Source organism: Hymenobacter latericoloratus (assembly GCF_014199535.1).
In the GTDB taxonomy this organism is placed as follows: Bacteria; Bacteroidota; Bacteroidia; order Cytophagales; family Hymenobacteraceae; genus Hymenobacter; species Hymenobacter latericoloratus.
On the sequence record NZ_JACHNV010000001.1, the window covers coordinates 1142459 to 1200129 of the forward strand.

At 59.8% G+C, this 57671-nt stretch carries 46 protein-coding genes and 1 tRNA gene (2 of these 47 running past the window's edge); 21 read left to right on the top strand and 26 right to left on the bottom strand.

Annotated features, from left to right (window positions below; genetic code table 11):
• From GGU46_RS04980 to GGU46_RS04990, 3 genes are all read left to right on the top strand, one after another.
• A protein-coding gene (locus GGU46_RS04980) for a sensor histidine kinase (RefSeq protein ID WP_183402419.1) crosses the window boundary here: on the top strand, positions 1-2112 show its 3' portion. Its footprint begins 1632 nt before the window's first position; only the last 2112 of its 3744 coding nucleotides appear in the window; the start codon falls outside the window, past its left edge; the stop codon is at positions 2110-2112.
• Between the two features lie 184 nt (positions 2113-2296).
• Positions 2297-6142, top strand: a complete 3846-nt coding sequence (locus GGU46_RS04985; RefSeq protein ID WP_183402420.1) for a hypothetical protein — start codon at positions 2297-2299, stop codon at positions 6140-6142.
• 172 nt (positions 6143-6314) lie between these two features.
• A complete protein-coding gene (locus GGU46_RS04990; RefSeq protein ID WP_183402421.1) occupies positions 6315-7253 on the top strand; it encodes a hypothetical protein in 939 nt (312 codons plus the stop codon).
• A gap of 79 nt (positions 7254-7332) precedes the next feature.
• Here the strand turns inward: GGU46_RS04990 and GGU46_RS04995 are convergent, their stop codons facing one another.
• From GGU46_RS04995 to GGU46_RS05030, 8 genes are all read right to left on the bottom strand, one after another.
• A complete protein-coding gene (locus tag GGU46_RS04995; RefSeq protein WP_183402422.1) occupies positions 7333-9441 on the bottom strand; it encodes a beta-N-acetylhexosaminidase in 2109 nt (702 codons plus the stop codon).
• Between the two features lie 314 nt (positions 9442-9755).
• Entirely contained in the window at positions 9756-11111 is a 1356-nt protein-coding gene (locus GGU46_RS05000) for a DUF58 domain-containing protein (protein WP_183402423.1), read from the bottom strand.
• Positions 11108-11662 carry an NADAR family protein gene (locus GGU46_RS05005; RefSeq protein WP_183402424.1) on the bottom strand — a complete coding sequence of 185 codons (555 nt, stop codon included), beginning with the start codon at positions 11660-11662 and terminating at the stop codon, positions 11108-11110. The genes GGU46_RS05000 and GGU46_RS05005 overlap by 4 nt, the downstream gene beginning before the upstream one ends.
• Positions 11663-12664, bottom strand: coding sequence for an AAA family ATPase (locus GGU46_RS05010; RefSeq protein WP_246398727.1), 1002 nt, complete (start codon positions 12662-12664; stop codon positions 11663-11665).
• Between the two features lie 206 nt (positions 12665-12870).
• A complete protein-coding gene (locus GGU46_RS05015; protein WP_183402425.1) occupies positions 12871-14340 on the bottom strand; it encodes a DUF4350 domain-containing protein in 1470 nt (489 codons plus the stop codon).
• A gap of 12 nt (positions 14341-14352) precedes the next feature.
• Positions 14353-15162 carry a DUF4129 domain-containing protein gene (locus GGU46_RS05020; RefSeq protein ID WP_183402426.1) on the bottom strand — a complete coding sequence of 270 codons (810 nt, stop codon included), beginning with the start codon at positions 15160-15162 and terminating at the stop codon, positions 14353-14355.
• A gap of 116 nt (positions 15163-15278) precedes the next feature.
• Positions 15279-16184 carry a YciC family protein gene (locus GGU46_RS05025; RefSeq protein ID WP_183402427.1) on the bottom strand — a complete coding sequence of 302 codons (906 nt, stop codon included), beginning with the start codon at positions 16182-16184 and terminating at the stop codon, positions 15279-15281.
• Positions 16185-16225: 41 nt separating this feature from the next.
• Entirely contained in the window at positions 16226-17173 is a 948-nt protein-coding gene (locus tag GGU46_RS05030; protein WP_183402428.1) for a stage II sporulation protein M, read from the bottom strand.
• Positions 17174-17342: 169 nt separating this feature from the next.
• On the opposite strand from GGU46_RS05030, the gene GGU46_RS05035 reads away from it, so the two are divergent.
• Positions 17343-18074, top strand: coding sequence for an RDD family protein (locus GGU46_RS05035; protein WP_183402429.1), 732 nt, complete (start codon positions 17343-17345; stop codon positions 18072-18074).
• 90 nt (positions 18075-18164) lie between these two features.
• Here GGU46_RS05035 and GGU46_RS05040 read toward each other — a convergent pair whose 3' ends face one another.
• The 3 genes from GGU46_RS05040 to GGU46_RS05050 all read right to left on the bottom strand — a co-directional run bounded on the left by GGU46_RS05040 (position 18165) and on the right by GGU46_RS05050 (position 22660).
• A complete protein-coding gene (locus GGU46_RS05040; RefSeq protein ID WP_183402430.1) occupies positions 18165-18599 on the bottom strand; it encodes an RDD family protein in 435 nt (144 codons plus the stop codon).
• Positions 18600-18764: 165 nt separating this feature from the next.
• Positions 18765-20774, bottom strand: coding sequence for a DUF4394 domain-containing protein (locus GGU46_RS05045; protein ID WP_183402431.1), 2010 nt, complete (start codon positions 20772-20774; stop codon positions 18765-18767).
• A 245-nt stretch (positions 20775-21019) separates the two neighbouring features.
• Entirely contained in the window at positions 21020-22660 is a 1641-nt protein-coding gene (locus GGU46_RS05050; RefSeq protein WP_246398725.1) for a bifunctional GNAT family N-acetyltransferase/carbon-nitrogen hydrolase family protein, read from the bottom strand.
• Between the two features lie 849 nt (positions 22661-23509).
• Here GGU46_RS05050 and GGU46_RS05055 point away from each other — a divergent pair.
• On the top strand, positions 23510-23986 hold the full coding sequence (locus tag GGU46_RS05055; RefSeq protein ID WP_183402433.1) for a hypothetical protein: 477 nt from the start codon (positions 23510-23512) through the stop codon (positions 23984-23986).
• A gap of 231 nt (positions 23987-24217) precedes the next feature.
• On the opposite strand, the gene GGU46_RS05060 is transcribed toward GGU46_RS05055, so the two are convergent.
• The 8 genes from GGU46_RS05060 to GGU46_RS22425 form a co-directional block, all read right to left on the bottom strand.
• Positions 24218-24874 carry a CoA transferase subunit B gene (locus GGU46_RS05060; RefSeq protein WP_183402434.1) on the bottom strand — a complete coding sequence of 219 codons (657 nt, stop codon included), beginning with the start codon at positions 24872-24874 and terminating at the stop codon, positions 24218-24220.
• Positions 24875-24979: 105 nt separating this feature from the next.
• Positions 24980-25678 (bottom strand): CoA transferase subunit A, encoded by a 699-nt coding sequence (locus GGU46_RS05065; protein WP_183402435.1) that lies wholly within the window; start codon positions 25676-25678, stop codon positions 24980-24982.
• Between the two features lie 145 nt (positions 25679-25823).
• Complete coding sequence (locus GGU46_RS05070; protein WP_183402436.1) at positions 25824-26768, bottom strand: bifunctional riboflavin kinase/FAD synthetase; 945 nt, start codon at positions 26766-26768, stop codon at positions 25824-25826.
• Between the two features lie 42 nt (positions 26769-26810).
• On the bottom strand, positions 26811-27689 hold the full coding sequence (gene truB / locus GGU46_RS05075; protein WP_183402437.1) for a tRNA pseudouridine(55) synthase TruB: 879 nt from the start codon (positions 27687-27689) through the stop codon (positions 26811-26813).
• A gap of 90 nt (positions 27690-27779) precedes the next feature.
• Positions 27780-28568: an undecaprenyl-diphosphate phosphatase gene (locus GGU46_RS05080; protein ID WP_183402438.1), complete on the bottom strand. Its 789-nt coding sequence runs from the start codon at positions 28566-28568 to the stop codon at positions 27780-27782.
• 126 nt (positions 28569-28694) lie between these two features.
• Positions 28695-29024, bottom strand: a complete 330-nt coding sequence (locus GGU46_RS05085; RefSeq protein WP_183402439.1) for a DUF3098 domain-containing protein — start codon at positions 29022-29024, stop codon at positions 28695-28697.
• Positions 29025-29274: 250 nt separating this feature from the next.
• Complete coding sequence (locus tag GGU46_RS05090) at positions 29275-30162, bottom strand: cell division protein FtsX (protein ID WP_183402440.1); 888 nt, start codon at positions 30160-30162, stop codon at positions 29275-29277.
• A 100-nt stretch (positions 30163-30262) separates the two neighbouring features.
• Positions 30263-34849: a translocation/assembly module TamB domain-containing protein gene (locus GGU46_RS22425; RefSeq protein ID WP_183402441.1), complete on the bottom strand. Its 4587-nt coding sequence runs from the start codon at positions 34847-34849 to the stop codon at positions 30263-30265.
• 371 nt (positions 34850-35220) lie between these two features.
• Here GGU46_RS22425 and tsaD point away from each other — a divergent pair, with 371 nt between their 5' ends.
• The 5 genes from tsaD (at position 35221) to GGU46_RS05120 (ending at position 38913) form a co-directional block, all read left to right on the top strand.
• A complete protein-coding gene (tsaD, locus tag GGU46_RS05100; RefSeq protein WP_183402442.1) occupies positions 35221-36228 on the top strand; it encodes a tRNA (adenosine(37)-N6)-threonylcarbamoyltransferase complex transferase subunit TsaD in 1008 nt (335 codons plus the stop codon).
• A gap of 107 nt (positions 36229-36335) precedes the next feature.
• Entirely contained in the window at positions 36336-36809 is a 474-nt protein-coding gene (gene smpB, locus GGU46_RS05105) for an SsrA-binding protein SmpB (RefSeq protein ID WP_110977142.1), read from the top strand.
• A gap of 169 nt (positions 36810-36978) precedes the next feature.
• Entirely contained in the window at positions 36979-37785 is an 807-nt protein-coding gene (locus tag GGU46_RS05110; protein ID WP_246398599.1) for a C40 family peptidase, read from the top strand.
• Between the two features lie 122 nt (positions 37786-37907).
• Positions 37908-38402: an HNH endonuclease gene (locus tag GGU46_RS05115; protein WP_110977144.1), complete on the top strand. Its 495-nt coding sequence runs from the start codon at positions 37908-37910 to the stop codon at positions 38400-38402.
• Positions 38403-38559: 157 nt separating this feature from the next.
• Positions 38560-38913 (top strand): hypothetical protein, encoded by a 354-nt coding sequence (locus GGU46_RS05120; RefSeq protein WP_184093890.1) that lies wholly within the window; start codon positions 38560-38562, stop codon positions 38911-38913.
• 69 nt (positions 38914-38982) lie between these two features.
• Here the strand turns inward: GGU46_RS05120 and GGU46_RS05125 are convergent, their stop codons facing one another.
• On the bottom strand, positions 38983-39849 hold the full coding sequence (locus tag GGU46_RS05125) for an alpha/beta fold hydrolase (RefSeq protein WP_183402444.1): 867 nt from the start codon (positions 39847-39849) through the stop codon (positions 38983-38985).
• A 134-nt stretch (positions 39850-39983) separates the two neighbouring features.
• Between GGU46_RS05125 and GGU46_RS05130 the strand changes: the two genes are divergently transcribed.
• From GGU46_RS05130 to cphA, 8 genes are all read left to right on the top strand, one after another.
• Positions 39984-41249 carry an RsiV family protein gene (locus GGU46_RS05130; RefSeq protein WP_183402445.1) on the top strand — a complete coding sequence of 422 codons (1266 nt, stop codon included), beginning with the start codon at positions 39984-39986 and terminating at the stop codon, positions 41247-41249.
• 159 nt (positions 41250-41408) lie between these two features.
• Positions 41409-42542, top strand: a complete 1134-nt coding sequence (locus GGU46_RS05135; RefSeq protein ID WP_183402446.1) for a fatty acid desaturase family protein — start codon at positions 41409-41411, stop codon at positions 42540-42542.
• Positions 42543-42553: 11 nt separating this feature from the next.
• Complete coding sequence (locus GGU46_RS05140) at positions 42554-42850, top strand: hypothetical protein (protein ID WP_183402447.1); 297 nt, start codon at positions 42554-42556, stop codon at positions 42848-42850.
• Positions 42847-43254 carry a putative toxin-antitoxin system toxin component, PIN family gene (locus GGU46_RS05145; RefSeq protein ID WP_183402448.1) on the top strand — a complete coding sequence of 136 codons (408 nt, stop codon included), beginning with the start codon at positions 42847-42849 and terminating at the stop codon, positions 43252-43254. Before GGU46_RS05140 ends, GGU46_RS05145 begins: the two co-directional genes overlap by 4 nt.
• A gap of 156 nt (positions 43255-43410) precedes the next feature.
• Positions 43411-43848: a DUF7878 domain-containing protein gene (locus GGU46_RS05150; protein ID WP_183402449.1), complete on the top strand. Its 438-nt coding sequence runs from the start codon at positions 43411-43413 to the stop codon at positions 43846-43848.
• A 176-nt stretch (positions 43849-44024) separates the two neighbouring features.
• A complete protein-coding gene (rpsA, locus tag GGU46_RS05155) occupies positions 44025-45851 on the top strand; it encodes a 30S ribosomal protein S1 (protein WP_183402450.1) in 1827 nt (608 codons plus the stop codon).
• Positions 45852-46152: 301 nt separating this feature from the next.
• Positions 46153-46223: transfer RNA gene (locus GGU46_RS05160), tRNA-Cys, on the top strand.
• A 279-nt stretch (positions 46224-46502) separates the two neighbouring features.
• The gene (cphA, locus tag GGU46_RS05165) at positions 46503-49127 is read left to right on the top strand and encodes a cyanophycin synthetase (RefSeq protein ID WP_183402451.1); all 2625 of its coding nucleotides are present in this window, start codon (positions 46503-46505) and stop codon (positions 49125-49127) included.
• Between the two features lie 161 nt (positions 49128-49288).
• Here cphA and GGU46_RS05170 read toward each other — a convergent pair whose 3' ends face one another.
• The gene (locus GGU46_RS05170; RefSeq protein WP_183402452.1) at positions 49289-50236 is read right to left on the bottom strand and encodes a hypothetical protein; all 948 of its coding nucleotides are present in this window, start codon (positions 50234-50236) and stop codon (positions 49289-49291) included.
• 112 nt (positions 50237-50348) lie between these two features.
• On the opposite strand from GGU46_RS05170, the gene GGU46_RS05175 reads away from it, so the two are divergent.
• On the top strand, positions 50349-50957 hold the full coding sequence (locus GGU46_RS05175) for a class I SAM-dependent methyltransferase (RefSeq protein ID WP_183402453.1): 609 nt from the start codon (positions 50349-50351) through the stop codon (positions 50955-50957).
• Between the two features lie 395 nt (positions 50958-51352).
• Positions 51353-52177 (top strand): 3-deoxy-8-phosphooctulonate synthase, encoded by an 825-nt coding sequence (gene kdsA / locus GGU46_RS05180; RefSeq protein ID WP_183402454.1) that lies wholly within the window; start codon positions 51353-51355, stop codon positions 52175-52177.
• A 465-nt stretch (positions 52178-52642) separates the two neighbouring features.
• Here the strand turns inward: kdsA and GGU46_RS05185 are convergent, their stop codons facing one another.
• Entirely contained in the window at positions 52643-53473 is an 831-nt protein-coding gene (locus GGU46_RS05185) for an O-methyltransferase (RefSeq protein WP_246398597.1), read from the bottom strand.
• A 154-nt stretch (positions 53474-53627) separates the two neighbouring features.
• Positions 53628-54014 carry a Co2+/Mg2+ efflux protein ApaG gene (gene apaG / locus GGU46_RS05190; protein ID WP_110977156.1) on the bottom strand — a complete coding sequence of 129 codons (387 nt, stop codon included), beginning with the start codon at positions 54012-54014 and terminating at the stop codon, positions 53628-53630.
• A 113-nt stretch (positions 54015-54127) separates the two neighbouring features.
• Between apaG and GGU46_RS05195 the strand changes: the two genes are divergently transcribed.
• A complete protein-coding gene (locus GGU46_RS05195; protein ID WP_183402456.1) occupies positions 54128-54793 on the top strand; it encodes a uracil-DNA glycosylase in 666 nt (221 codons plus the stop codon).
• A 173-nt stretch (positions 54794-54966) separates the two neighbouring features.
• Here GGU46_RS05195 and lepB read toward each other — a convergent pair whose 3' ends face one another.
• The 3 genes from lepB to GGU46_RS05210 all read right to left on the bottom strand — a co-directional run.
• Complete coding sequence (lepB, locus tag GGU46_RS05200) at positions 54967-56202, bottom strand: signal peptidase I (protein ID WP_183402457.1); 1236 nt, start codon at positions 56200-56202, stop codon at positions 54967-54969.
• Positions 56203-56388: 186 nt separating this feature from the next.
• Positions 56389-57108 (bottom strand): 4-hydroxy-tetrahydrodipicolinate reductase, encoded by a 720-nt coding sequence (dapB, locus tag GGU46_RS05205; RefSeq protein ID WP_183402458.1) that lies wholly within the window; start codon positions 57106-57108, stop codon positions 56389-56391.
• Between the two features lie 75 nt (positions 57109-57183).
• Positions 57184-57671, bottom strand: partial view of a DUF5683 domain-containing protein gene (locus GGU46_RS05210; protein WP_183402459.1) — the 3' portion only. The gene runs 160 nt beyond the window's last position; only the last 488 of its 648 coding nucleotides appear in the window; its start codon lies beyond the right edge, outside the window; the stop codon is at positions 57184-57186.

Here is a 57671-nt window from a genome sequence, read left to right on the forward strand (position 1 = left end):
TATGAAGTGCGCGTTATCGTGTTTAATCCGGCTGGCCGGGGTGTGGCCGTGGGTGGGTCGCTGGAGCAAACCCGCAGCTTTCTGCTGCAGAACGCTACCCCCACCGACCATCCCAACATCTTCCTGATCCGGGACGGGAGCAACCTGTTCAACTCGCGCCGGTACGTAGCCTTTTTTCCGGTGCCTACCCCCACCCCCGAGGTAGAGGAAGGCCCCAGTACCATTGTGCTGGAGCTATCCTTGAAGAAGCTAACAGCTAATAGTGTGGTGCCTGAGCTGCTGGTTGACCAGAAGTTTTTTCAGCCCCGGCTGGGGACGGAGCTCAGCTACGGCGGCTACCAGAAGGGGCAGCTGGTATATAGCGAAGGGGATTTCGACTACGTCAATCGATTGCCGGCCAGTCTCTTTCGTGATGCCCATCTCTACAGCACCGGCGTGGCGCTGGAGGGCTACCACCACCTGGCCGTGAAGGCAACGGATGCGTCGGGCCGCATGGTGGTTGTTACCACGGCTACCTACTCTTTCTCCGACTGGCTGGCCAACTTCTCCTTTTTGTTTCTGGCCCACAGCTTCTGCTGGCTGCTGCTGATGGGAGCCTTTTTGCTGGCCCGGGGGCAGTATCGGGAGGTGTTACGCACCAACTTCAGCACCAAAATTCAGCTGTTCCTCAACTTTGGCATTCTGGTGCCCCTCATTGTGGTGAGCGTGGCCATTGCCAGCCAGGTTACCAATGCCTACAAACACGATTTGCTGCGCACCTACCAGCGCCGGGGGCAGGCAGTGCAGGAAAATCTGCTGAAAAACCGCGACCTGCTCACGGACCCCGGCAACCGCCCCTACCTTGTAGACCTGGCCGAAAACGTGGCCGCCCTCACCGAAACCGACCTCAACCTCTACGATGCCCAGGGCGAGCTGCTGGTTAGCAGCCAGCCCTCCATTTTCGAGGCTAACCTGCTCAGCTCCCTCATGAACCCCCAGGCGGTTTCGGCCCTGAAAGAAGGCGGCCAGCCGCGGGTGCTGCTCACGGAGCGGGCCGGCACGCTTTCCTTCAACGCGCTGTATCTGCCGCTGCGGGCAGCCGGGGTGGTGCAATCGGGGCGGCCGGGGGCGGTGCTGGGCTACGTGGGTATTCCCTTCTTCGACTCGGAAAAAGACCTGGATAACAAGCTGACGGAGCTGGTATCGACCATCCTGAACATCTTCACGGTGATGTTCATCCTGTTTCTGGCGCTGACCTTCCTGGCTTCCCGCATCCTGACCCAGCCCCTCAAGCTCATCACTGAAAAGCTGCGACAGACTACCCTAACGGGCCAGAACGAAATGCTGGCTTACGAGTCGGAAGACGAAATTGGACTGCTGGTGCGCGAGTACAACCAGATGCTGCTGAAGCTGGAGGAAAGCAAGCAGGAGCTGGCTACCCAGGAAAAGGAGGCGGCCTGGCGCGAAATGGCCCGGCAGGTGGCCCACGAAATCAAGAACCCGCTGACGCCCATGAAGCTGAGTCTGCAGTTTCTGCAGCGCGCTATTCAGGACCGGCGCCCCAACCTGGATGAGCTGATGAACAAAGTGTCGCAGACGCTCATTACCCAAATTGACGTACTGACCGACATTGCCACTTCCTTCAGCAACTTCACCAACCTGCCTGCCATGCGCCCCGAGCGCCTCGACGTAGCGCCCATTCTGCGGCGGTGCGTGGGGCTGCACCAGGGTGGGGCAAGCGGGGCCGGCATCCGGCTGGTGCTGCCCGACGATGCCGAAACCGGCCGCTATGTAGTATTCGCCGACGAAAGTCTGCTGGTGCGCACCTTCAACAATCTGCTGATTAATGCCCTGCAGGCCATTCCACCGGGTCGGGTGCCTGAGGTAGAGGCCCGGCTGGAAGCCCGGCCCGACGACCGGGTCCGCATTTGCATTCAGGATAACGGCACGGGCATTCCGCCGGAGGTACAGGACAAAGTATTCGTGCCCAACTTCACCACCAAGGAAAAGGGCTCGGGCATTGGCCTGGCCGTAGCCCGGCGCGGCATTGAAAGCGCCGGCGGGCGCATCTGGTTCGAGACGGAAGAAGGAAAAGGAACGTCTTTCTGCATCGAGCTACCTCTGGCCGGGTAAGAACCTGTCAGGACCGCCGGACCGGTTTGCGTCCGGGCCGCTTGCCCCGTAAGGTTTGGCAGGGTGGCGGGGGGAGGACTGTTCCGGTGCGCCGCCGTCAACCGGCCGGGGCGGCGAGTGGCACGAATTCAGGCGGCTCCGGCGTTATGGTGGCCCTGGCTTTCCGGCTTCGTATTTTTACTGAATGATCAGCAGCTCTACGCCTTTTTTCCTGCGCTTTTGGGTGCTGCTGGCGGGGCTGCTGACGATGACCGGAACGGCCCGCGCCCAGCAGCGGGCCGATGCGCCACCCACTACCCGCCGCTGCACCTGGGTACGGCTGCTGCCCAACCGGGATACTACCGAGTTCCGGCTGCGCGATTCCCTGACCGTAGTACCTACTTCGGTGAGCATTGATGGCCGCTCGGTAGCCTACGACCCCACCACCGATCAGTACCGCTTCGTGCGGCCCGCTACCCGCTTCCCGGCGCCCGAGGCTGGCCGGCCCGATATTGTGCTGCCCGGTGGTCCCGACTCGGTGTTGGTATGCTACCGGGTGCTGCCGGTGCAGCTGGCGGCGGCCCGCTACCTGCGCCCGGCCCGACAAATGGACAGCGTGCAGTTCTGGCGGCGCCCCTCGGAGCTGGGGCTGCAGGACTTTGCCGTGAAAGAGCAGATCCTGAGCACACCGGGCATCAATAAAACTGGTAATCTCTCGCGGGGCGTGTCGTTTGGCAATGCCCAGAACGTGTTCGTCAACTCCTCGCTGAACCTGCAGCTGGAAGGCCGCCTGACGGACCAGATTAACCTGACAGCCGCCATTTCCGACCAGAACGTGCCCTTCCAGCCCGAGGGCAATACCCAGCAGCTGCAGGAGTTTGACCGCATCTACATTACCCTGACGCACCCCCGCTGGAACCTGACGGCCGGCGACGTGGTGCTGCGCAACAAGCCCGATTACTTTCTGCGGTTCTACAAGAACATTCAGGGGGCGGCCCTGGAAACCAACTTCGGGCAGTTGCCCGTGGGTGGGTTCGGGGGCGGCGTGGGGCCGGGCGTGAGCAATCCGCAGCTGTTTCAGTATCCTAATGCCGCGGGCACCAGCACCGGCACCTTCGTGACGGTGCCGCCTACCGTGCCCCCACCCGCCGGCTCGGGCGCCACCCAAAACGGTCTGCCCACCAGCCCGAATAGCCCCATTGGCGTTACGCCCAACGGGGTAGGGCCGAACGGCGTGAGCCAGACGGTGACAACTGGCGCTAGCGGATTGCGGCGCGGCGGTCTGTTGTCGTTTAAGCCGGGTGAAGCGTTTGCTACCACCTCCGTGGCGGCCGGGGTAGCCAAGGGCAAGTTTGCCAGCATCGATATTGCGCCCCTGGAAAACGTGCAGGGGCCCTACCGCCTGCGCGGGCCCAACGGTGAGCAGTTCATCATCATTCTGGCCAACTCCGAGCGGGTGTACCTGGATGGGCGCCTGTTGGTGCGCGGGTTCGATTTCGATTATGTTATCGACTACAACCAGGCCGAGCTGACGTTTTCGCCCCGCCACCTGATTACCCGCAACTCCCGCATCAAGGTCGATTTCGAGTACTCCGACTTCAACTACGCCCGCTCGCTGCTGCAAGCCAGCCACTACCAGCAGCTGGGGCGCCTGCAGGTGCACGCCAACTTCTACCGCGAATCCGACAACCCGGATAACTCGCCCAATCTCAGCCTGAAGGAATCGGAGAAGCGGCTGCTGCGCTCCATTGGTGACAACGTGAGTCAGGCCATTGTACCCGGCGTGGATACCGTGGCCTACGACCGCCAGCAGGTGCAGTACCGCCAGGAAACCCAGCTCGACCCCACCACCCAGCAGCCGGTAACCGTATTTGTGTATCCGCCCCGGGACACTACGCGGGCCGTGTACAACGTGCGCTTTACCAACGTAGGAGCCGGGCAGGGCAGCTATAACCTGGGCACCAGCCCCGAAGATGCCCGCGCCAACGGCCGCGTTTATCAGTTTGTGGGACGGGGCCGGGGTGCCTATGAGCCCATCCGGGTGTTGCCCACGCCCCTGCAAAAGCAGCTGATGACCGTTGGGACCAGCTACCAGCTCGATTCCACGGCGACGGTGTTCGTGGACCTGGCGGCTTCCACCCTCGATCTGAACCGGTTTTCGCCGGAGGCAGCGCAGGGGCGGGCCATGCGGGTAGGTTACGTGGTGCAGGACCGGCCGGTGCGCCTGCCGGGCCTGCGGGGCTACAAGCTGCGCAGCGCCCTCGACTACGAGTACACCAGCCGCCGCTTTGCGCCCATCGACCGGTACCGCGACATTGAGTTTGACCGGAACTGGAGCACCTCGAACACGCTTATTACCAACAATCAGCAACCCCGCGAAGACAACATTCTCAATGCCTCGGTGGGGGTAGTGAAGGATGCCGACAACGCCGTAGGCTACCGCCTGAGCCGGCGCTACCGGGCCGGCGAGGTAAGCGGGGTGCAGCACTGGGTAGATGCGGCCCGGCAGGTGGGGCCGGTGCAGCTGCGCGGCAATCTGTTTCTGCTAAACTCGGAAGCCGGCCGCCGACAGTCGCGCTGGGCGCGGGGCGAGGCTACGGCCCGTTACGTGGGTGGCCCCGTGGTGCCCGGCTACGCCTACCGCTTCGACAAAAACCGGGTGGCCCGGCCCGCCGGCGACTCCCTGACCTCGGCTAACTACTTCGATGAGCACGCCCTGTTCGTGCAAAGCCGCGACTCGGCCCGCACCCGCTTCCGGCTGGATTACAGCTACCGCCGCGACCAGGCGCCCAACCCCGAGCAAACCCGCCTGCAGGAGCGGGGCCGCGCCCAAACCTGGCAGGGCAGCCTCACTTCCCGCCTCAGCGCCACCCAGGACCTGGCTGTGCTGGCTACCTACCGCGACCTGGCCGCCCGCGACTCGGCGCGGCAGCGCACGGTGCTAGGCAAGCTCGACTGGAACGCCAGCTTTTTCCAGCAGCTGCTGCGGTCCGAGCTCAGCTACGCCGTGGCCACGGGCCGGGAGCTGCGGCGCGACTACACGTTTCTGCCGGTACCCAACGGCCAGGGCACGCACTACTACGGCGGCGACGCTAATACCAACGGCCGGCAGGACAAAGACGAGTTTTTCGAGGCCCAAACCCCCGACGCGCAGTACCGCACCCACATCAAGGTGTTTCTGCCCACCGACGACTACATTCCGGCCTTCACCAACCGCTTCAGCTACCGCCTGACCACCAGTGCCCCGCGCGGCTGGCGGGAGCTGCCGGGTCTGCGGGGCTTTGTAGGGCGCTTCTCGGCCCTGAGCACGGTTACCCTGGACCGCCGCACCACCGAGAACACGCTGTCCTCGCGCCTGAACCCGTTTGCCTTCCAGACCGCCGATTCCTTGCTGCTGAGTTTGAATAAGCTGCTGCGTAACACGCTCTATTTCAACCGGTCTAACCCCATCTTCGGGGCCGAGTTTACGGTGCAGCAAACCCAGCAGAAAGTGCTCCTGACCCAGGGCTCCGATACGCGCAACCTGGCCAGCCAGAGCCTGCTGTTGCGCCGCACATTGGCGCAGACGTTTACGGGGCGCTTCACGGCTACCCGCAGCATCCGCGAAAACCTGTCGAACTACCTGATAACGCGCAACTTTCGGGTGCTGCAGTACGAACTGGCGCCGGAAATCAGCTACCAGCCTTCCAACGTGCTGCGCCTCACGGGCACCTACCTGCGCACTTCCAAGCAAAACACCGCCGGCCCCGACGAAGATGCCGAGGGTACGTTTGATGAGCTGGGCGTGGAAACCCGCGTCAGCCAGGTGGGCAAGCGTACCCTTTCGGCTACTACCCGCTACGTGCGCGTGGGCTTCACCGGCGACCAGGGCTCGTTGGTGGGGCTGGAGATTCTGAATGCCCTGCGCCCCGGCAGCAACTTTACCTGGAATCTAAACCTGGAGCAGCGCCTCAGCAACGGCCTCAACGTCACGCTGGCCTACGACGGCCGCAAAGCCAACGGCCTGGGCGCCGTACACACCGGCCGCATGCAGGTATCGGTGCTGTTTTAGGGAGGTTGTTAATTTAATGCAATGCTTATGCGTTCAACAACCCATCAAGCCACCGTGCAGAAATGATAACACATCTACCGCTTTACTGCTACCCCAAATGATTAGCTAGAAATGCTTCGCGGTACTCAGTAGGTTATTGCTTTTGCATACAGTTCACACCCTAAACATTCTTGTGGTAAGACGTCGATATTTCCTGCTGCTCATAAGTTTTTTAGCCAACTGTGGGTTAGCATCCGGCACCGCTTATGGTCAGGTTCCCGAGGGCAAGGGGCAACTGCCCTACGCCAACGACTTCCTGTACGTGGATCTATCGGGGAGAGCAATCAATAACCTGCCCCTGCATTGGGTGCAAACCCAGCGGGTAAGCAAGGGCCAGCCCCAGCAGCTGGAGCTGCTGAATTTGCTGGTTCCGCGCCAGGTAGTAGAGGCCCAGCCGCCGCAAGAGAGGTCATCGGAAGCCCTGCTGGAAGACGAGCTGTTGATTGCTATGGCCATTCTGCCCGATAAGGAAACCGGCCGTGTAACCTGGGAGCCGGTTCGCCCCGATACGCTGGCGGCGGTGCGCCGCCTGAGCGTCGCCCGGCTCCTGGATGACTGCTACGCCCGGGTGTACGCCTACGAAATCCAGCGGACGCATTTGTACAATCAGCTTACCCGGCGCACCGACGTGAAGCCACTGGTGGAGCGCGACGGACAGGTCTGGACGACGCCCAACGTAGTGCTAACCGAATACTTTCTGCTGCGCAACCGGCCCACGTACTGGCCCACAGCCGGCAACAACATCACCATCAACGTGCAGGCGCGCCCCTTCACCCGCGCCGATTTCAGGCAGGCCGGGCAAGTCAGCGCGAAAGACTCTTTTCCGTCCGTGGAGGCGGAATTGGGAACAAGCCTATTGCTGGAGGAAGTGCGCAATGGCATTTACACGTTCTGGTCGCTGGAACCCCTGATTGCGGATGGTCCGTTGAGAGATTATGGCTCCGTTGATATTCAGTTCAAGCCAGGGGTAGGCCTGGTGTCCGGCAAGTACAACCACTACTTCGGCATTCCCCAAAACAGTGCGGCCAACACCTTTTTCAAGGTTACCCGCATCACGAAGCTGAGTAACTAGATTATGTTTAAGTAGATGAATGAGTAAGCAAAAAAGAGCAGCCGGTACGCCAGCTGCTCTTTTTTGCTTACTCATTCATCTACTTCGCCTCCACCAGCCGCCGGATGGCGGGCACTACGGCCAGCTCGGTTTGGCCGGCCGGGGCTTTGGCAGCATCCAGCTGTTTGAGGGCGTTGGCCTGCCAGGCGGGGGTAGGGGCCTGGCCTTTCTCCAGCAGCCGGAGGCGCTCCAGACCTAGGGTAGCCACGGTTTTCAGGCGAACGGAGTGGGGGGCGTACTCCTGGAGGCTAGGGTTTTGCTTGAGTATTGGTTGCACCAGCGCGTCGTTGGCCTGCCAGTATTCCAGCTCATTGGTGAGGTAGGCCACCAGCGCCTTGCCCGGCTGGCCCTGCAGGTTGTTGCCCGCGGCCGTGCGGCGGTAGGCCAGCAGCCCATCCACGGCCACGCCAAACTGCCGGGCCTCTTCCGACTCCGAGGGCGCGGCGTCAACCAAACGGTTGAGCGGGGTTTGGGTGGTGTATTTGAACCCTTGGAAATGGCGCTTGTACTCTTTCACGGGCTCCAGCACCTGGGCCAGGGTGCGCAGCGGCGCTACGGCCGTTTGCCGGCCGCCGGCCAGCTGGGTCAGGAGCTGCTCGGGGGCGCGGCGGTGGCGCAGGTCCAGCGTTTCTAGCTGCTTACTGACCAGGGCCAGGCGGCGGTACATATCGGGCACGTCGCGGACGGTGCCGGCGCTCCAGAGGCGCTCGGCCACGGCGGCGGCCCGGGGCCAGATGCGCGAATCCACGATGACGGAATCGGCAAACTCGCTCCACATGGTGGCTTCGCCGCCCAGCACCAGCTTCTGCTGCTCCGGGGTTAGGGGCGCGTCCTGGGGTAGGGGGTCGGGCAGGTAATGCGAGGCGGCGGTCAGGTTCAGGTCGATGTAGTAGCCGTTGGAAAGCAGGGTCGCGTGGCCGGCCTTGGCGGCCTCGTAGAGGCCTTTCTTACCGCGCCAGCTCTGAACGACGGCATCCTTGGGCAGGTCGGGGCCCAGAATTTCGTCCCAGCCCACCATCTTTTTCTGGTAGCGCGTCAGCATCTGCAGTACCCGGCGGCTGAAGTAGCTCTGCAGGGCGTGGCTATCGGGCTGGCCCTTGGCATTGACAAAGCCCTGCTGCTTCATGAAGGCCGCAATACGCGGATTGCGCTTCCACTGGCGGCCGTCGTTTTCATCACCCCCGATGTGGAAGTACGGGTCCGGAAACAGGCCGGTCATTTCGCTTAGCAGCGAATCAATCAGCGTGTAGGTGGTTTCGCGGGAAGGGTCCAGGGCAATGTTGAGCACGCCCCATTTGCGCGCCACGCCATAAATAGAGTCATTGGGAGCCAGGCGGGGGTAGGCGGCCAGCCAGGCCGTGGCGTGGCCGGGCATGTCCAGCTCGGGCACTACCCGAATACCGCGCCGGGCCGCATACTGAATCACGTCGCGCACCTGCTGCTGGGTGTAGAACTGCCCTTCGCCGCCCACAGTGTGTAGGCGCGGAAACAGCTTGCTTTCCACCCGAAAGCCCTGGTCATCGGCCAAGTGCCAGTGCATCACGTTGAACTTGGTGGCCCACATGCCATCCAGGTTGCGCTTAATCACCGAAACGGGCATAAAGTGGCGGGCCGGGTCCATGAGCAGTCCGCGCCACGGGAAGCGCGGGGCGTCCACCACGTCAACTTCGGGCAGCCATACCGTCTTTTTCTCGGGGGTAGCCAGCTGGCGCAGTGTGGCCAGGCCACGCAGAATGCCCAGGTGGGTAGGGGCGTTCAGGGCCACGCCCATGGGCGTCACGCGCAGGGTGTACGACTCGTCTTCGCCCAGCTTCAGCAGCTCGCCCGGCCGGCCGTACTGCAGTACCATGCTGGCCGTGGGCATGGGGGAGGTTTGCCTACGTGAGGGGCCTACCCCCGTCCGGCCGGGCAACAGGGCCGGCAGCACCAGCTGCTCTACCGCCTGCGCCACCGCCGAATCGGCGGCCTGGCTGGCGGCCGTTTGGGTGGGCGTAAACACCTGCCACGACAGATCGGGCTTGACGGTGAAGCGGCTCTGGCCCCAGGTGGCCTGGGTGGGCACGGGCAGCAGCATCCGCGTGTCGGGGGTGGTTTGGGCGGCCAGCGGGCCAGCCAGCAGCAGCAGCAAGAACAGGAAAGGGCGCATCATGGAAAGGAAGTAGGCAGAGAAGCGAAGGTAGCAAGCCCCGCGCCAGAAGTAACAATCGTTGTGGCGAGGACCCCGATGCCACCCTGCCCTACCAGTTCCCTACCCCCCGAAACGCAACAAGCCCTTGAAGACTGTCATGGCGAGCAGCGCGAAGCCATCCGTCCTGACCACTGTGCTACCCCCTGAAACGTGACAAGCCCTTGACGACTGTGCGAGCGTCAAGGGCTTGTCACGTTATAGAACTTGTCACAGAAGAAACTACGGGCGTGTCATGGCGTCGTCGTGCCTCCTCGCCATGACACGCCCGTAGTTTCTTATATCAGCCCGCGGGCTTTGAACTCCAGGTACTTATTGATGGTGTTTACCGTCAGGTTTTGGGGGGCGGTCAGCAGGGCATGGATGCCGTAGCGGTTCAGCTCCCGCACAATCTGCCGCTTTTCCTGCGCGAATTTCTCCGCCACGGTTTGGTTGTACACGTCCTGGGTGGAGTCGGCGGGTCCATCGAGGTAAGTACGCAGTTCCGTATTTTCGAAGAACACAACCAGCAGCAGGTGGTCTTTGGCCATGCGGCGCAGGTAGGGCAGCTGGCGCTGCATGCCGTACAGCGTCTCGAAGTTGGTAAACAGAATCAGCAGGCTGCGCTGCCGGATGTTGGTACGCACGGAAATGTAGAGCCGCTCGTAATCGGTTTCGAGGTACTTGATTTTCTGGCGGTAGAGCACCTCCAGCAGCTTGCGCAGCTGGCCGCTGCGGCGGTCGGCGGGCACAATGGCGCCGGGCTGGTGCGAAAAGGTGAGCAAGCCTGCTTTGTCGTGCTTGAGCAGGGCAATGTTGCTTACCACCAGCGTGGCGTTGATGGCGTAATCCAGTAGGCTCAGCCCCTCGAACGGCATGCGCATCACCCGGCCTTTGTCAATGAGGCAGTACACCTGTTGAGCGCGCTCGTCCTGGTAGTGGTTAACCACGAGGGCGTCAGCGGCTTCGGGGGTAGTGGCACGGCGGGCAGTGGCTTTCCAGTTGATGGCCCGCGGGTCGTCGCCGGGCACGTAGGGCCGGATCTGCTCGAACTCCATGCTGTGGCCTACCCGCCGGATGCGCTTCACCCCGGCCTCGGTGAGGCGGTTATGAATCGCCAGCAGCTCGTACTGGCGCATCTGCAGAAACGAGGGGTACACCGGCACTACGCGGCTGTCATCGAACCGAAACCGGCGCCGCACCAAACCCAGGGGCGAGGCCACGTACACGTTCACGGCCCCAAACTCATACTCGCCGCGCTTGGTGGGGCGCAGCTGGTAGCGGATAATGTTGGTTTCGCCAGGCTTGATGGCCGCCCGGAACAGCACGTCGCGGCGCTGAAACTGGTGCGGTATCTCGTCAATGGTTTCCGTGCTGATGGGGAAGCGGTAGTGGTTTTCGAGGTAGATGGCAATGTCGTTGTCGGAGCCGTTGGCCAGCTTGTCGCCCAGCACCCGCCGCCCAAACACCCCGCCTGCCCCCTCCCGCACAGGGGCGTACAGCAGCACCGCGTCCAGCACCGTCAGCACCAGCAGCAGCCCGAGGGCCAGCTGCACCGGAGCCAGCCAGCCGGGTAGGAAAAAGGCCACCACCAGCCCTGCCAGCAGGGCCACGATAACCAGAAAAAAGCGGCGCGTAAGAAAGAAGGATTTCATAAGAGACCAGCTAATTCATCCCTCACCTCCATAAGCGCGAAGCCCAGCAGGTTCTCTCCGTGCCATTTGGCTGGGTTTTCTGCTTCCGGATGGTCGGCGGCTAGGCCTATGCCCCAGATAGCATCCACCGGGCTGGCTTCAACCAACACCCGATCCTTGGTAGAAAGTAAAAAGTCGGCCAACGGCTGATTCTGGCCGAATTTATGTCGGTTGCCTGTTACCACAATAGCGTATTTATGCTCATCCCAGAGGGCTGGCACAAACCCTTTTATCTCCCTGCCTAGCTTTTTAGCTTCCGCCGGGCTCTTAGCCGCTAGAATTCGGGTTAGCGTGTGCTCATCGGCAAACAGCCGGGCTTTTTCGGCCATCATCCATTGTTCGGCCGAATGGTAGGTGCAGCCGTCAACTACAAAATCGGCTAGCCACCATTGGCTAAAGCAGGTTTTGGTGATCTGCCCGTCTTTGGCTGGTTGGTGCCCCCAAAAGAGTAGGTACTTGATTCGGTGGCCTTGGGCTAGCTGTTCCAGGAGCCAGGGAGTAGAGTAGCGCATTTACCGAGGCACCTCAATCTGCTGCAGAATCTGCTTTACCACGTCGTCGGGGGTGCCGCCTTCCATTTCGCGCTCCGGCGTGAGCTGGATGCGGTGGCGCAGCACCATAGGGGCCAGGTACTGCACATCTTCGGGCGTCACGAAGTCGCGGCCCCGGAGGGCGGCCAGGGCTTTGGCGCCGTTGAGCAGGGCCAGCGAAGCCCGCGGAGAAGCCCCCAGGTACAGGCCCTTGTGGGCGCGTGTCTGGCCCACAAGGCGGGCGATGTATTCCAGCAGCTTGGGCTCTACGTGCTGGCGGCGTACCTGCTCCCGCAGCTTCTGCAGGTCCTCGGCCGACACCACGGCCCGCACGGCATCCAGCGGCGTGCCGCCGAAGCCCGCGTGGTGGCCCTGCAGAATAGCAACTTCCTCTTCCACAGTGGGGTAGCCCACGTTCAGCTTAAACAGGAATCGGTCGAGTTGGGCTTCCGGGAGGCGATAGGTGCCTTCCTGCTCCACGGGGTTCTGGGTGGCCAGCACAATGAAGGGCGCCGGCATGGGGTAGCGGGTGCCGTCCTGGGTTACCTGGCGTTCCTCCATCACCTCAAACAGCGCCGATTGGGTTTTGGCCGGAGCCCGGTTGATTTCGTCAATCAGGACAATGCTGGCGAAAATGGGCCCGGGCCGGAACTCAAATTCTGCTTTGTTGGGCCGGAAAACCGAGGTGCCCAGCACATCGGAAGGCATCAGGTCGGGGGTAAACTGCAGGCGGCTGAAGGGCACGCTCAGGGTGCGGGCCAGCAGCTTGGCGGTGAGCGTTTTGGCTACCCCCGGCACGCCCTCCAACAGTACGTGGCCATCGGCTAGTAAGGCCGTAAGCAGCAGCTCGGCCAGGGCCTGCTGCCCCACAATCACCTTGCCCAGCTCCTGCCGAATGGCCTCGGCGTGGCGGCTCAGGTGGCTCAGGTCGGTACGGGGCGCAAAGCCAGTGGCTGCGTTGCCGGATTCAGGTGCAACTGGCATTTCGGCGGGAGAGGTTGCTTCCGGGAAGTCAGCCGGGGTAGAACTCGAATTATTTTCCATATTTCAGCAAAGTCAAGACAAGAGAAAAAGCTTATGTTACATTATATACTTTATATATATAGGCAAAAAGTGTATTTATAGTGTTCAGATGTATTATTAGAATAGTTATAAAGCGTTAAATTTATATTTTACCAATAAGTACAACTTTAGGCAGCTTGGTGTCGGAATTGGTTAATGGCCTTGTTCAAGGCCAAGAGTTCCGCATCGGATACCTGAGGTGCGGTCAGCAGAAAATTGATCCGACGCACCAAGGAATCCACATCGGCCCGGGCTACGCCCGATTTCTGCGCCAGCCGCTCACGCGTGGCCTCGTCGGTAAGGTCGAGGGCCGGCTCGTGGTAGCGTGTGCGCAGGTATTCCAGAAACAGACCTACTTTCTTTTCCGCGATAAGCGTATGGCTACCGCCTTGCCGGTACAGGCCGGCCACGGTGCGGGTAAACAGCAGAGTAGTATTGGGCAAGGGCTTCAGCACCGGAATAATCCGCTGGCGGCGCCGGGCCTCAAACAGGACGAAGAGCACCGCCGCTGCCATCGCCAGATACACGGCCGTGCGTAACGCCTCGTGCTCCAGTAGCACCCGTAGCAACGACTGCTCGCCGCGGCGACCCTGTTTCTGGTACTCATCCCACCAGATGGTGCGGCCGGTAGGGAGGTAAGAAAGCGCCGCGAAAGCAAAGTTGCTGGTTTGCGGTTGCAGCACAAAATAGTTGGAGAAAGCCAGCGGGACGGAGCAGATGTAGAAGTGTCCGCGGCCGTGGGGCACGCGTAGGAGTACCGTTCGGCCCTGCTCATCAGTAGCTACCTGAGTGGCCTTGGCCGCCAGCGCCCGGGTAGGCACCAGGCGGTTGGTGGCCGCCAGGGCAGGGAGGGCAAAGTGGTGGCTACCGGCCTGCCGGGCCAGGGCCGGGTTCACGAAACGCAGCCGCACGGAGTCAGCACCCAGGTTCGGCCGGGACAGATTCAGGCCGGCGCTGTCGTCAGCGGATGCCGACGGCTTTTTCTTCCACCGAACAGGTGCTATGTGCTCCTGGGTGCGAAAGCCCAGCGTATCGGCAAAAAAGGAATCGAAGTTGGAGGCTGCCACCATTACATCGTTGCCGCGCGCTACGTGGCGGAGCAGGGAGCGGCAATCCAGCGGGGTCAGCTCGAAGTTGTGGGTAATGAACAGGTAGGTAGCCGGCTGGTAGCCGCCCGCCGCCAACCCAGCGGCATAGTCTTCATCATCGGCATCGGCAGGCGGAGCAGGCGCGGGAGCTGCTGGGGCTTCGGCCGCGCGCGTTTTCTGAGTAGCTGCCCACTCTGCTGAATCGGCCAGGGCCGGCGGCGGGGTTTCATCAGCAGACGTTACAGTGGTTGTATCGGCCTCCTGGGCTACGTCCTCATCCACTCCCTCAATCTGGCTGTATACGGGCACCCGCACGGTGCGCACGGCGCTGCGCTCCACGCCTGCCAGCGCGGGCAACACGTCATACAGCACGTAGGTACCGTAGGGAATCTTATCGTCGTTCTCGAGGGTAGGAGTCCAGCTAACGGCTTTGGGGCGGTAGTATTCCACGGCCACATAAGCCCCGAACAAGGCCGCCAACCCCAATAGGTACCACCGAAAAGTTGTCATAGCGAATAAGAATTAGGCGGCGTGCCGGGTAGGGACAAGACGACGCTGAAAAGCCTGCCGGGTGGTGCGCACCCGCTCGTAATCCTCGGCCGTCAAATCATCCTGCTCGCCATACCACACGTACTCAAACTGGCGGGTAAGCTCCCGGAAGGCCTCGGGCAGCGGGCCGGTGGGTAGCTCATACAGGTAGTCGTGGTTGGTTTTGTCGGGCTGCCACCGGATCAGGCCTTTGTCGGAGAGTTGCCGCAGCACGCTCAGGTAGCCCAAGCGCACGGCCAGGCGGTAGTTGCGCTGCTGCTCGGCCTCCGTCAGCTGGGTTTCCAGGTCCAGCGCATGCAGGTCCTCCGTTTCAGTGTCGTAGTTGAGGGCGGCGCGGCGTGGGGCCCGCCCAAAAGCCCGGGTCAGATCTACCTGCATCAGCTTCAGGGCCGCAAAGCCCAGCGCCAGTACCAGAAAGACATACACCCCGTATTCCCAAGCCACCCGGCCCGAAGGAGTTTCGAGAGCCTCGGCCACCCAGCGCCAGAAGCGGGCCCAGAACAAGTCCCAGGCGCTCAGCTCGCTTTTTACTTCTACGTACTGAAAATCGCGCTGTTGGCGTAGCTCGCGCAAGCGGTCCGGCTGGGGGCGGCGCAGGCGTAGCGCGGCGGTGCGGTCAGGGGCCAGGCGAGGCACTGAATCGGCCGCTGCCGTGGGCCGCGAGGCCGCTGCTGCCGGTTGTGGGCTCCCGCCCGCCCCCAGCAGCCCCAGCACCAGCAGGCCCGCCGCCAGCCTGCCGCGCCCGGTCCGGGCTAACGGACCACAAAACAAAAGACGAATCAAGAGCACAGGCGAACAATAAGAGCTGCAGCAATTTACCGGCCGGTAATTACCAGTCACGGGTCTTGCTCGTAGCGGAAAATTAAGGCACAAGTAACCAGAAAAAGCTGAGCAGCCGGCTAATACTCCCCGTCATCATCAGGGCGGAAGGCTGCATTTTGGGCGGTGGGAGCGGGGGCAGACCCCAGCCTGTCAATCAGCTGCCGCAGTCCCAACCCCTCCTTCTTTTCTACCAGGTTGAAGTACTGAAAGGCCAGCGCCAGCTCCAGCGGAATGTAGAGCAGCGTTTGGCCAATGGAGGAAAGCACTCCGGCCGAAATCAAAACCGGGTCGGAGGTAAGGAAGGACCAGTGTAGCACCCGCCCGATCATAGCGGCGTACTGCGGAATCTGAAAGACGATGCCCAGTAGGGAAATCAGAATAAACACGACTAGAATCAGGCCCAGGGTAGCCCACCAGTGGCCCCCGGTCAGGTGAATGCTCCGGCGCATACTCTGGCCCAGGCCGGCTTCTTCGAAAACCAGCACGGGCCAGGCCAAGCTAAGTGCTACCCCCAGGTAAAAGCCGGGAATGGCCAGCAGAAAAAAGCCGAATATGACAATCAACGTCATGAGCAGGCTGAGTGCTAGCAGCCGGGGTGCCGCCTGCCGAATCTGCTGGCCCACGAGGGCCGGCGTAACCACCTGATTTTCGGGCAGCTCCATGCGAGTTCGTACGTAGCCATACAGCGTAGCCCCCAGCAGCGCGTGCGTAATAAGCTGGGCCAGTAAAGACAGCCAGAGGCTTCCCGAGGAGGAAATGCTGTTGCCGTAGCGTATATCCTCAGTGAGGTTGCCCCAGTTGGTCTGGGTCTGCAAGATGCCAACCGCCAGGCCCGTCAGCAGCGTAGCGGGTAGCACGTAATACGCTAAGCACTTACCCAGCGCCCGCCAATGCGCCCCCAGAAATTCAAATGTGGCGCTGATTTTCTGACCAAAGTCCCGCTCCTGCCGGAAGTCGGATGCTTGGGTAAACTTCTGTTGCATACAAAGTAAGTAAGACGCCTTCCGCAGAAAAACCGCGTGGGCTAGCTAGGGCGAGAGCGGGCCGCCAAGCGGCGCGGGTACAGAATAAAGTACCAGATGATGAAGGCCGCCGAAGAGCCGATAATCAACAGGCTCAGCACCAGCGGCATTTCAGTGTGGCGCGTTACGAAGCCCTCCAGAAACCCGGCGGTAACAAAGATGGGAACCAGCCCGACGGCCAGCTTCAACCCATCGCGGGCGGCCTGCCGAAACGACTCGGTGCGGGAGTAAGTACCCGGAAACAACATGCCCCGCGCCATTACCAGGCCGGCCCCGCCCGCCAGTACGATAGCCGATATTTCCAGGGTGCCATGAATCCAGATGGTGAGGACAGAAGGCAGCAGCAGGTTTTTCTGGTAGAAGAAGTATTGAAACGAGCCCAGCATCACCCCGTTGCGGAACAACGCCCAGACGGTGCCCAGCCCCAGCGTAGCCCCCAGGGCATACGCCACCAACGACACGTAGATGTTGTTGAGGGTGATAAACAGAAACATGGGGGTTTCGCTGCTGCTCTTGTACACGGCCATCGGGTCGCCGCGCTCAATGTTTTCCAGCGTGCGGTTTACGTAGGCGTCGCCGAGCACTACCCGCACGAAGCTGTCATCGTAGGCCGCCGACAGGGCCCCGATGGCCGTGAACAGCGTGAATAGCACCAGCGACCAGGCCAGGGTGCGGTGGTGCCGGGCAACCAGCAAGGGCAGCTCGCGGCGCCAGAAGTCAGCAAAGCGGCCCGTCGATTCGTGCTTGTTCTTGTACAGGGCCTGGTGCTGGCGGGCGGTCAGGTCGTTGAGGTAGTGGGTGGTTGGGGAACCGGGGTAAAAGGTCTGGGCGTAGGCCAGATCATCGGTGAGGGCCACAAAGCGGGCAGCCAGCTCTTCGGGGCCGGTAGCGCGCTGCTCGTACTGCTTCCAGCGTGCTTCGTTCTGACGGAGGAATACGGCTTCGCGCATGGGGATAAAAGGCCGGAGCGGCGCGGATAGAAATCTTAAAAGCAGGGGCTGAACTTGCCGGGACAGCGTGTAATTTGCGCTGGCGCCCTGGCTTGCGAAGATTAACAAATTTTCGGTGCCATTGCGTATTCTTCGGCCTACTTATTTCCGCTACCCCCTTTCTCCTGCCATGAGCACTATCCGCGTCCAGACCACGCAAAACGTCACGCTCGAGTACGAGGTTGCCAGCGCGGGCAACCGGGTAGTGGCGGCTATTCTCGATAATGTCATTCTGATTGCCTGGGTAGGCGCCGTTCTGTTGCTTCTGGGGTGGCTGGGGGCCGATGATACCCCCATGGTGATTGGCCTGGTCGTGCTGGCCGGTCTGCCATATATTTTCTACCACTTGCTCTGCGAAGTGTTTCTCAATGGGCAGAGTCCGGGCAAAAAGGCGTGCAACATCAAGGTTATCCGCCTGGATGGCACCCCGCCGCGCTTCGGCGACTACCTGATCCGCTGGATTCTGCGCATTGTGGACACTGGGATTATGAGCGGCCTGATTGCCTTGGTGGTGATACTGGCCAACGGCAAAGGGCAGCGCCTGGGCGATATGGCCGCCGGTACGGCCGTAGTAAGCACCAAGCCCCGGCAGGCAGCGGGCGCACTGGCGCCTACCCTCACGGACGCCGGCTACGTGGTGGTTTTTCCCGAAGCCAGCCGCCTGGCCGACCACGATGTGGCCACCATTCGGCAGCTGCTGCAAAAGGGAATAGCCAACGGCAATTTCGTGCTGCTCCATGAGTTGGCAGTCAAAGTAAAAACCCTCACCGGCATCCAGACCGATTTGCCCGATGAGGCCTTTCTGCGCACCGTGCTGCGCGACCATGCGCACCTCGCCGCGCAGGAAAGCCCCTACGCATAAGCTGGCCACCTGTCTGTTAGATACCAAACGCCCCGACCACCTTCGTGGCCGGGGCGTTTGGTATGCCCGCGGAAAAGTTGTGCTAACACATCAACCGCGCACAACCATCGTATCGGAGCGTGAGTCGTGCCAGCCGTAGGCGTTGCCAAGAAAGGATAGCGCATCGAAGGGAATGAAGCGCCAGAGGCTGCGCTTGAGGATAGTACCGAAGGAAGGATGGGTGCCTTCGTCGGTAACCACGCGGGTACGGGTGAGCATCTTGCCTAGGGTGCGCCCAAACAGGCCCTCCATCACGGTGTAGTACGCCAGCGAAAAAAGTATAAATAACAGTTGGCCCATCAGTCCATCGGTCATTTTCTCCAGTAACTCGTTCTGGCCGGCTAAGCCCATCACAATTCCCAGCACGAAAAACATACTGAAAATGGCCAGGTAGTCAATCAGCAGATTCACCAAGCGGCGGCCTTGCCCGGCCCGGATCAGCGTAGGCTGGGTTTCGTAAGCAGCATCGAGGGTAGCAGTTTCCATCAATAGAATAAAAAAGTAAACGCTGCCGGCCCCGTGCCAGCGGCGTACTAAAGATGGACTATTTCTATGGCACTTGCACTACTCGGCCGGCTGCGCTACCCATAAAAAAAGCCGGCCCGGAGTATTCCGGGCCGGCTGTGCCTGAGCTGGGTATCAGCTTCTGAGTTATTGCACTACAATTCGCTGCGTACCCGCTGATTCGCCATCAACCGTCAGGCGCAGGAAGTAGATGCCCGCGCGGCGGTTAGCAGGTTGCCAGTTGAGCGTGTGGGCGCCCGCTGCCAACGTACCAGCCGTCTGGCGTTCCACGGTGCGGCCCAGGGCGTCGGTCAGGATCAGCTCGGCCTGGCCGGTGCGGGGCAGGCGGAAGCTAAGCTGCGAGTTGGCCGTAACGGGGTTGGGGTAGAGCACGAAGCCGGTGGCTACCTCCTGCCGACGGATGCCGGTGGTTACGCCCGCGGCGCCCGCAATGGCAATGTCGCGGACGGTAATGCCGTTGCCAATCATCATGCGGGCCGTGGCGGCACCGGTGGTCAGGTTCAGGGAGTAGAGGCTGGAGTTGAGCGAGCTGCCCGAGGTAGCCACCAGGTAGGCCGTATTGGTATTTTCAGCCGTGCTAAAAATGTCCATGTCGAGGTTGGCCCCGGGCGTTACCGTAACCGTGGAGGCGCCAATGGTCGTCAGCGTGCCCGCGTTGGCATCCTGGCGCACCAATACGTTCAGGGCCTCATCGTAGCCGAAGAGGGCCGTGGTGCGGGGCGCCGCCGTGGTGCCGGCCGGGCCGGGGTAGCTATTGGTGTAAGCCACCGAGCCAATGGCCGGGGTAGCGCTGGCGTTGGCGTCGCCGGTGGCGTAGGTAATCGTGCCATCTACTATGGGAGCCGCCGACAGGTCGTTGGGGTTAATCCGGAAGTTGGCCCGGTTTACACCCTCAATCCGGATGCGGTCCGCACTGGGGTTGAAGTCGAAGGCCACGCTGCCTGAACCCAGCGGCAAAGCCAGCGTTCCGCCCAGGGCCGTGGCCGCCCCCGTGTTGGCGTTGATAGTATAAAGCTGGCCGGTTTGGGCCGCGGCATCGTAGCCCAGGGCGTATAGCGCATTGTTGAGCGGGCGCACGTCCATGCCTACAATCGTCTGCGTTGTTGCTACCCCCGTGATACCCACCGAAGTCCGAATGGTGCCGGGGGTGGCGGTATCAAACGTAAGCAGGTTGGTGCCCGCCAGCGCGTAGGCCAACTGGCCCGTTACGGCCGGCAGGGTAGCCGGGCGGTTGATCTGAAAAGCTAAGTCCGTCACGGCCGTCAGACCGCCCGCGCCAAGGGTACCCACCGACGTAGCGGCGCCCGTGGTCAGGTTCACCGTATACAAAGTGGTAGAGGCGGCCGTGGGGCCGCTTACGGTGGCTACCGTCAGGTAAGCCGTGTTGGTATTGGTAGTAGGATTAAAGTAGATATCGAGGTCTGATACCTGATTGGCCCCACTGATAGTCACGCCCAGCCCCGCAGTACCAACCGTGTTGAGCGTGCCATCATTCGGCGGCAGCTGAGTTACGAGGCGACTGTTGGCCTCATCCAGGTTGTAGAGGGTAGTACCCGTAGCCCCAATGTAGCTGTTGGTATAAGCCGAAGAGCCTACCCCAGGAGTTTGGGCCGCATTGGCGTCGCCGGTGGCGTAGGTGAGCTGCCCGTCCGTAGCGGCCAAAGCCCCGTTGTTGGGGTTCAGGCGGTAGTTGGTGCGGTTGCCGGCCGTAACCCGGATGCGGTCCACCGTCGGGTTGAAGTCGAAGCCGATGCGGGTAAGGTCCGTGCCCAGGTTCAGGGTCAGGGCAGCGCCTACGGTCGTTACTACCCCGGTGGTGCGGTTGATGGTGTACAGCTGTGCCTGCGTACCGGTAGGGGTATAGCCTAGCGCGAACAACTCGCCTGTGTTAGGCCGGAAGTCAATTCCCACAATGGTTTGGCCGGCGGTAAAGCCGGTAATCGGCACCGTGGCCGTAAACGTACCCGGCGTAGCCACGTCAAACGACACCAGGTTAACTACTGCGGGATTGAGGGTGGCGGATAAGCCGTACACCGTTTGGGCTTGCGCGGAGCCGATGGTAGCGGCCAGGGCCAAAGCGCCCATCAGGAAGCCGCCCCGACGGGCTGCCTTCCGGCGAGTAGAATGTGTGAACATGGAATACGTAGAGTTAGTGAATGATGGACAGATTAAGGTGGTTGGCCTATATAGGCTGTGGTAGATACGAGATAGGGCGCGAGTTGGCTTTTACTTCGGTGGTAATTAATGTACTTTTAATGCTATTCAGCTAAAACGGCTAGTTTAGAAGCTCAAGGCCAAAAAACTATACTTCAGTACAGCGCAAAAACGGCCTGCCGAGCACGCTCGACAGGCCGTTGAAAGTACAGCAAGGGGGGGTAGGGTTACCCCGCGGCTACCGCTTTGCGGCGGCTGGCACTTTTCTGCACCCGCTCCTCGCCCTGGGCCAGCAGCTCGTCGTCCCGCTCGGTTTTCTTCCAGCTCAGCGAGTACAGGTCCTTGCGCCGGTCGCGGAGGTTGCGCACGGCCCCGCTGGTGTTCAGGTCCTTGAGCAGGTCCAGGTCGAGATCGGCAATCAGGGTCATCTCCGTGTTGGGGGTAGCCTCAGCCACGATGGCGTCGTGGGGGAAGGCAAAGTCCGAGGGGCTGAACACGGCACTCTGCGAGTACTGAATGTCCATGTTCTCGACACGGGGCAGGTTGCCCACCGAGCCGGTAATGGCCACGTAGCACTCATTTTCGATGGCCCGGGCCTGGGCGCAGAGGCGCACGCGCTGGTAGGCGTTCTTGGTGTCGGTCCAGAAGGGTACGAACAGAATCTTCATGCCCTCATCCGACAGCATGCGGGAGAGCTCCGGGAACTCCACGTCGTAGCAGATCAGGATGCCGATTTTACCGAAGTCCGTATCGAAACAGCGGAGTTTGTCGCCGCCGCGCATGCCCCAGTAGCTAGCCTCGTCGGGCGTAACGTGCAGCTTGTACTGCTCGTCCACGGTCCCGTCGCGGCGGCAGAGGTAGCTCACGTTGTAGAGCTTGCCATCATCGTAGAGCGGCATGGAGCCCGCAATAACATTGATGTTGTAGCTCACGGCCAGCTCCATCATCTTGGTTTTGATGGGCTCGGTGTAAGCCGCCATGGAGCGTATGGCCACCGAGGGCGACTCCTCGTTGGTAAGCGCCATCATGGGCGCGTTGAAGAACTCCGGGAACAGCACACAGTCGGCCTTGTAGCCCGACACGGTGTCCACGAAAAACTCCATTTGCTGGAAGAAGTCGTCGAGGTTTTTGGTGGCTCGCATCTGCCACTGCACAATGCCAATGCGTACGTTCGATTTCTGGTTGCCGATGAGCTTGCCCGCGTCTTCATCGTAGTACACATTGATCCACTCCAGCAGGGTAGCGTAGGCCTTCGACTCGGAGTCGTAGGGCAGGTAGCCGCGGATGATCTTGCGGACGTGAAACTCGTTGGCGAGCTGGAAGGTGAGAATGGGGTCGGTAATTTCCTTGGCCCGCACCATTTCCACGTACTTGGCCGGCGTCATCTCGTTGGCGTATTGGTTGTAGCCCGGAATGCGGCCACCGGCTACCATGGCCCGCAGGTTCAGGTTTTCGCACAACTCTTTGCGGGCGTCGTAGAGGCGGCGGCCCAGGCGCAGGGAGCGGTACTCGGGGTCCACGAAGACATCTACGCCGTAGAGCGTGTCGCCGTCGGGGTTGTGGGTGTTGAACTTGCCGTGGCCGGTGATTTTGGCGTAGGTGTGCCGGTCGCCGAAGTCGGAGTACTGCACGATGATGGCTAGGGCCGCGGCCACTATCTGCCCGTTGTCCTCGATGCAGATCTGGCCCTCGGGAAATTTTTTCAACAGGGCGTTGTACTCCTCGTGGGACCAGGAGCCCTCCATGTTGGAGTACACCTTATCCATGATTTCCTTCACAGCCTTGAAGTCGTTGCGGCGCAGGGTGCGCAATACCAGCTTGTGAGCCGGAATGGCCGTGGGGGTCAGCAGCTCCGGGTTCTGGGGCATGCCGGGTAAGGTTTGTTTTTTAGCGTGGCTGCCACCAGCCTTGCCGTTAGAACTCGTTGCCATATAGCTGTCAGAGGAAATTGTCGGGAGAAATGCAGCCGCAAAGGTACCGCCCGTAGCGGTTTGCTGCTTGGTCTTACGGCTGCGTAACAACTTCGGCGGCGAAAAGATCAAGCGTAAGCTAGGAAATATACTAGCTTCGAGCTGCCGTTGGCCCAGCTGAGGCCGTCCCTGCCATGCCTGATATCACTGCGCTACCTGCCCCCGTGGGCTTGCTGAGCTTCGCCGCTCTCTATGCCGGAATCTGCTGGCTGGTGGCGCTAAGCGGCTGGCAGCAGCTCGCGCGGCACTTTCGGGCCAGCACTACCCCCCCGGACAACGCGGTAATCTTCCGGATGCAGACGGCCTCTCTGCGGCAAACGGATGGCGGCGGCTCCGGGGCAGATTACCGCGGCGTGCTGACGCTTTGCTGCAGTCCGGCCGGCCTAGGGCTTTCTGTTCTTTTTCCTTGCCGCGTTGGGCATCCACCACTGCTTATTCCGTGGGCGGCGGTGGGCCCGGTTCAGCAGAAAAAAAGCTGGTTAGGAAGTGCTTATTCCACGTTTGAAGTTGGCTTGCCCGGTGAAGCAGGTGGGGTAGAAATCAGACTGATGAGCCAAGCGCCAGCAGAGCACATTGAGGCTACCAGCAGTTGCACCAGCTGGGGCGCTGATGCTTGCTGGGACAACACATTGCAGGCCTACGGTAGCCTTTTTAGTGGTACGCCCCCCACAGGTTGCCCGGCAGTAGCATCGCCGCACCGCAACGGGGTAGCCCGTTCGGCTGCCGCATTCCTGCGTACCTTGCCGTATGCTACCGCCCGAAGAACGACGTCTGCAAACGCTGGAGCGCATCTTGCGTGCCCCGGAGGCGTTTCCGCCCACGGCCTGGCTGTGCGCCCCGCCCAATGCCACGCGCTGGGAACCCGAAACCACCGCCGCCGTGCTGCTGACGGCGGTAGCCGGCCAACCCGTGCCCGCACCGCCGGGCCTGGTGCGTACCATGTTCATGGATGAGGTGCAGCTGCTGATGGAGCGGCTGCTGCGTCAAGTGCCAGGGGCTACCCCCTCCCTGCGCGTAAGCATCCTGAGCCGCTACAAAGACCACCACGAGTTTCCGGCCCTCACCGGCCAGCCCGAAACCCTGGCCTTCTACCTCGCCGATGCCGTGAAAGCCGGTGGGCTATCAGCGCCAGAGGCTCTGGCTCACTTTCAGCGCTACTTCTCCCACTTCACCCTCGAAGCCGCCAAGCACATTATGGCCAAGGCGTTTTTGGGAAGTAGGTGATGAGGTGAATAGTGACAGGTAATGAGGTGTCATGGCGAGGCGCCAGCCGAAGCCATCTGTCCTGACCAACGCCCTACCCCTTTATGATGTGACAAGCCCTTGACGACTGTGCGAGCGTCAAGGGCTTGTCACATTAGGAGGTCTGTCACACGCAGAGGAAGGATGGCTTCGGCTGGCGCCTCGCCATGACACCTCATTACCTGTCACTATTCACCTCATCACCCACTTCCTCTACACGCCCGTCATTTCCGGCACTTCGTCCGGAATTACCAGCTTACCGGCGGTGGCGGCTTTAATTTGCTCCACCGTGACGCCGGGGGCCCGCTCGCGCAGCACGAAGCCGTCGGGCGTTACGTCGAGCACGGCCAATTCGGTCACGATTTTCTTGACGCAGCGCAGGCCCGTGATGGGCAGGGTGCAGGAGGGGAGCAGCTTACTGGAGCCATCTTTTGCCACGTGCTGCATGGCCACGATGATGTTTTTGGCGGAGGCCACCAGGTCCATGGCGCCGCCCATGCCCTTCACCATTTTGCCGGGAATCTTCCAGTTGGCAATGTCGCCGGTTTCCGATACTTCCATGGCGCCCAGAATGGTCAGGTCCACGTGTTCCCCGCGTATCATGGCAAAGGAATCGGCGGAGGAGAAGAGGCTGGAGCCGGGTAGGGTGGTTACCGTTTGCTTGCCCGCGTTGATGAGGTCGGGGTCCACTTCGGCGTCGGTCGGGAAGGGGCCCATGCCCAGCAGGCCGTTTTCCGACTGCAGCTCTACATTAATGCCCTCCGGAATGTAATTCGCTACCAGCGTCGGGATGCCAATGCCGAGGTTCACGTAGGAGTTGTTTTCTACTTCTTGCGCGATGCGCCGGGCAATGCCGTGTTTATCTAACATGGAGTAATGAGGTAAATGGTGATGAAGTGATGAGGTTGAAAAGGACGTTGTGGAAAGGCTGATGGTCGGTATTAGTGCCACCTCACCTTTCCCATCATCACCTCATTACCCCTGCCGGACCGTACGCTGCTCGATGCGCTTCTCGTAGTGCTGGCCCTGGTAAATGCGCTGCACAAAAATGCCGGGCGTATGAATCTGGTTGGGGTCCAACTCGCCGGCGGGCACCAGCTCTTCTACCTCGGCCACCGTGATTTTGCCGGCCGTGGCCATCATGGGGTTGAAGTTGCGGGCGGTGCCTTTATAAATGAGGTTGCCGGCCGTGTCGCCCTTCCAGGCTTTCACGAAGGCGAAGTCGGCGTGCAGGGCCGTTTCCAGCAGGTACATCTTGCCGTTGAACTCGCGGGCTTCCTTGCCTTCGCCTACCTCCGTGCCGTAGCCGGCTGGGGTGTAGAAGGCCGGGATGCCCGCGCCGCCGGCCCGGCACCGCTCGGCCAGCGTGCCCTGCGGAATCAATTCTACCTCAAGTTCTCCGCTCAGCAGCTGGCGCTCAAACTCGGCGTTTTCGCCCACGTAGCTGGAAATCATCTTGCGCACCTGCTTGGTCTGGAGCAGGCGGCCAATGCCAAAATCATCGACGCCGGCATTGTTGCTGATGCAGGTGAGGCCGCGCACGCCCAGGCGCAGAATTTCCTGGATGGAGTTTTCGGGGATGCCGCACAGGCCGAAGCCGCCCAGCATTAGGGTCATGCCGTCGCGGAGGCCGTGCAAGGCCTCGGCCGGACCGGCCACTACTTTGTTGATCATGAGAAAATGGGTGGTTTGGGGAGCGGCAAGGTAGTAGGTTCTGGCAGCATGTACCAACAGGGCCAAAACAACGTACCGCCAGCAGCCCTGTGTTGTGAGCTACTGGCGGTACTTAGCAAGGAAATACTGGTTGTATCAGGCGGGCTTACAGCGCCGCCCGCGCCGCTTCGGCGTCCTGGGCCAGCTGGGCTTTCAGGGCATCGAGGCCGTTGAATTTCTGCTCGTCGCGGAGTCGAGCCACGAACTCCACCCGCAAATCCTGGTCGTACAGGTCGCCCTCAAAGCCGAGCAGGTGGGCTTCCACGGTCTGGTCGAGGCCGCCGGCCACGGTGGGGCGCACCCCAATGTTGAGCATGGCCGGGTAGGTAGTGCCCTCAGCGGTAGTAGCGCGCACAGCGTACACGCCCCGGGCCGGAATCAGCTTCAGGGGCTCGGGGCAGGCAATATTGGCCGTGGGCCAGCCGATGGTGCGGCCCAGCTGCCGGCCTTTCACGACCATGCCCGTGAGGGGGTAGGCGTAGCCCAGGTAGCGGTTGGCCGTTTGCACGTCGCCGGCCTCCAGGGCCCGCCGGATGCGGGTGCTGCTCACGCCCACCGCGTCCACGTCTTCGCGCGGAATTTCTTCCACGCTCATGCCGTAGCGGTCGGCGTGCTGGCTGAGGTAGTCGAAGCCACCCTCCCGGTTTTTCCCGAACCGGTGGTCGTAGCCGATAACCAGGGTACGAGTGCCCACCGTGCGCAGCAGAATGTTCTGAATGTATTCCTCCGACGTCCAGGCCGCAAACTCCCGGGTAAACAGGATGGTCAGTAGGTAATCAACCCCCATTTCGGCCAGCTTGGCGGTGCGCTCCTCCAGGGTGTTGAGCAGGTACAGGTCCCGGGGCTCGGGGTGGGTAGGCGGGGGCGCCAGCACCAGGCGCGGATGGGGCCAGTAGGTAATGACCACCGTGGGGCCGCCGGTGTGCCGCCCCACTTCGCGCAGGCGCCGCAAAATCTGCTGGTGCCCCACATGAACCCCATCGAAAGTGCCGCTGGTAACCACGGCATTGCCAAGGTGCGGAAACTGCGTGGGGTCCTGAATGATGTGCATCAGCGGGGAGAAGGTAAGAAGTGAAACGTGAGCCGGACTGCGCTAGAGTGTACTGCCCGGAGCCTGCTGAGGTTCTTCGCCCGAAGGGGGGGTAGGCGTAGCGTGGGTGGCGATGAAGTAGTCGAGGCCGGCGCGGCGCTCGGGCTGGCGCTGCCGCCGCGGGCGCTCCGGCCGCTCGGCTTCCCCGGCCGGGCGCGGCGGGCGCAGGGCCTGAATGGCGTCCATGGTCAGGGCATCGGCGAGGCTATACTGCCCGATGCGGGTGCGCACCAGCTTGGTCAGGTGGGCGCCTACCCCCAGTGCCGCCCCAAAGTCGCGGGCGAGGCTGCGGATGTAGGTGCCCTTGGAGCACGTCACCCGGAAATCAACCTCCGGCAGGGCAATGCGGGTCAGCTCAAACTCCCGGATGGTAATCTGCTTGCTCTTGATTTCGGCCTCACCGCCGCGGCGCGCTACCTCATAAGCCCGTTCGCCGTTCACCTTCACCGCCGAAAATAGAGGCGGCGTTTGCTCAATCAGGCCGATGAAAGGCAGCAGGGCGGCGCGGAGCTGCTCTTCCGTCAGGTGCTCGTAGGGCAGCTCCTGGTCCACGGGGGTTTCCAGGTCGAAGCTGGGGGTCGTCTGGCCGAGGCGGAAGGTGCCGGTGTACTCTTTCTCCTGAGCCTGAATTTGGTCGATTTCCTTGGTTTTCTTGCCCGTGCACAAAATCAGCAGGCCCGTAGCCAGGGGGTCGAGGGTGCCCGCGTGCCCGATTTTCTTGATGCGCAGCGTGTTCTTCACCTTACGCACCACGTCAAACGACGACCAGGTTAAGGGTTTATCAACCAGCAGCACTTCGCCGGCTTCAAAGTCAAAGGCGGGTAGTGCTGTGGGTGCGGCTTCGGAAGGCAGCGGGGCGGAAGAGTGTTCGGGGTGTTCCATAAGCAAGAGGGGGTAGGGGCCAGGCCCGAATACCCATCAACAACCGGAAAGCAGGTAGAAGAGCTGCTTTCGACAACTAAAAAGCGGCAATTAGATAATCTGGAGCGGAATGCCCAGGGCCAGCATCACCAGAATAACGGCGCCCACCACAATGCGGTAGAGGCCAAAGGCCCGGAATCCAAAGCGCGACACAAAATCAACAAACGACTTTACGGCCAGCAGGCCCACAATGAAAGCCACTACGTTGCCAAACAGCAGCAGCTTAACGTCTTCGGCGCCCGGCGCACTCACCTTGAAGGTTTTGTAGAGCTGGTAGGCCGTGATGACGAACATGGTGGGCACGGCCAGCAGGAAGGAGAAGTCGGCGGCCGAACGGCGGTCGAAGCCCTGGGCCAGGCCCCCCACAATAGTGGCGGCGGAACGCGACACGCCCGGAATCAGGGCAATGCACTGAAACAAGCCAATCCGGATGGCCTGTTTGAAATTAGGCGTCGTTACCTGCTTCCGCTCCCCGGTAAACAGCCGGTCCACGAACAGCAGCACGATGCCCCCGATTACCAGCGCCCAGGCCACTACCGACACATCCTTCAGCAGGGCCTCAATAACGTCCTTCAGCAGAAAACCCAGCATACCGAACGGAATAAAGGCCGCTGCCAGCTTCAGATAAAAGTCGAAGCTCTGCAAAAAGCGCCGCCAGTACAGCACCACCACCGACAGAATGGCGCCGAATTGGATGGAGGTAATGAAGGTATCGGTGAAGGGCAACTGCCCGATGCCGAGCAGGTTGGCCACGATAATCATGTGCCCCGTGCTGGAAACGGGCAAAAACTCGGTCAGACCTTCAACAATAGCCAGCAGCAGCGCGTGCCAGTAGGACATAGCAAGGAAGTTAGGGTCTTATGGCCTGGGTGGGGGTAGGTGCCGGCTACACATCCGGCGCACACAGCGGTGCGCGGAAGCAACGGCCAAGGTGCTACCCCCACTCAGGCCATAAGACCCAAAAAATTAACGCTTGTAAGTAGGAGCCTGCGGGGTAGCTACCGGCGGAGCAACCGGGGCGGCGGGGGTAGGCTGGGAGGGCACCGTGCTGGTTGTGGTGGTATCACGGGCAACGGGCGCGGAGGTGCCGGGGCGCGTCATGATGGCCCAGAACTCAATCAGGAAGCCAATGGCCAGCAGAATGGGCCCGAGGGTAATACCCAGAAAACCCTCCCCGTAATCTTCCGAGTCCAGGGTCATCGTGATAAAGCCCGCAGCCAGCACCGCCAGCCCAATAAACATCAGCCGGTAATTGCGCGGCCCGAAAGCAAAGCGAGGAGTTGTATTCGGTTCCATGGGGGCAAAGGTAGGGGATAGGGAATGGTGAAGTTGCGAAGTGGTGAAATTGGTGGATGGTGAGTTTGTCATGGCGAGCGGCGCGAAGCAATCCTTCGTTTGTTTGTGGCGCGCCTCCTAGCCTGACAAGCCCTTACTTCTGTGTTGCGGTGAGGTTTGTCACATTTGTCAGGGGTAGCACATTGCCAGGAAGGATTGCTTCGCGCTGCTCGCCATGACAAACTCACCATCCACCAATTTCACCACTTACTTAATAGAGCTCGTCCAGTGACATACCAGTGTATTTGCGCACGGCTCGCCAGGAGCTCAGGAAGCCAATGCCCATGCCCAGCACTACCAGGGCCGCTACCAGGGCGCCAATCAGGCGCTCGTCGCGGAAGAGGCGCAACTCCTCCAGCTGTAGGTAGGCGTATTGAAGCAGCGCCAGCAGCAGCAGCCCGGCCAGAATGCCGCTCACCAGGCCCTGCCACACGGCGCGGCGCAGGAATGGCCACTGGATGAAAGAAGAGGTAGCGCCCACCAGCTGCATGCTCCGGATCAGAAAGCGCTGGGAAAACAATGCCAGCTTGATGGTATTGTTAATGAGCACGACTACCACGAATGTGAGCACCGCCGCGAAGCCTAGCAGTACCAGCCCCACGTTGCGCAGGTTTTCGTTCACGGAGGTAATCAGGCTTTCCACGTACTCCACCTCAAACACGCCGGGCTCCTGCTTCAGCTCCTGCCTGATGCGGGCCAGGTTGTTGGCGTCGGCAAAGTCGGCGTTGATTTTCAGGAGGTAGGCGTCGCGCAGGGGGTTGTCGCCGAGAAACTGCTGGAAGTCTTCGCCGGTCTGGTCGAGGAACTGCCGGGCGCCTTCCTCTTTGGAAAGGAAGCGCACCTGGGGCTTTTGGTCCTTAAGGGCCACGTAGGGCTTGCGCGAAAGATCCTGCTGCAGGCGCAGGAGCTGGGTTTCGGGCAGGCCGCGCTCCAGGTACACCTGCATTTCCAGATTCTCCTTGACCAGCGTCGAAATCTTGTGGGCATGAATCAGCAGCAGCCCGAACAAGCCAATAACCAGCAGCGCCAGGGTAATGCTGAACACCACCATGGTGTGCGGGTAGCTGCCTAGCTTCTTCTTTCGGGTCGGTCGGTTCATGAGGTGAGGTGGTGAAATAGTGAGCTGGTGAGTTTGACATTCGGCTGGCGCAAATGGCGCAGTTTGAACACCAAACTCACCATTTCACCACCTCACTATCTCACAGCACCGTGCGGGGGTCGTCGTCGATTTGAAGTTCGCGGGCTTTGCGGGCGTTCTGGTCGCGGCGGCGCAGGCGCTTGCGGGCTACCAGCTCCCGGAACGAATCAAACTGCTCGGTGTGCAGCAACGATACACCGGCGCGGGCCTGGTTTACCTGGCTCAGGCCGGTCAGGTCGCGGGGGGTAGTCTCGTAGCGCAGCTTGGCCCGGAATTTCCCGTCGGGGCGCAGGTAGTACTCCAGGCTCAGGTCCCCGATCAGGGAGTTCTGGGCGTTGGCCACTGGTTGCGGCCCGCCCGGCACGCCCGTACCGGTGTTGCTGCCCAGGCTACCCTCGCGGGTAATGCGCAGGCGGCCGTTGAGGAAGGAGTAGCTCAGGCGCAGCTGCAGGGCCTGCAGGTCGTCGGCGGTCAGCCCGTTCAGGTTAAAGCTGATTTCCAGGTTGGGGTCAATCTGCGAGGTCAGCAGCCCTAGCTGGGTGGATATAATCTGGCCCAGGCTGTTGCCCAGGGCGTTGTTGCCGCCCTCCAGGCGCGTGACGGCCAGGGAGCCTACCGGCGTCAGCTGCCGGAACACCACCAGGCTGAATACCTGCCGGTTCAGCTCCTGCTCATCGTTGCGAATAGCCGAAAAGAAGGGCGCCAGGTCGCCTTCCAGGGAGGAGGGAATATCGTTGAACTCCAGGTTGAGCTTGATGATGGGCTGCAGCAGGGGGCCGGTTAAGTTCATGACGGCCGTAACGGGCACCACGGCCGCGTTGGTCGGCCCCTCGCCGGTATTGAACACGATGGGCGCCAGGGAAGTCCGTTGGGTGTAGGTGGCCGTCACGTTCATTTCCCCGGCCAGCGGGTCGCCGTTCCAGGCAATGGTGCCGCCGGGGCGCACCACAAACTCCTTGTTCACCAGCCCCTGCAGGGTGAAGTTGTAGGCCCCGCGCACAATCTCTACCTGCCCGTACATGTTGAAGTCGCCGCGGGTGTCAATATTCAGGCGCAGCTGCCCGGTAGCCGTACCCCGGATGATGTCGCCGGTGCTTTCATCCAGCAGCAGCTCCACGTACGCGTCCGGAGTAATATCGAGGTTCATGTTCAGCCGGATGCCCGAAAGATCGGTCGTGCCCGCCACTTCAATAGCTTTGGTGCGGGCCGTATCGGGCAGGTTGCGGTTCACAAACTTGATGTAGCTGGCCTGCTCGGCCTTGGCCGCGTTATCGAAGGGTAGGGAAACGCGGGTGCCGGCCTCACTGCGCGCCGTCACGTTCATGAACAAGTTGTCGGCCGGGCCGCGCACCACGGCCGTGCCCGTGGCGTAGGCCTGCCCGAAGTACAGCTCGTTATCCTTGCGGGTGGTGTTGAGTACGTGCAGCTTGCGGAAGGAGGCATTCAGGTCCAGACGCATGTCCTGGAACCCTTGCTCGTAAATGTTGCCGTTTACTACCCCCGTATTGCCCTGGGGGTCGCGCACGGTAATGTTCTGCAGGGCAATCCGGTCCTCCAGAAAGCGGATCCGGTCGGCAAAGGTGTAGGTAGTGCCCAGGTAGATAAAGGTGAGCTGCCCGTCCGTCACATCAATATTGCCGGTGAGAACAGGAGCCGCAAGCCGGCCAGTGAGACGCAGCGTACCCACGCCCGTACCCTGTAGGTCGCGGAATAAGGTGTTCAGAAAAGGCTCCGCCAGCTTCACGGGGGCATTATCCAGCACGCCGGTCAGGTTGAGCTGCTGGGTTTCGGCGCCGGGCGTGTAGGTGCCCGTTACGGCTACCACGCGCTGCTGGTCGCGCTCCACGTCCAGGTTCACGGCCAGGCGCTTGGCGGCATTGTCCCAGTCGCCGCGGCCGGCCACGTCGCCAATCAACACGTTATCCATCTGCAGGGAATCAACCTGCAGGGTGGAGTTGATGACCAGCGGCCCGTACACCCCGCTGATGGTGCCCAGGGCATTTACCCGGCCGGCAAACTTCTGCCCGCCGGTCAGGCCGTTGAGGGTGGAAAGCTCAAAATCCTTGACGGTAAGAGCCAGGGGCTTGTTGGGGTTTTCGGAGAGGAAGCCCTGGGCGCTGATGCTCTGGGTGCCGTTGCTGAGGGTCACGTTCTGAAAGTCGAACTCCTTACCGCCCCCCGAAATGAGCAGAGAGTTGTCCGGGGCAATGGCCCATTCCCGCCCCAGCACATTGACCCCCGACCGGCGGAAGGTAATCTGCACGGCGTTGTTGAGGAAGGCCAGGGCCCCGTTGATCTGGGCTTTGTTGGTGGTGCCCGTCTGGGCCAGGGAGGTAGAGAAGTTGATGCGCTCCTGGTCCCAGACGCCTTCCACGTAGAAGTTCTCGGTGGCGCCCAGCCCCGGCACCCGCTGTCGCGCCGAAGTAACGCTGGCCTGGGCCAGTACCTCGGGCTGGTAGGGCAGCTTGGAAGTCGTCAGGTCGAAGTCACTGTCGGCCAGCTGCAGGCTGTCGTAGCGGAACCGATTTACGTGCCCTCCCAGCTGAAAAAACGAGGTTTGCCCGTTGCGGAAACTACCGTCGATGCGCGTGGAGTCGGACACGGACAGTTGGGGCATGAACAGGCGCAGCACCGGGTTCGGGCGCTTCAGATAGAGGTTCAGAGCAATCTGGTAGTCGGGGAGGGGGCGCTGGCGCTTGCGGCGGTAGTAGTCGGCAATGGCCGCGTCGTTGCTCTGGAAGTGGAGGCGGTATTCCGTCACCAGCGTCGTCACGTCGCGCAGGACGGTGGTCGGGGTGAAGTTGCCGGCCAGATCCAGGTTCAGCACCTCCGAGCGCACCGTGAGGCGGCGCTGGCCCCCGCCATATCGGCTGATAACGTCCAGGGTGTCAATCGGCACGGTGCGGCCGGCGTAGGCCAGGCGCGAGTTGCGCAGGCGCACGTAGCCCAGCAGGTTGTCCAGCTTCAGCCCCCGGAACTTCACATCAGCGGTAGTGGCTACGGTTACGCTTTGGCGGGTGAGGCCCAGGGCGCGTAGGTCGGCGCGGCGGACGCGGGCCCGCAGGTCGAAGGCCTGGGTGGCTTTGTTCAGGTCAATGGTACCATCGGCGTCAAACTGCAGACTGGGGTCGTTGGCGGCCACGGTGCCCGTGAACGACTCGCGGCTGAACTTGCCGTTGGTGGTGATGTTGCGGTAGCGGTAACCGTTCAGCCAGATGCTTTGCACGGTGGCGTTGGCCGTGAGGCGGGCCGTGCTCAGGTCGAAGCCCACCCCGGCTACTTTGCCGTTCATGGTCACGTCGCGGATCACGCTTTCGTTGCCCAGCAGCCGGCCCAGCTGAAAGCCGGTGGTTCGCACCTGCCCCTCGTAGCTGGAGTAGCGCGGGTCGTTCTTGAACTTCAGGTTAACGTCGCTGACCACCGAACCCAGGGCCGTCTGGAACGAGCCGTTGGCCACGAAGTCGTTGTAGAAGCCCAGGAATTGGCCTTTGAGCTTTACTACCCCCAGGCGCTGCACGTAAGGCCAGCCCGAGGCCGGAATGTAGCGCCGGATGTCGCGCCCATCAAGTACGGAGGGCTGCAGGCGCATCTCCACGAAGCTCTCCTTGATATTGGGCAGGCCCTCCACGTTGATGTCGCCCTTCACCCGCGAGTTGCGCCCGTACCGGATGTCGAGGTTTTTGGTGGTGAAGTTGCGGACGTAGCCCTTGGCCTGCCCCGAAATCAGGACGGTTTCCTTTAGCTCGCGCATAAATTTCTGGGGCGCGAACTTGGCAATGTCGTCGGAGTTGACGCGGCTGGGCTGGAGCCGTGCTATCACCTTTACCGAGTCGTTGAAATCGGTGAAGTTGAGGAAGTGGTCGTACTCGAAGCGGACGTAGTTGCTGAGCTGGCTGTTCTGTACCCGCAGCATCAGCTTGTCAAACTCCCAGAACTTGCCCGCGTAGGTCATGTCGGAAGTCAACTCCCGCAGGCGCGTGCCGGAGGGTGTGTCCACGGTGCGCAGCCCCTTGATGTTGGCGTGAATCGTGTCGCCCTTAAACCACAGCTGGTCGGCATCGGCATAGATGCTGTCCAGGTACATGTGGGCGTAATCCATCGACAGGCCGTACTCCGGGATGCGCGGCACATCCTGGCGCTCCAGCACGAAGCGGCCGTTGCGCAGGCCAATAGCTTCAATTTTAAAGTCGAAAGGCTTGCTGACTTTGGTGGTATCCGAGGGCCCTAGCAGGCGCTTCACGGAGCTGATGAACTGCGTGAGGGTAGTAGAATCGGGCTGGTCCTTATACGTAACCAGGTTGAAGCGCGGCTCTTCCAGCGTAAGCTTACCTACGTGCAGGTGGCTGGGGTCGAAGATGGTAAACAAACGAATGTCTGCGTCGGCCCGCCCAATGTTGAACAGCTCGTTGCCGCGCCTATCGAGCACCCGCACTCCTTCCAACAGCACCCGCGAGAAGGGGCGTACATCCACCCGGCCTACCAGCACTTTCTGCCCCAGCTTATCGGTGAGGATGCTGGCGGCGCGCTGGGCCAGGTCGGTCTGTACGCTCGGAATGCGCAGGGCTACCACTGCACCCACCACTGCCAGAATCACCAGCAGGAGCAGGGCAAACACAACCTTGAGCGTGACGGACAGAAAACGAGGCACAGACGGCAGAAACAAAGGACGCAACAGGCAGTCCGAGGCAAAGATACAGGGTTGGCCCCGACCGTTGCCTGGCAAATAAGCCCGGCAGAAAAACGTTACGGGCCGCGCCCGGGTTAGTTAAAACGCAGCCGGTGGCAATCTGGTGTTTTGCCCCGACCTTTGCGCCGTAGGAGCGGGGCTTGCCCCCGCCCGCCGTCCGTGTTGGTTAAACTACTTTGCGCCCCCGCCAGGCGTCCGTGTTGGTTAAACTAGCCGCATAGCATCGTTCGGACGATGGGCGGGGGCTAGCCCCGCTCCCTACGGCAGCCTGTTAATTTTGCGGGCCTTGATTCTAAACCAAGTTGATTTCTTTTCTCTCTGCTCTTTCCCATATGCACCCCGTCATTCTCGCCATCGAATCTTCCTGCGACGATACCTCGGCCGCCGTACTGGCAGGTGGTGAAATTCGCGCCAACGTGGTGGCTACGCAGCAGGTGCACGAGCAGTACGGGGGGGTAGTACCCGAGCTGGCCTCGCGCGCCCACCAGCAGCACCTGATTCCGGTAGTGGAGGCGGCCCTGCAGAAAGCCGGCATCCGCAAGCAGGACCTTGATGCGGTGGCCTTTACCCAGGGGCCCGGTTTGCTGGGCTCCTTGCTGGTAGGCGGCATGTTCGCCAAAACCCTGGCTCTGGCCCTGGGCAAGCCCCTCATTGCCGTCAACCATATGCGGGCCCACATTCTGGCTCACTTTATTGATGCCCCGCGCCCCGTGTTTCCGTTTCTGTGCCTCACCGTCAGCGGCGGCCACACCCAGCTGGTGGTGGTACGCAGCGCCTTGGATATGGAAATCATCGGCCAGACCATTGACGACGCGGCCGGCGAAGCCTTTGACAAAACCGCCAAGCTGCTCGGGCTACCCTATCCCGGCGGCCCTCACCTCGACAAGCTGGCCCGCCAAGGCAACCCAACCCGGTTCCCCTTCCCGGTAGGGGCCATGCCGGGCTATGATTTCTCGTTTAGCGGTCTGAAAACGGCCGTGCTTTACTTCCTCAAAAAGGAAACCGCCCAAAACCCCAACTTCGTGCAGGAAAACCTGGCCGACCTCTGCGCCAGCATTCAGCACACCATCATCCAGACGCTGCTGCGCCAGCTGCGCCGCGCCGCCCACGACCAGGGCCTGACCCAGATTGCCCTCGCCGGTGGGGTAGCGGCCAACAGCGGCCTGCGCCAGGCCCTGCAGGACGAGGCTGAGGCTCAAGGTTGGCAGGTATTTATTCCGGCTTTTCAATATTGCACCGACAACGCCGGGATGGTGGCCATGACGGCCCAGTTTCAGTACGAGGCCGGCGACTTTGCCGACCAGCTCGTCAGCTCCGATCCGCGCCTGAAACTGGGGTAGCAACCCGCAGCTTTCCTACCCCCTCACTTTTCCCGAACCTGTTTCGCAACCTTGCCCCCGGCATTTGCGAACCTTGCTACGGCCGCCCTTTCGGTGGCACCTTCCTTATGGCAACCAAAAAAGACGATACTCCCAAGCGCGTTAACATTCTCAACCGCCGCGCCAGCCACGAATACGCCTTCATCGTGAAGTACGACGCGGGCATTATGCTGCAAGGCACCGAAATCAAGAGCATCCGCGACGGTAGCGTGCAGATCCAGGACGGTTTCTGCACCTTCCACCCCGATGGCAGCCTGTGGGTGCACAACCTCACCATTGCCAAGTACACCGAGGGTACCTACAACAACCACGAGCCTACCCGCCCGCGCAAGCTTCTACTCAATAAGCGCGAGCTGAAGCAGCTGGCCAACAAAAACCAGGAGCAGGGCCTCACCATCATTCCCATCCGGATGTTCGTGAACGACCGGGGCTTTGCCAAGCTGGAAATTGCCCTGGCCAAAGGCAAAAAGCTTTATGACAAGCGCGACGACCTGAAAGCCAAAGACCAGAAGCGCGAAATGGACCGCGCCCGCGACTACTAAGTGAGATAGTGAAATGGTGAAATAGTGAGTTTTCGGGCCGATGTTTGGCTGATTGCGTTATAAGCAGGAGCTTCGTGGAGTTATTTAAGGACAGCACCGCACTAGTGGTGTCTGCCTGCGCGTGGTGAACGTCAAACTCACCATTTCACTATTTCACCATTTCACCCTCTTGGAACACGGAATATGCGCTTTGAGCGCCGTGCCGGTGCGAGCCGAACCCTCGGATAAGGCCGAAATTGTTACGCAGCTCATCTTTGGGGAGTGCTATTCCATTTTGCGGACCCAGGACCAGTGGCGGCAGATTCAGCTAACCGCCGATCAGTACGTGGGCTGGATTGACGGGAAGCAGCATCTGCCCGTGACGCCGGAGTATTTGCAGGCCTGGCAGGCCCAGGACCACCCCCGCACCCTGGACGTGGTGCAAATGGTGAGCGACTCGGCCAACCGCATTCCCGTAACGCTGGGCGCGCGCCTACCCTTCTACGACGGCATGACCCTGCGCCTGGGCGAGCGGCAGCTGTTCTACAACGGGGCGGCCACCAACCCCCAGAACGGCCATGGCCCCCACGGCCCCGTCGATCAGCGCCTGCGCCTGCTCCAGAAAATGGCCCTCACGTTTCTGAAGTCGCCTTACTTGTGGGGCGGCAAAACGCTGTTCGGCATTGATTGCTCGGGGCTGATGCAGCAGCTCTACGGCTTGGTTGGGGTGCAACTCCCGCGCGATGCCAGCCAACAAATTAACATGGGCCAGACCGTGCATTTCGTGTCCCAGACTCGCCCCGGCGACCTGGCCTTTTTCGATAACGCCGACGGGCGCATCATCCACGTAGGCTTGCTGCTGGAAGACCAGCAGATTATTCACGCCAGCGGCGAGGTCCGCATCGACCCCCTGGACCACAACGGCATCTTTCGCCGCGACTGGCAGAAATACTCCCACAAGCTGCGCCTGATCAAGCGCCTCCTCCCCGACGATTAAATCCCGGGCTTATCCGGAAAAATGAATATCCGGCAACCGGCAACTCGCAGCCGGTAACTGTTGTTAATGCGCTAAGAATCATCTAGCTTTCTGCCAGACCAGATTCTTTTTTCTTAGCGTGTATGGACCAAAAAGTGCTTGTGTTAAACGGTGACTACACGGCTATCACGCTGTGCAGTGTACAGAAGGCCTTCGTGCTTCTGTTTTTGGAAAAAGCCGAGCTGATTGCCAAGTCGGAAAATGGGGTGCTGCGCACGGTAAGCAAGGCGTATCCCAAGCCCAGCATTATCCGGTTGCAGCGCTACGTGCGGGTGCCCTACAAAGGCATTGCCCTGAGTCGGCACAACGTGATGAAGCGGGACCATTTCGAGTGCCAGTACTGCGGCTCCACGAAAAACCTGACCCTGGACCACGTATTGCCCCGAAGTAGGGGCGGCGACTCCAGTTGGAGCAACCTGCTCACGGCCTGCGCACGGTGCAACCACGCCAAAGGCCACCGCACCCCGCAGGAAGCCGGCCTCACCATTCGGCAGCAGCCCAAAAAGCCTACCCTCACGGGTTTCCTCAAGCTCAGCGCCGGCACCCTCGACCAAAACTGGCATCCCTACCTTCACTAAAACCGGCAGCCCTCGGGGCTAGCCGGTTTTTTATTGCCTGGCTCCTTTTATCTGAACTAGCTTGTCGTTGATGCAACCCCTACCGCGCGCAGCGGCTCATCATCTCACAGGCAACTTTATCAGGTAACGGAATATGAAGCGGCGCATACTACTAAGTATGGGACTCAGTGGGTTGCTGAGCGTAAGCTGTCAGAAAGAAGAGGAATCTAAGGAAGTTTTTCTTCGGGTGAAAAACACCAGCAGCTACCAGTTTGACAGCGTGTACGTAGCCACTCCGGGCGGCACCCACCACTACGGAAGCCTGCGAGCCGGTCAGAACTCTGCCTACAGCGCATTCACTGAGGCCTATTCGTACGCCTACGTACGGGTAGTGGTGAATGGCCAGCGGCTGGTGTGGCAACCAATTGACTATGTCGATCCAACCCCGCTCCAAAGTGGCAACTACACGTACGAGGTGAATGTGACCGATTTAGCAACCAGCCAACTATCCATCAGCCTGGCCAAACCCTAACTGCCTGAAACACAGCAGCGCCCCTGGGCCTGCATAACCCAGGGGCGCTGCTGTATGCTGAGCAAACGACTAGAACTCGTTAGCAGTGCCGCCTATATTGCCACCGCTGGCAAAAGCCAGCAGGTCGCGGTTCAGGCGGTCCTTCTCCGTGATGAACAGGCCGTGCGGAGCCCCACTGTACTCTACAAACTGGGCGTGGGGCACGTACTGGGTCATCCGCTCGCCGCTGTTCTTGGCGGGTACGGTGTCGTCGCTGCTGCCGTGGATGACCAGGGTAGGAACTTTCAGGGCTGCCAGGTCTTGGCGGAAATCGGTGGCGGCGAAGGCATACACGCACTGCTCGGTGGCGCGGGGAGAGGCCAGCTGGCACATCGACTGCATCCAGTCCAGGGTAGCCTGGCTCACCGGGTGGCTGATAACGCCCACGCCGAAGAACTTCTTGCCGAAGCTCTGCAGGAAGTCGAACCGGTCCTTGCGGATGTTTTCCACCATGTCGTCGAACACCGATTTATCGGCGCCGTCGGGGTTATCGTCGGTTTTGAGCAGGAAGGGCGTCACGGCCGATACAAAGGCCACCCGTGCTACGCGAGCCCCACCGTAGCGGCTCATGTAGCGGGCTACCTCGCCGCCACCCATGGAAAAGCCTACCAGCGTTACGTTCTGCAGGTTCAGGGTTTCCAGCACGGCGTTCAAATCGTCGGCGAAGGTGTCGTAGTCGTTGCCTTCCCAGGTTTTGGAAGAATTGCCGAAGCCACGGCGCGTATAGGCTACCACCCGGTTGCCGTGCTTGGGCAACTCGGCCAGCTGATATTCCCACATTTCGTAGGTAGCAGGCCAGCCGTGAATCAACACAATAGGGTTGCCCGTGCCTTGATCAATATAGTGCAGCTTTACGTCGCTGCCATTGGCGTCCTGGCCTACTTTAATATAGCTCATACAGGAAGGAAGTGAAAGGGTGAGGTCAATAAAATCTCCTTATTGTCGTACGGCTGAGCTGGGGTGCTAGGCTTGCCGATGCCAAGATGTTACACACGCGGCCGCATTAGGCACAATTCACCGTTCTTTGACGCATGAGCTTTCCTTCCTGTTTTCACTCCTTGCTGCTGGTTCGGTACTTTCTGCCCGGTGTTCTGCTAGGCTCTGCCCTGACTGCCTGCAACTCCCGCTCTAATAAACCCACCGCCCACACTACTGCTCCCACGTCGGCGGCGGCTACTACCCCCACTGCGCCCGCCAACTCCCCGGGCACTTGGTACCGCCAGTACCGGGGCGTGCTGCCCGGCTCCCCCGACAGCGTTATGGTGCATCTGCAGCGCCTGCCTGCCGCGCCCGGCGAATCCACTCTCGGACGGTTGGTGGGCTTTTACGCCACGGCCGATGGACACCCCTACGACCTGGCCGGCGATACGCCCGCCGGTACTGACAGCCTGAATGTGCGCGAGGTAAGCTCCGAAATGCTGGATGCGGACCAAAACGGCGCATCGTGGCGACTGCGCGAGCAAGGAAATCTCCTGGTGGGCACCCGTGCGGGCCAACCCGTGCAGCTCCGGCTAGTGCAGCCGCCCCAAGGGGTGCAGTTTGCCTCTCGAAGCTTCGCAGCGAAAGTACCGGCTCGCCCCAATCATCCCCAGGACACTATTGTCGGCAATGTTGCTCTGCATGCCTTGGTGCCGGTTTCGGGGGTAGCAAAAGCGGCGCTGACCGCGAACATCCTGCGTGGTCTGCGCGGCGACACCCTCGATACCCAGCCCGCTCCCGCTCTTGAGGCCCTCTGGAAAGAACAGCTCCGCAGCTTTACCTCGGATTATCAGCAGGAAGCCGGCGTAATGCTGACGGAGCTGGAAGCCGACACCAGCAGCTACCGCCCGTTTGCTACCCTGCGCTACGAAGACCAAACCAGCACCTACGTGCTTTGGAACGAAGGCAACCTGCTCAGCGTCGGGTATTTCAGCTACTACTACGGAGGCGGGGCCCACGGCAACTACGGTACTACCGTCTGCAGCTACGATACCCGCACCGGCCGCCCCCTCCGCTCCGCCGATATCTTCCAGTCTGGCACCGAAGTCCAGCTGGAAAAGCTGCTGGGCCGGTACGCCCGCCCCGCCCTGGGGCTCAAGCCCGGCCAGCCCCTTTCCGCCGCCCTGTTCGAAAACACGCTGCCTGCCACCGCCAACGTGTACCTGACCAGTGGTGGGGCCGTGTTCGTGTATGCGCCCTACGAGGTGGCCTCCTACGCCCAGGGCGAAATCCGGGTGTTCGTGCCCTTGTCGGCCCTGCGGCCCTTGCTGAAGCCTAACTTACCCTTAGGGGGTAGGGGAGAGGTAGTCCGGAAATGAACGAAGTTCGGGCTGGCGGGCTTAGAGAAGAGGCGCTACTCCGGTAGCACCTACCGGGCCTATTAGCCTTGAGGTACAAAATCCCGCCTTTCCGCGTCAGGCCACTCGCCCGGGCAGCAGAACCGGTATCTTTGCACGAGTTTCTTCTCATCACCCTGTATGCAAGCACCCAAATTTGCCGCTTCGCGCTCCTTCCACCAGGAGCTGAAGCGCCGCACCAACGCCTACTTTGAGGAAGCCGGTAAGTCGACTACCGGCGGCAAGCGCCTGCTCTTCAAAGCCTGTCTGCTCACGGCGGCCTTCGTGGCCGTGTACCTGCACCTTGTGTTCTGGACTCCCTCAGCCTTGCTGGGGGTAGCGGAGTGCGCCCTGCTGGGCTTTATTGGGGCGGCCATCGGCTTCAACGTTATGCACGACGGGGCCCACGGCTCTTTCAGCAAGCGCAAGTGGATCAATCAGTTTGCCGCCTTCACCCTAAACGTAATGGGCGGCAACTCCTTCATGTGGAACATGAAGCACAACCTCATTCACCACATGTACACCAACGTGGAAGGCGTGGATGACGACCTCGACGCCCAGCCCTGGCTGCGCCTCAGCCCCGAGCAGCCCCGCCGCAAGCTCCACCGCTTCCAGCACCTGTACTTCTGGTTTTTCTACGCCCTGCTGTTCATCGCCTGGATTTTCTACATGGACTACCAGAAGTACTTCCGCGGCAAAATCGGTGAAATGCCCATCAAGAAGATGACGGCCTCCGACCAAGGCGTGTTCTGGGGCTTCAAGGTGCTGCACCTGGGCCTGTTCGTGGCCCTGCCCATCTACACCACCGGCTTCGTGGCCTGGCTGGTAGGCTTTCTGGTGTTTATGGCGGTAGCCGGCTTTACCCTGAGCATCGTGTTTCAGCTGGCCCACACCGTGGAGCATACCAGCTTCGTAGTGCCCCACGAAACCACCCGCAAGATTGAGGACGAGTGGGCCATCCACCAGATCAAAACCACCGCCAACTTCGCCACCGATAACAAAATCATCAGCTGGCTGGTGGGCGGCCTCAACTTCCAGGTCGAGCACCACTTGTTCCCCAACATCTCCCACGTCCATTACCCCGCCCTCAACAAGATTATCCGCCAGATGTGCGCGGAGTTCGGCGTGGAGTACAACGAATATCCCAAGATGCGCTACGCGGTAGCTTCGCACGTGGCGCACCTGCGCGAGTTGGGTAGGGAAGCTGCATCCGCCATGGAGGCGCCCACTGCGAAGCTTACTCGCCGTGGGCGCCTTTTTCGTATGTTTGAGTAAAGACTCTCGGTATGAAAACTATTGTGTTGCAACTACCCGATTCGGTTCAACTCAGCGAGGAGCAGTTGCAGGAGTTATTGTTGCAGAAGCTAGCGGAATCAACCAGTACCGTTCCCCCAGGTGATTCTACCGCCGTACGGGTACCCAGCCAAGATGCCGCCGAAATCCGGCACCTGATTGGGCTGTATTATGCCGAAAAGGCAACGGCCGCCATGGATGCATTATGGGATGAGAAAGGATGGTCTGCAGAAACGATGGAGCAATGGTTGATTGAAACAATGCGCTCCTCTAAACGCAAAGCTTCATGAGAATCGTGCTTGATACCAACGTTTTGTTGGTTTCAATCAGCCGCAGATCGAAGTACCGACCAATTGTTGATGCGCTCCGGCTACAGGAATATGACTTGTTGGTAACAAGCAACATATTGCTCGAATACGAGGAAATTATTGGCCTGCAAAGTAGTGCAGAAGTAGCTGGCAACTTTCTCAACGCACTGCAGAACTTCAGCAATGTGCATAGAGTAAATCCCCGCTTTCAGTTCCGACTAATTCCTCAAGACCCGGATGATGAGAAGTTTGTTGATTGTGCCGTAGCTGGTCAAGCCGATTTTTTGGTTACCAATGATGCGCACTTCCGGCAACTTGTTGAGGTCAAATTCCCTCAAGTCAAGGTACTCACAGCGCAGGCGTTTTTGGAATTGCTTGTGCTATAGTCTCTTGACTTAAGATGCGCTACGCGGTAGCCTCCCACGTGGCGCACTTGCGCGAGTTGGGTAGGCATAAGATCAACGAGAGTTTCAACAATAGAAATAGCGGCTTCATTTAAAGCTGCTATTTCTATTGTTAGGCTACCTTATACCTTAAATTCAATGACAGATACAGACCTTAAGTTAGAATTTACTATTCAGAGGTGTCCAACTGATGATCAGTTGAAATATGCTTTAGCCTACTTGGAAGGAGAATTGATTATCAAAATTGACGAGCAGGTATATTTTCATGAGCCTGGTATAATGTTAGTCGAATTCGGAATAGTGCTGAATAAGTGGTTGGCAAAAGTTAAAGCAACAGATCAGGCAGTACCCATGGAATATTTCACGATGGATCATGATGCAGGAGAAGGAGCAATACTAACACTAAAACCTGTTGACAATGCGTGTTACCTGATTCACTCTATCTGGCAAAAATCCGCCTGCCCCAGACTCATGAATGAGCAAGAGTTAACAGTGGCTGCTACGTCATTTATAGAAGGGCTGCATACAGAATTAGGTCGTAGAGGCTTAGTAGGGCTCGTTGCTACACTGTCGTAGCGGAATAAAGCCGTTTGTAATAACACTTTGTCCTGTGGCAAATAGCTCTGAACTCCGTATCTTTGCCGCCCCGCCAGGGTGGCGAGGCCGGCGTAACTGCGCTGTGTATCAAGTAAAAACGCGTTCCGGAGGCGGGCCCTGCGCCGGACGTGTACACGAGGGCCATCCGCTATATCATGGCAGAAGTAGTAGACAACTTCGACTGGGACAACGTTTCAGCTAACGCTTTCGGTGGCAACTACACCGCTGAGCAGCGCGCTGAAATGGAGCAGATGTACAGCAACACGCTGACGACTGTCCAGGAAGAAGAAGTAATCAAAGGCACCGTTGTGGGCATCACTGACCGCGACGTAATCCTGAACATCGGCTTCAAATCCGATGGTCTGGTGCCCCTCTCCGAATTCCGCGACCTGCCCGAGCTGAAAGTGGGCGACGAGGTAGAGGTATTCATCGAGGACCAGGAAGACCAGAACGGTCAGCTGATCCTGAGCCGTAAGAAGGCCAAGATCAAGCAGGCTTGGAAAGCTATTTACGACGCTCTGGAGAACGACACCGTTCTGGAAGGCGTAGTGAAGCGCCGCACCAAAGGTGGTCTGATCATGGACCTGGACGGCGTTGAAGCCTTCCTGCCCGGCTCGCAGATCGACGTGAAGCCCATCCGTGACTTCGACATCTACGTGGGTCGTCGCATGGAAGTGAAAGTGGTGAAAATCAACGCCGCTTTCGACAACGTGGTAGTTTCGCACAAAGTCCTGATCGAGAAAGACCTCGAGAAGCAGCGCGAAGCCATCCTCAACAACCTGGAAAAAGGCCAGATCCTCGAGGGCGTTATCAAGAACATGACCAACTTCGGTGTGTTCATCGACCTCGGTGGCGTAGATGGTCTGCTGCACATCACCGACATCTCGTGGGGCCGCATCGCTCACCCGAGCGAAGTGCTGCAGCTCGACCAGAAGCTGAACATCGTAGTGCTGGACTTCGACGAAGCCAAGAAGCGTATCAGCCTCGGCCTGAAGCAGCTGACTCCCCACCCATGGGATTCGCTGGGCGCCGATATGGGCGTAGGCTCGAAGGTGAAAGGCCGTATCGTGAACGTGGCCGACTACGGTGCGTTCATGGAAATCATCCCCGGCGTAGAAGGCCTGATCCACGTTTCCGAAATGTCGTGGAGCCAGCACCTGCGTAACCCGCAGGACTTCATCAAGCAGGGCGACGTAGTAGAGGCTCAGATCCTGACCCTCGACCGCGAAGACCGCAAGATGAGCCTGGGCATCAAGCAGCTGACCGAAGATCCGTGGACCCGTGGCGACTTCGCTACGAAGTACGCCGTAGGTACCAACCACAACGGTCTGGTGCGCAACCTGACCAACTTCGGCCTGTTCGTGGAGCTGGAAGAAGGTGTGGACGGCCTCGTGCACGTTTCCGACCTGTCGTGGACCAAGAAGATCAAGCATCCTTCGGAAGTAGTGAAGGTGGGTGATCGTCTGGACGTGGTAGTGCTGGAACTGGACGTAGCGAACCGTCGTCTGGCCCTGGGTCACAAGCAGCTGGAAGAAAACCCCTGGGATACGTTCCAGACGGTGTTCACCCCCGGCTCGGTACACAAGGCTACCATCACCGAGAAAAACGACCGTGGTGCGGTTCTCGAGCTGCCTTACGGCATCGAAGGCTTCGCGTATCCCAAGTCGCTGGTGAAGGAAGACGGCAGCAACGCTGAGAACGGCGAAACGCTGGACTTCCGCGTGGTTGAGTTCTCGAAAGATGACCGTCGCATCGTGCTGTCGCACACTGCCGTGTTCAACCAGGCGCAGGAAGAAGACAGCCGCGCTGCCAAGTTCGCCAAGAAGAAGCCCGCTACGGGTGCCGCTGCCGGCGCTCAAGGCGAAGGCAAGCTCAGCGACCTGAAGAAAGCCCAGCCGGCCGAGAAATCGACCCTCGGTGACCTGGACGCTCTGTCGGCTCTGCGCGACAAGATGCTGGGCAACGAGCAAGGCGGCGAGTAATTTCGTTGGTCTCTTGTAGGCTACCTAACCAGAAGGCCCCGGAGCAATCCGGGGCCTTTTGTTGTAAGAGGGGGTAGGAAAATATGCCATCCCGAGCGAAGCGGGGAATCTGGGTTACTCGCAAGACAGTAACCCAGATTCCCCGCTTCGCTCGGGATGACAACTCCTGGCAGCGCAGAAGTGTGATAGATATAAAATTTCCTGCAGAAATACAGTTACTTACCCGGCCAGCAAGCGAAAATACGCTGCGTGACTTGGCGAAAGTCGGATTAAGGCGTATGTTTGCATCCTCAAAACCACTGGTGACGTGACCGAGTGGCTAGGTAGAGGTCTGCAAAACCTCCTACAGCGGTTCGAATCCGCTCGTCACCTCTTTTTTTCCTGTTTTCAGAGTGCCTAGTGCCCCGGTCGATTAGCCCCGACCGGGGTTTTTGCATTTTATGGCCTTTCTCCTCAACTCACATATCAGTTAAACGGAAAGAATATAACCCAACTAAGAAATTTATTTCCCAAGACCTATTCGTTGAAAATGACCGGCATAGATAGGTTTGCTGCCAGATGCTGAAAAAAATGATTCCAGCGGTATAATCCCTACATTTCATTCCCGCGTAGAATCGCGCACCTGATTATTCCACTCCCCCTTCTTCTCCCATGAAAATTATTGACCTCCGCACAATGCGCGGCCCCAGCTACTGGTCTGTGAAGCATTACAAGCTGATTGTAATGAAAGTAGACTTGCAGGATCTGGCCGATACGTGGTCGAACAGCGTGCCAGCTTTGGCCGAGCAGCTACCTAAACTGCTGCCGGAACTGGCCCAGCCCCAACCAACGGACTCCGAAAAATCACTGAGCAAGCATCCGCCCCTGACGGAAGAACAGCTGATAGATGGGGAGCCGCTGAGCCATGTAATCCTGCACGTTGCCCTGGCCCTGCAGCGCACGGCTGGTATGCCCGTATTCTGGGGTAAGTCGTATCCGGCTCATCAGGAAGGCGTTGATTTTGTGGTATTCAGCTACCAGGAGGAGCGTGCCGGACGGGTAGCGGCCGAAGCGGCCGTGCAGATAGTGGAAGACTTATGCCAGGGCCGGGCCGTAACTCTGAAGCCCATTATTGATGAGCTACACGAGATTCGGGAAGAGGAGTTTTTCGGGCCCAGTACGTACAGCATCGTAGCGGAAGCCGCCTCGCGTAATATTCCCTACATCCAGCTCAAGAACAGCAACATTATTCAGCTGGGCTACGGGGTCAACCAGAAGCGCATTTGGGCGACTACCACCAGCTATACCTCGCACGCCGGGGTGGAGGTGGCGGGCAATAAGAACCGCACCAAAGCCATGCTGAAAGATGCCGGCGTACCGGTGCCGTACGGAACCACTGTGTACTCGGAGGATGGCCTGCGCGACGCGGTGGAGGACTTGGGCTTCCCGATTGTGACCAAACCCCTGGACGGTAACCACGGCAAGGGCGCTACCATCCGCATCATGAACTGGGAGGACGCGGTAGAAGGCCTGAAGGCGGCCCAGAAATACTCCCGGGCCGTGATTGTAGAGCAGTTTATTGAGGGCCATGACTACCGCCTGTTGGTAGTAAATGGCAAGCTGATTGCCGCCGCCAAGCGCACGCCGGCCGCCGTTACCGGCAATGGCGTCAGCACCATTCAACAACTCATTGCTAAGGTAAACGAGGATCCGCGCCGGGGCGTGGGTCACGAAAAGGAGTTGACCAGCATCAAGGCCGACCAGCACACGCTGGACATCCTCAAAACCCACGACCTGACCCTGGATTCGGTACTGCCGGCCGGGCAGGAAATCTACCTCAAGAGCACGGCCAACATCAGCACCGGCGGCACCGCCACCGATGTAACCGACCTGGTGCATCCGTACAATGTGCTGCTGGCTGAACGCGTGGCCGGGATTATTGGGCTGGACATTTGCGGAATTGATTTGCTGACTTCGGACATTGCCATTCCGCTGAACGAAACGCGCGGCGCGGTGATTGAGGTAAACGCCGCCCCTGGCTTCCGGATGCACGTAGCGCCCACCGAAGGGCTGCCGCGCAACGTAGCCGCGCCGGTGGTGGATATGCTGTTTCCGCCGGGTAGCACTGCTCGCATTCCCATTATGGCCGTAACGGGCACCAACGGTAAAACAACTACCACGCACTTGTTGTCGCACATCGTGGCTTCCAAGGGCTACAAAGTAGGACATACCACCACCAGCGGCATCTACATTCAGGGGGTGCAGCTGCAGAGCGGGGACTGCACGGGCGGGCAGAGCGCCGAGTTCGTCCTAAAAGACCCAACGGTAAATTTTGCCGTGCTCGAAACCGCCCGGGGAGGTATGCTCCGCTCGGGCCTCGGGTTCCATACCTGTGATATTGCCATTGTAACCAACGTAGCCGCCGACCACCTGGGCATGCGCGACATTTACACGGTGGAGGAGATGGCCGCCGTGAAGGGCGTGCTACCCCGCACTGTGCGCAAAAACGGCTGGGCTGTTCTCAACGCCGATGATGACCTGGTGTACGCCATGCGCGAAAAGCTGGAGTGCCGGGTGGCCTTGTTCAGTATGAATGAGCACAGCCCCCGCATCCGGGAGCACGCCGAGAACGGGGGGCTGGCCGCCGTGTACGAGGAAGGCTACATCACGATTTACAAAAACAGCTACAAGCTGCGCATCGACCGCGCTTCGGAGTTTCCCATCACGTTTGGGGGTAGGGCCACCTTCAACATTGAAAACTCATTGGCCGCCGCCCTGGCCTGTTACTGCTACGGCTTCGATAAGGACGATATCAAGCAGGCCTTGCGCACCTTTGTGCCGTCGGCGGCCAAAACGCCGGGCCGCATGAACGTGTACAAGTTCCCGACGTTTGAGGTGATTGTAGATTATGCCCACAATACCCACGGCATCGAGAAATTCGCGGAGTTCCTGAATGCCACGGAGGCGACGCATAAAGTAGGGGTAGTATCGGGCCTGGGCGACCGGCGCGACGAAGATACCCTGAGCTTCGCGCGGGTAGCTGGCCGCATCTTCGATGAAGTGGTGCTGCGGCAGGACCGGGACCTGCGCGGCAAAACGGCCGAGGAACTCAAGGAGATTATGACCCGCGGCCTGCGCCTGGATACTCCGGATCTGCCCATTACCTACATCGAAAACGAAATGGACGCCATCGACCATGTGCTGGCCACGGCCCAGCCCGGCTCCGTGGTGGTCCTCTTTACCGAAAATATCAAAGCCACGCTTAAGAAGCTCGACGACTTTGAATCACGGATTTAGACGGATTAAGCAGATTTCGCGGATTTTGGTCACAGCAACCACTTGAAACCAAATCGGCGGTTACTAGCCACAAAAAAGCCTCTCCATTTAGGAGAGGCTTTTTTGTGCTGGAAAGATTTTCGTCGTGACCAGAATCCGCGAAATCTGCTCAATCCGTGATTCTATTTAAGGGTGAAGGTGGTTTTGCCGATCATCACGCCGCCTTCGTAGAGCTCCACGGTGTGGAGGCCGGTTTTGTAGCTGGCCCCTTTGGCGTAGAGGAACTGTACGGGCTGACGGGTATTGTCGAATACAATGTCCTGTTTGGCGGTGTAGAAAGCCTCGGCGCCGTCAATCATGAAGGTGCCGCCGCCGGTGCTCAGGTTATAGAGGGCCGCGCCGTCGGGCTCAATCAGGCGCATCAGAATCTGCTTGGTTTCCTTCGGCGACACATCGTTGCGGGCCAGGTTGAAGGTTACCTTGATTTTCTCGACCCGCTTAGCCTTGAACTCATTGTCGTCGTCGGCCTTCTCTTTTTCGCGGCTGTTAATAACGCCTACCCGGATGTTCTCAGCCTGCAGGCGCGAGGCTACGGCCACTTTCTCGCTCAGCTCCTGGTTGGAGCGTACTACCGTCGAAATGGTGTCCGTAAGCTTGTTCTGACGCTCCTTCAGCGTCGTCGTTTCGGTGTAAAGCGCCTCGTTGTCGGCTTTCAGCTGGGCAATTTCCTCGTCCTTCTTCCGCAACTGCACCTCGAAGTTGGCGGCCCGCTGCTTAAAGCGCTGCTGCTCGGCAATACTAAAGCTGCCGGCGCGAAAAGAACGTAGCTTCAGCAAGTCGGCATTGATCTGGGCCAGCTTGGCTTCCAGAGAATCGTTGGCCAGCCCCATGCCCTGCACCTCCTGGCTCTGGCGCTCATAATCGGCCTTCAGAGCTTCGTACTGCTTTATTTGCTCCTCCAGCTTCGCGTCTTTGGTGACTACATCCGCCTGCAGCTGCTCGTTTTGCTTGGCTTTCTGCTGGTTCATATAGAAAAGCAGGCCATTAATACCCAGCAGCACCAGAATCAGGGCCACAATCAGCAGGACGCGGTTGTTATTCTTCGGCTCGGGGTTCTGGTCTTGTTCCATAGCAAGAGGGGTTAAGTGAAGCCCGGAGAGTCCGGGCGCAGGTAGTACCTTTGGGCAAAAATAACGGAGTTCCGTACCCAGGCAAGTGCCGAAGGTACAACCCAGCTACAATATGCACCCGGATTCGCAACTTGATGCCGCGTACTGGCAGCAGCGCTACCTGGCCGGCCAAACCGGGTGGGATACGGGCGGCATAACGCCCCCACTGCGGGATTATTTTGCGCAACTGGGGCCACCCGATGCCCGCCGCATCCTGATTCCGGGTGCTGGCCGTGCTTACGAGGCCGAGTACCTGCACCGCCAGGGCTGGCCCAACGTGTGGGTGGCCGACGTGGCCACCGCACCTCTGCAGAGCCTACACCAGCGCGTACCGGATTTCCCGCCGCAGCACCTGCTCCAGCAGGATTTCTTCCGGCTGGCGCCTACCCCTGCCTACGACCTGATAGTAGAGCAAACCTTTTTCTGTGCCCTGGACCCGGGCTTGCGCCCGGCGTATGCCCAGCAATGTGCCCACCTACTACAACCCGGCGGTACGCTAATGGGCTTGCTGTTCGACACGGAGTTCAGCCAGCCCGGTCCACCGTTCGGGGGCTCCCGCGAGGAGTACCGGGAGTACTTTGCACCTTATTTTGATTTCGTGCATTTTGACGCGGCCACTAACTCCCTGCCCCCGCGCCGGGGTCGGGAGTTGTTCATGTGTTTACGCAAGAGGGCTCAATGACCTATGCAGTCTGTTAACAAGCCAGTTTCTACTATAGGATGTATAGTGCTGACGCTAGCTTGGCTGTTTTGTAGCTCAATAGCTGTTGCATTCGCATATGCAGTACACCGCCGTTTTCTCAATACTTATACCGAGCAGGAATTGCGTAATGGAATAGTCTGGGATTCTGAAGATGCAGACGTATATGCTTTATCCTTTTTGTTTGCCGGAGCACTCTGGTTGATTATTTCCTGGCTGCTGTGGTCCTTGCCACGCAGAAAGCATACAACCAGCAGCGTTCTTGCATAGAGGTAAACTGAATTTCACCAAACTTTTGCTCGATCAGTTGCATCATCACAGGTGTTGATGCTTGCTCACCGTAGTCCTTCTACTGAATCAACTTGTTTGAATTTCCCATGATTGAAAACCTCGCCACCGTTCTGCCCCACTTTCGCAACACCAACTCCGGCCAGTTTTTCCTGATGGCGGGCCCCTGCGTGATTGAGGGCGAAGACATGGCCCTGCGCATTGCCGAGCAGGTCCGGCAGCTCACCGATAAGCTCCAGATTCCGTACATCTTCAAGGGCTCCTACCGCAAAGCCAACCGCTCCCGCCTCGATTCCTACACCGGCATCGGCGACGAGAAGGCCCTGCGTATTCTGCAGAAGGTAGGCCGGGAAATGGGGGTGCCCACCGTTACCGACATTCACGAATCAGAGGAAGCAGTCCTGGCCGCTGAGTACGTGGACGTGCTCCAGATTCCGGCCTTTCTGTGCCGGCAGACGGATTTGCTGGTGGCAGCGGCCAAAACCGGAAAAGTGGTCAACGTGAAAAAAGGCCAGTTCCTGAGCGGCGAGTCCATGCAATTTGCCGTGGATAAGGTAAAGCAGTCGGGCAACGAGCACGTTATCCTCACTGACCGGGGTAACTCCTTTGGCTACTCTGACTTGGTAGTTGATTTTCGCAACCTGCCCGTGATGCGCGAGTTTGGCGTACCCGTGGTGATGGACGTAACGCACTCCCTGCAGCAACCCAACCAAAGCAGCGGCGTTACGGGCGGCAAGCCCCAGCTGATTGAAACCATTGCCAAAGCCGCCATTGCCGTAGGCGCCGACGGCCTGTTCATTGAAACCCACCCCACGCCCGCCACGGCCAAGTCGGATGGGGCCAATATGCTGGCCCTCGACCGGCTGGAGGACCTGCTGGTGAAGCTCACCCGGGTGCGGGAAGCGGTGCGGTAGCTGGAGCAATCAGTTGGCAAAAATTACTGGCCGCAGGCTGCGGATAGTTGCCGGCCGGTATAAATTGTTTGCCAAAACATCCAGTATATTTGTTTCGTTGAAAACGAAAGTAGCAGGAAGCTTCTGCCCCCTGCTACCCATACCGCTAGGGGTTGAACAGGAGGTATAACCCTCCGATTCCGCCTAAAGCGGCCACTACCTTCACAACGAATGTAGTGGTCACATGAATGGAGCATTGGAAACGAAGCCCATCCATGTCAGTACGACCCTGTCCCATAACCAATGGATTTGAGGGTGGCCTAAACACCCTACTTATCCCGAAGCCCGTGCTCGCAACACGGGCTTCACTGCGTTTTAGGCAGCCGTGTTGGCGGGGTGACAACCGTACGTGTGCCAAATATACTAGTATTAGGCGGGTTTGTTTTACTATTATTTTTAGTAAAACCGTTGCTGTTCAGCTTCATGTCAGGAAGAAAGCCGACGGGTGCGCTCCAAAACCTTGTCCAGCAAGTAATCGAAGCGCAGCGTAAAATGCTGTTTGGGCTGATTCCGCCGAAAGAAAACCAGCCCGATATAGAACAAGTCAATGGTCAGCGTTACGTCGGGGTGGCGCTGTACGGTGGCCCAGGCCTGCTCCATTTCCGCCGACCAGTGAATGTCGTCCAGCACGAAAACGCTGTGCTCGGTGCGGTGCTGAGTCAGTAGCTCAAAGTAGCGCAGCGTAGGCTCCAGGCGGTGGTTGCCGTCGAAAAAGGCAAAATCCACCGGCTGGGTAAGGGCGGCGAGGGTAGGGGCCAGCGTATCGTCGAGGTTGCCCGTCACCAGCTCTACCTTCGCCAGACCCAGCCGTGAAAAGGTTTCGCGCGCGACGGCCGCCGTCTGCGGGCAGCCTTCAAAGGTAAGGACCCGCGCCCGCGAGTCGGCGGCGCTAAGGTAGGCGGTAGTAAGGCCCAGCGAGGTACCCAGCTCCACCACGGTCCGGGGCCGGAAGTGGTTCACCAGCCGAAAGAGCAGCTGGGCCAGCCGGGGCGGCTTGGCGGCGGTGCGGGCAATGTCGCGGAGGCGGCGGGTGTGCCCGGCCCGGGTGCGGGAACCGGCCCCAAAATCCGTGACTTCAATACGAGTCGGGGCGGCGAGCAGCTCCTGCCGACGGGCTTCAATAGCGTCGTAAGCCCGGAAATGGCCGGTGTGGTTAATAACGTGAGCGTAGAGGCTGAACACGAACGGCGAATGCAGTCCGTGCGCGTTACCGGACCGGGCCAGGAAGCGGAGGTAGCTGAGAATTTGAAAAAGCAACGGTAGAAGGCAGGAAGGCCAGTGCAGTGAGTAGGATACAGAGGAAGGGAGTGGCGAAGATACGGCGCACGGAAGTTGCCAAGCTGCCTCTATCGCACAAAAAAGCCGCGCCGGATGCATCCGGCGCGGCCCAGCTTTGTAGCTTCAAGTATAGTTAATTGAGCCGGTACGGGACCACAAGGGTAAATTCGGGAATCTCCACCGTAAACTCGCTGCCGTCCATGAGGCGCTCCATCTGGTAAGTGCCGCGCATCTTGCCCAGTCCTGACTTGAGGTTGCACCCTGATACGTACTGATGCGACTCGCCGGGCTCCAGCACAGGCTGCTGGCCCACCACGCCCTCGCCTTCCACTTCTCGTACCACGCCGTTGGCGTCATAAATGTACCAGTGGCGGCGCAACAGCTTCACAGTGTACTCGCTGTTGTTGCGGATATCAATTTTGTAAGCAAAAACGTAGTGCTCCTGACCCGGACTTGAGTAGTCGGGCAGATAGTTGGTAGTAACGCTAACGGTTACGCCCTGGGTGGAAATGGTATTCATAGCGCCTGGGGTCCGAGTAGAAAAAAAGCTAACAGCCGTATGCGGAATTTGGTTTATCTACGTAGCCGGAGCGTGCTTAGGCCCACTCAACCGAAAAAATAATCCTTTCCCGTATGTCTGTAAAGATAGAAGAAAGCTGGCGCAAGGTGCTAGCTGCCGAGTTTGAAAAGCCGTATTTTCAGCATCTGATTGCGTTTGTGAAGGGTGAGTACGCCACGGCTACCGTCTATCCGCCCGGCCCCCAGATTTTCCACGCTTTCGAGGCCTGCCCCTTCGACGAGGTCAAAGTAGTGATTCTGGGTCAGGACCCCTACCACGGCAAGGGGCAGGCCCACGGCCTGAGTTTCTCGGTGGCCGAAGGAGTCCGGACGCCGCCTTCCCTACAGAATATCTTCAAGGAACTGCAGAGCGACCTGCCGGGCACGCCCCCCGCCCCCAACGGCAACCTCGACCGGTGGGCCCAGCAGGGCGTGCTGCTGCTAAACGCCACGCTCACTGTGCGCGCCGGGGAGCCGGCCAGCCACCAGAAAAAAGGCTGGGAGCAGTTTACCGATGCCGTGATTCAGCAGATTTCGGATGTAAAGAAAAACGTCGTCTTCATTCTTTGGGGCGCTTCCGCACAAAAAAAAGGCGAAATAATCGATACGCGCAAGCATTTGGTTCTCAAAGCGGCCCACCCCTCTCCCTACGCCGCCGACCGGGGCTTTTTCGGCTCCCGTCCCTTTAGCCAAACGAACGCCTACCTCCAGCAGCACGGCCAATCCCCCATCAACTGGTAAATCACGGATTCACCGGATTGCAGGGACTCTGTCGAAGTTGACTAAAGTACCACCCAAGCATTCAACAAGTGCCAGCAACAAAAACGCCTTTGCCGCGCGGCAAAGGCGTTTTTGTTGCTGGCACTTGTTGTTAAAACCCGTGTAATTCAATGGGTCCGTCTTAACCCGTGATTTTAGTCTACGAGGTTAAATAAGCGGTTCCAGCGGATTTTGTTGGCGAAGGAAGCGTGCGGGTCCACCGACAGCCAGATGAGCACGGCCTTGCCCACTACGTGGTCTTCGGGCACGAAGCCCCAGAAGCGCGAGTCGAGGGAGTTGTGGCGGTTGTCGCCCATCATGAAGTAGTAATTCTGCTTGAAGGTGTAGCTTTTCAGCGGCTGCCCGTTTTGCAGAATCTGGCCGGTGGTAGCGTCCACACTCACGCCCTCGTTCTTCTCGTAGCGCAGAATAATTTTCTGGTAAAGCGGTGAGTTCTGGGGCGTAAGCTGTACAGTTTGCCCTTCTTTTGGAATTTGGATCGGGCCGTAATTATCCTTGTTCCAGGCGGGGAAGGGCGGGTTGGCCAAGGGCTGGGTCTGGGGGTAGCCCGGCTCACTGGGCAGGTAATCGGGGTGGTTGGGGAATACCGGCTGGCCGGGTTCGGGCTGCCCCACGGGCGTTTGCAGGCTAACAATGCCTTTCACGGTGGGCAGCTTGCGGAAATAGTCGTGGGCAGCCTGGGTCATGTGCACATCAAAGCCCCGCCCCAGGCCCGGCCGTTCCCCGTAAAAAGGCACCCCGTCCTGGGTGTTGTACTCCACTATCCCAAAGCGCTTGAAGTCTTCCAGCAGGGCATCATCAGGCTGAGGCACCTGCAGAAAGTAGCTGCTTTGCATTTCCGGGTAATTCTTGGCCGGCTTGCCATTGATGAACACCTGGCCCTGCTTAATCTCCAGCACGTCGCCGGCAATACCAATGCAGCGCTTGATGTAGTTGGTGCGCAGGTCGGCGGGGTGCCGGGCCTCGAAGGGCACATTAAACACCACAACATCGTTGTTCTTGATTTCCGAAAAGCCAGGTAGCCGGTAGCTGGGCAGCTGGATCAGATCGGAGTAGCTTTTCAGGCTGGTACCCCAGATAGTCTGGTGCGTCAGGGGTACCTGCAGGGGAGTTTGGGGGGTGCGGGGCCCGTAGTGAAGCTTGCTGACGAACAGGTAGTCGCCTACCAGCAAGGAGTGCTCCATGGAGGGGGTAGGGATGGTGTAGGCCTCGAACGTAGCCCAGCGAATGAGCGTGGCTGCTACCACCGCAAACAGAATGGCATCGCCCCACTCTCGTACTACGCTTTTGCGCTTCTTGGGCGGGCCAACGGGAGGCGCGGGCGCCGGCTTATTTTTCTCGAGATATTTCTCCCAGGACTGTACTGCCATAATAAATCAGAGGCCAGAAAAACGAACAGCCGGCACGCGCCGGCCCCTTTCCGGATTGAACGCCGGAAGATGCGAAATAATGCGGGAAGAGGTGAAATAGTGAGGTGGTGAAATGGTGAGTTAGCTGTTACGGTGGCGCATTGGCTCGGATTGAACAGCCACCTCACCACCTCACTATTTCACCTCTTACAGGCCCAGCAAATCCTTCATGCCGAAAACGCCCTGGCGGCCGGGCAGCCACTCGGCGGCCAGCAGGGCACCCTGCACGAAGCCTTCGCGGGTGTGGGCTTCATGCTTCAGCTCAATGCTGTCGGCGGGGGAGGAGTACGTAACGATGTGGGTGCCCACCACCGTGCCTTCACGCTCCGACAGAATGGCCAGCTCGTGGGCAGCCTCGGTGGCCTCGTTGCGCCAGGTGGTTTTGGCCGGGAAGTGGCGCAGAATGCCTTCGGCCGTAGTGAGGGCCGTACCGCTGGGCTGATCCACCTTCTGCGTATGGTGGATTTCGCGTACCTGCACGTTGTAGCCACCAAACTGGTGCATTTTGGCGGCTACGTACTCGTTGAAGTGGAAAAACAGGTTAACGCCCACGCTATAGTTGGAGGCGTAAAACAGCGGTGTGCCGGTTTGCTGGCTCAGGGCCTGGGCCTCGGGAAAATGGTGGAGCCAGCCCGTAGAGCCGCACACTACCGGAATGCCCTGCTTCAGGCAGGCCGCCACGTTCTGGAAGGCTGCATCGGGGTGGGTAAACTCAATGGCCGCATCAACCTGAGCGGGCACAAAATCGGAAATGTGCACATCGGGCCGGGTGGGGTCCACGATGCCGACAATCTGGTGGCCGCGGGCAATAGCCTGGGCTTCGATGGCCCGGCCCATTTTGCCGTAGCCAATCAGCAGGAGCTTCATTGAAAAGTGTTCTAAATGAGAGAGTACCCAAACAGGCGGCGGCTTGTGCTCATGCAATGGCCTACCACCAGTACTCTATTTTACGTAAAAGGTGAGGGCCAGCCCGGTTCCGGGCACCGGCGAGGAGGTAGGCAACAGGGCCGGATCAAGGCGCAGGCCCAGGTCGTCGCTGATGTCAAAGTCGCGGAGGTGGGCATCCACCAGCGCGTCCAGGATGGTAATGCCGTAGGCCAGCGCCGTATAGGCAATAAACGTGTCGCGGTAGCGGCGGTACTGCACCAAGCCCGACTGCAGGTTGGCCGCGCTGGTTTCCAGCTTTACCCGGGGGCCGCTTAACTGCGAGAGGGTGGCATTGGGGTTGTCCCGCAGGAGCCGGGCGTATTCTTCCTTGCCTTCGCGGTACTCCCGGAAAGCTTTTTGGTAGAAATAGAGCCCGTACCCGGTGCCCCCCACGGCCCCGTACACCAACGGCAGCTTCCAGTACCGGCGGTTGTAGATCTGGCCGGCACCGGGCAAAACCAGGGCCAGCAGCGCGGCTTTCTGGGGCCGGGTGACGCGCATAC

What these genes read in the sequence shown, in the direction of transcription:
- GGU46_RS04985 (WP_183402420.1), top strand. Translation starts at nt 2,297, where the DNA reads ATGATCAGCAGCTCTACGCCTTTTTTCCTGCGCTTTTGGGTGCTGCTG.
- GGU46_RS04995 (WP_183402422.1), bottom strand. Translation starts at nt 9,441, where the DNA reads ATGATGCGCCCTTTCCTGTTCTTGCTGCTGCTGCTGGCTGGCCCGCTG.
- GGU46_RS05000 (WP_183402423.1), bottom strand. Translation starts at nt 11,111, where the DNA reads ATGAAATCCTTCTTTCTTACGCGCCGCTTTTTTCTGGTTATCGTGGCC.
- GGU46_RS05005 (WP_183402424.1), bottom strand. Translation starts at nt 11,662, where the DNA reads ATGCGCTACTCTACTCCCTGGCTCCTGGAACAGCTAGCCCAAGGCCAC.
- GGU46_RS05010 (WP_246398727.1), bottom strand. Translation starts at nt 12,664, where the DNA reads ATGCCAGTTGCACCTGAATCCGGCAACGCAGCCACTGGCTTTGCGCCC.
- GGU46_RS05015 (WP_183402425.1), bottom strand. Translation starts at nt 14,340, where the DNA reads ATGACAACTTTTCGGTGGTACCTATTGGGGTTGGCGGCCTTGTTCGGG.
- GGU46_RS05025 (WP_183402427.1), bottom strand. Translation starts at nt 16,184, where the DNA reads ATGCAACAGAAGTTTACCCAAGCATCCGACTTCCGGCAGGAGCGGGAC.
- GGU46_RS05030 (WP_183402428.1), bottom strand. Translation starts at nt 17,173, where the DNA reads ATGCGCGAAGCCGTATTCCTCCGTCAGAACGAAGCACGCTGGAAGCAG.
- GGU46_RS05035 (WP_183402429.1), top strand. Translation starts at nt 17,343, where the DNA reads ATGAGCACTATCCGCGTCCAGACCACGCAAAACGTCACGCTCGAGTAC.
- GGU46_RS05040 (WP_183402430.1), bottom strand. Translation starts at nt 18,599, where the DNA reads ATGGAAACTGCTACCCTCGATGCTGCTTACGAAACCCAGCCTACGCTG.
- GGU46_RS05045 (WP_183402431.1), bottom strand. Translation starts at nt 20,774, where the DNA reads ATGTTCACACATTCTACTCGCCGGAAGGCAGCCCGTCGGGGCGGCTTC.
- GGU46_RS05050 (WP_246398725.1), bottom strand. Translation starts at nt 22,660, where the DNA reads ATGCCCCAGAACCCGGAGCTGCTGACCCCCACGGCCATTCCGGCTCAC.
- GGU46_RS05055 (WP_183402433.1), top strand. Translation starts at nt 23,510, where the DNA reads ATGCTACCGCCCGAAGAACGACGTCTGCAAACGCTGGAGCGCATCTTG.
- GGU46_RS05060 (WP_183402434.1), bottom strand. Translation starts at nt 24,874, where the DNA reads ATGTTAGATAAACACGGCATTGCCCGGCGCATCGCGCAAGAAGTAGAA.
- GGU46_RS05065 (WP_183402435.1), bottom strand. Translation starts at nt 25,678, where the DNA reads ATGATCAACAAAGTAGTGGCCGGTCCGGCCGAGGCCTTGCACGGCCTC.
- GGU46_RS05070 (WP_183402436.1), bottom strand. Translation starts at nt 26,768, where the DNA reads ATGCACATCATTCAGGACCCCACGCAGTTTCCGCACCTTGGCAATGCC.
- truB (WP_183402437.1), bottom strand. Translation starts at nt 27,689, where the DNA reads ATGGAACACCCCGAACACTCTTCCGCCCCGCTGCCTTCCGAAGCCGCA.
- GGU46_RS05080 (WP_183402438.1), bottom strand. Translation starts at nt 28,568, where the DNA reads ATGTCCTACTGGCACGCGCTGCTGCTGGCTATTGTTGAAGGTCTGACC.
- GGU46_RS05085 (WP_183402439.1), bottom strand. Translation starts at nt 29,024, where the DNA reads ATGGAACCGAATACAACTCCTCGCTTTGCTTTCGGGCCGCGCAATTAC.
- GGU46_RS05090 (WP_183402440.1), bottom strand. Translation starts at nt 30,162, where the DNA reads ATGAACCGACCGACCCGAAAGAAGAAGCTAGGCAGCTACCCGCACACC.
- tsaD (WP_183402442.1), top strand. Translation starts at nt 35,221, where the DNA reads ATGCACCCCGTCATTCTCGCCATCGAATCTTCCTGCGACGATACCTCG.
- smpB (WP_110977142.1), top strand. Translation starts at nt 36,336, where the DNA reads ATGGCAACCAAAAAAGACGATACTCCCAAGCGCGTTAACATTCTCAAC.
- GGU46_RS05115 (WP_110977144.1), top strand. Translation starts at nt 37,908, where the DNA reads ATGGACCAAAAAGTGCTTGTGTTAAACGGTGACTACACGGCTATCACG.
- GGU46_RS05120 (WP_184093890.1), top strand. Translation starts at nt 38,560, where the DNA reads ATGGGACTCAGTGGGTTGCTGAGCGTAAGCTGTCAGAAAGAAGAGGAA.
- GGU46_RS05125 (WP_183402444.1), bottom strand. Translation starts at nt 39,849, where the DNA reads ATGAGCTATATTAAAGTAGGCCAGGACGCCAATGGCAGCGACGTAAAG.
- GGU46_RS05130 (WP_183402445.1), top strand. Translation starts at nt 39,984, where the DNA reads ATGAGCTTTCCTTCCTGTTTTCACTCCTTGCTGCTGGTTCGGTACTTT.
- GGU46_RS05135 (WP_183402446.1), top strand. Translation starts at nt 41,409, where the DNA reads ATGCAAGCACCCAAATTTGCCGCTTCGCGCTCCTTCCACCAGGAGCTG.
- GGU46_RS05140 (WP_183402447.1), top strand. Translation starts at nt 42,554, where the DNA reads ATGAAAACTATTGTGTTGCAACTACCCGATTCGGTTCAACTCAGCGAG.
- GGU46_RS05145 (WP_183402448.1), top strand. Translation starts at nt 42,847, where the DNA reads ATGAGAATCGTGCTTGATACCAACGTTTTGTTGGTTTCAATCAGCCGC.
- GGU46_RS05150 (WP_183402449.1), top strand. Translation starts at nt 43,411, where the DNA reads ATGACAGATACAGACCTTAAGTTAGAATTTACTATTCAGAGGTGTCCA.
- rpsA (WP_183402450.1), top strand. Translation starts at nt 44,025, where the DNA reads ATGGCAGAAGTAGTAGACAACTTCGACTGGGACAACGTTTCAGCTAAC.
- cphA (WP_183402451.1), top strand. Translation starts at nt 46,503, where the DNA reads ATGAAAATTATTGACCTCCGCACAATGCGCGGCCCCAGCTACTGGTCT.
- GGU46_RS05170 (WP_183402452.1), bottom strand. Translation starts at nt 50,236, where the DNA reads ATGGAACAAGACCAGAACCCCGAGCCGAAGAATAACAACCGCGTCCTG.
- GGU46_RS05175 (WP_183402453.1), top strand. Translation starts at nt 50,349, where the DNA reads ATGCACCCGGATTCGCAACTTGATGCCGCGTACTGGCAGCAGCGCTAC.
- kdsA (WP_183402454.1), top strand. Translation starts at nt 51,353, where the DNA reads ATGATTGAAAACCTCGCCACCGTTCTGCCCCACTTTCGCAACACCAAC.
- apaG (WP_110977156.1), bottom strand. Translation starts at nt 54,014, where the DNA reads ATGAATACCATTTCCACCCAGGGCGTAACCGTTAGCGTTACTACCAAC.
- GGU46_RS05195 (WP_183402456.1), top strand. Translation starts at nt 54,128, where the DNA reads ATGTCTGTAAAGATAGAAGAAAGCTGGCGCAAGGTGCTAGCTGCCGAG.
- lepB (WP_183402457.1), bottom strand. Translation starts at nt 56,202, where the DNA reads ATGGCAGTACAGTCCTGGGAGAAATATCTCGAGAAAAATAAGCCGGCG.
- dapB (WP_183402458.1), bottom strand. Translation starts at nt 57,108, where the DNA reads ATGAAGCTCCTGCTGATTGGCTACGGCAAAATGGGCCGGGCCATCGAA.